Source organism: Psychromonas arctica, from assembly GCF_038155225.1.
In the GTDB taxonomy this organism is placed as follows: domain Bacteria; phylum Pseudomonadota; class Gammaproteobacteria; order Enterobacterales; family Psychromonadaceae; genus Psychromonas; species Psychromonas arctica_B.
Window position 1 is genome coordinate 1 of the sequence record NZ_JBAKBA010000034.1, and the last position, 44,407, is coordinate 44,407.

Sequence of the window (44,407 nt, forward strand, 5' to 3'; positions counted from 1 at the left end):
TTAAATTAAAAGTGTCTTAGCAGCTCTACCAACTGAGCTAACGTCACATATATAAATTATATGGCTTGGTTTTAATTTTTAATTCACTTTTAAATTAAAAGTGTCTTAGCAGCTCTACCAACTGAGCTAACGTCACATATATAATTATATGGTTTGGTTTTAATTTCTAATTCACTTTTAAATTAAAAGTGTCTCAGCAGCTCTACCAACTGAACTAAACACCGATATACAAGATATACGGTTTGGTTTTTATTTAAGATCTATTTTAAAATTAAATAGATAAACAGCTCTACCAACTGAGCTTTTCATTGAAAGATACAACATGAACTAAGTCACATGTCCCTCTCAACTGCGGCGTATAATATAGAAATTTTTTAATAGCGCAACAAAAAATTGCGACTTTTAATTCATCTGCCGAGAAATTAAACAATATATAATTCTCACAGTATAAAATGGAATTATATGAATAAAATTAAAGCGCTTTAAGTCGTTTATCCGCTAAGCTTGCAGCAGAAGAACTTGGATATTCAGCAATTGTTTTTTGATAAAATGATTTAGCAGAGTCAATTGCCCCTGAATATTCATCAATAATACCTATTTTAAGCAATGCATCAGCACGTTTATTCGATTCAGGATACTTTTCTGTTACAACCAAAAAGGCAGTTTTTGCCTCGTCACGCTTTTTCTCTTTATATAAAAGCTGCCCTAACCAATATTGTGCATTAGGCACATAGCTTGATTTAGGATGATCAATAACAAATGCTTCAAAAGCAGTGATTGCTTGTTGATATTGTTTGTCGTTAAGTACTAAATTTACAGCTGATTGGTATGCGCTTTTATCAGTCCCATCACCGGAAACTTGATTCGAGTCTGAAGAGGTAGGCGTTGTTGAAGAGTTTTGCTGACGATTATCTAACATTTGATAAAGATTACGTTGGCGATCTTCTATTTGCTCTAATTGATTATTAAATACTTCAATTGAGCCTTTGATTTGGTTAATTTCTTGCCCAAGCTGATCAAGTTGTGATTGAAAGCGTATTTGCATTTTATTGCGAATTGTCATCACACGAGTCAACTCATCCATCCGCTTAAGCAATTCAGCATTACTTGCTGTACTTACTGTTGCATCTGAAATAGGTGCAGCGGCATAGACTGACGAAGAGAAAAAAACGGCCACAAGAATGGCCGCTGTAGTATTACGTTTATTCATATGAAATTAGTAAACTAATTCTGCACGACGGTTTTCAGCACGAGCAGCTTCGTTATGTCCTAGGTTAACTGGTTTTTCTTCACCGTAACTTACAACTGTAATTTGACTTGCCGCAACACCCATGTTTTCTAGGTAAGTTGAAACAGATAGACCACGACGTTCGCCTAATGCGATGTTGTATCCAGGTGTACCTAATTCATCAGCATGACCTTCAACCGTGATTGATTTGTCAGTGTTGTTTACTAAGTATTTAGCATGTGCATCTAAGATTAACGCGTACTTAGGAGAGATCACAGATTGATCGAACTCAAAGTTAATTGTAGTTTCTAATATTGCACTTGTATACATTTCAACTAATTGCTCTTCAGCAGTTAATTGAATTGCTTGAATTGTATCAGTTTGTACTGCATCTTGAGCGGCTTGTTGCGCGGCAGCAGCGTCTGCAGCTGCTTGATCTGCAATTCGTTGAGCTTCTGCGTCAATATCTGAAGTTGAAGAACAAGCACCTAGTGCTAACATTGGTAAAGCAATCAACAAGCCTTTTGTGATCATAGAACGATTCATTTTATTTCCTTAGTACGTTTATATTAAAATTATTGTAAAAATGGCGACCATGCTGGTGATTTAACCTCACCATTATTCGCTGGGATATTCGCTTTAAATCGACCATCCATCGAAACTAATGCTAAGCCCTGTTTACCATGATAAACAGTGCTGTAAATAATCATACTGCCATTTGGGGCAATACTTGGAGACTCGTCTAACTGTGTCTTAGTTAAAGTTCTTAACTCACCAGACTCAAGGTCTTGCACGGCAATCATATAATTCCCATTATGACGACTAACCAACACAAGATTATCACCATCAGGGGTAACTGCGCCACCTAAATTAATATCACCTTCCCAAGTAATACGTTTAGTTTTACCTGTTGTGAGTGACACCTGATAAATCTGTGCTCTTCCACCACGCTCAGATGAAAATATAATCGACTTTCCATCTGGTGTCCAATTAGGCTCCGTGTCTATGACTCGATTATTTGTTAATCGTTTCAATGCCTTTGTTTTTATATCAAATGTATAAATTTCTGGCTGCCCATCTTTTGACAATACTAAAGCTAATTTAGTTCCATCAGGAGACCAAGACGGCGAACCATTAATGTTAGGAAAAGAAGTCATTAGCTCTCGTTTTTGTGTATACAGGTCTTGTATGAAAATTTGAGAACGGCGTTTTTCAAAACTTACATAAGCTAATTTACGACCATCAGGAGACCAAGATGGTGACATAATTGGTTGTTTTGAACGTAATACTAACTTCTCACCTTCGCCATCATAATCCGAAATACGTAATTGATAAGGATGAGAGCTTGCTCTATCAACAGCAACATAAGCAATACGTGTTAAAAAGGCCCCTCTTTCACCCGTTAATTTTTCATAAACGATGTCACTAATACGATGTGCATATTGACGAAGTTGCCCCGTTGTTACGGTATTACGACGCTTATCCATAACAGGGTTAAAATCAGGCATATTGACATTGCCGGTCAATACATCGAGCAGTTCAAAGGTAACAACATATTTACCAGGAGCAGTCTCATCAGGTTTAACTTCGCCCATCACAATGGCTTCGATACCTAACTGAGTCCAAGCAGCATAATCGACATCTTGACTACTCGATGGTGTCTTAGGCATTTTTTCAATTGATAAAGGGTTAAATTTACCACTACGTTGTAAATCTGCAGCAACAATTTCTGAGAAGTTTTGAGGCTTTTTACCTTTTCCTAACCATTTAAAAGGAACAACGGCTATCGGACGAGCACTGTTAACACCTTCTGTAATTAAAATTTCTAAACGAGCATAAGCACTGCTAGAAACAGTGACTAATACTAATATACTAATTAAACGAGCAAACATGTTTATTCCTTATAGATCTGGTTCTAATTTAATATCGAAGTCCCTAAACTGACCAACTATTTCAGTATCCTTAGGAATAGGTAATGTATTTGCTTGTAATGTAGCTCGACGAGCAGAATCACATAACACTTTATCACCACTACTCATTACTGCACTTAACACTAAACCATCTGGAGCGAGTTTAATTCTTAAGGTACAAGTTTGTCCTCTCATACTAGAATCTACTTTCCAGTTTCGGCTTATTTTAGAACGAATCAACGCTTGGTATTTGGCTATTTCAGATGTTTGCTGAGCGCTTCTTGCACTTGAAAAGTCATCTGAGAATTCCGCTTCCATTTGTCTATCTAACTCTTCTTGCCTTAGACGCTCTTTTTTAGCAGCAGCGGCTGCAGCTTTACGCTTAGCGTCTTTTTCTGCTTTAATCTTTGCATCTTTTGCCGCTTTTTCTTTAGCTGCTTTTTCTTTAGCTGCTTTTTCAGCCTTTTCCTTCGCAGCTTTTTCTTTTGCTAACTTCTCTTTTTCTGCCTTCTCTTTCGCAGCCTTTTCGTTTTCTGCTTTTTCTTTGACAGCTTTTTCTGCTGCAAGTTTCTCTGCTTTTAATTTTTCAGCTTCGACTCGCTCAGCTTCTTTTTTAGTCGCTAATGCTTTTTTCTCGGCCTCTTGTTTTTGTTTTGCTGCGTCTTCTACTTTCTTTTTATCTGCTAAGACTTTTGCCGCTTCTTCGGCTTGCTTTTTCTTTTGCAATGCTTCAGTTTCCGCAGCTTTTTCTGTTTCAATGCGTTTAGTTTCTTGCTCCTGGCGTAATACCTCTTGTTGTTTACGCTGCACCGCTTCTTTTTCTGCTTTTATTTGATCTTCTTGCTTTTGTTGAATTAATGCTTCTTGACGTTTTTCTTCGGCTAATTCTTTTTCTTTTAACTTACGCTGGTCATCAGCTTCTTGCTGTTTAGCACGTTTTTGTTGATCGGCATTTTTTGCTAGGTCATCAAGCATCTGTTGATTAATAATAGTTGCATCAATAATCGAAACAGCTTCTTTAGGTTTGTCTTTTGGCAAAGAAAACTCAACACTCATTAACAATATGCCACCAATAATAAGGTGCAAAGAAAATGCGGTAATGAATGCGATAATATTTGTGCTATTTTTCATTTATTCGTCAGGCTCTGTCATTAAACCCAATGATGGCACACCAGCTTGCTGTAACAATACCATCAAGTTAACAACGGTTTTATAATCAACATCACCGTCACCTTTAACAATAAATTGAGTTCTCGGATCAAGTAATAACTGCTCTTCAACTAATCGAGTCATTTCATTATTATCTAGTGGTGTGTCTGCATTTTCACCTGCACTCAAATAATATCGACCTTGTTTGTCTATAGAAGCAATTATCGGTGGTGTCGTTTCTTCTGGTAACGCTTCAGAAACCGCTTGTGGAAGATCCACTTTGACACCTTGAGTCACTAAAGGTGCTGTAACCATAAAGATAATCAGTAATACCAACATAACATCAATATATGGCACTACGTTTATTTCTGCTATAACCCGTTTACGCCTAGGTGAACGATAAGAATGTCGCATAATGCTTACTCACCTTCAGTCATAGCTTGACGTTGTAAAATAGAAGTAAATTCTTCCATTAAATTAACGTAAGAAGCTTCCAGCTGTCCGACTTGTGTTGAAAATTTGTTATACGCCATTACAGCAGGAATAGCGGCAAATAAACCCATTGCAGTTGCAATCAATGCTTCAGCAATACCAGGTGCAACCATAGATAGAGTCGCCTGTTGAACTTCACCTAATGCAATAAATGAATTCATAATTCCCCATACGGTACCAAATAAACCGATATAAGGACTGATTGAACCGATCGTTGCAAGCGCAGGTAAACCCGCTTCTAATTCATCCATTTCACGAGATAAAGTCACACGCATTGAACGATGAGCACCTTCAATAACGCCATCAACATTACGACCAGGCATGCGATGTAGACGAGAAAACTCTTTAAAGCCCATGTAAAATATTTTTTCACCACCATTAACTCGTTCACTACGAGCGGCAGTTTCTTTGTATAAACGGCTTAAGTCATGACCAGACCAAAAACGTTCTTCGAAATGTTTGAGTGTGTTTTGGGCAGCTTTAAGCATTCTTGAACGAGAAAAAATCAACGTCCACGAATAAATAGACATGCCTAATAGCAATAACATTACCGACTTTACAAGCAAACTTGCTTGTAAGAATAAACCTAAAAATGACATATCAGCGTGCACGGGTAATTACCTCAATTATTTCTGTTGGAATAGCGGTTGGTTTCATTTTTTGCAAATTTACGCAAGCGATTAGAGTCTCTGCCTGACAAAGAAGTTCCCTGTTTTCATCAAAAACTTTTTGCTGAAACATTAAACTCGCTTTACGGTGAGATGTAACCTCTGTCTCAACGCTTAAAAGTTGGTTAAAGCGTGCAGACTTAATGCAGTCCATATCAACTTTCTTAACCATAAACGCAATGTTTTTTTCTAAAAGTGTATCTTGTTGGATATCGAACTCACGTAAGAACTCGGTTCGGCCTCGCTCAAAAAACTTTAAGTAATTCGCATAGTAAACAACACCGCCAGCATCTGTGTCTTCATAATAAATTCGAACTGGTAATTTTGAAGTTAACACATTTTCCTCATTTGTTAGTATGAATTGAAGTAAATAATAGGTTATTTTTTCTTAAATTAAAAATCATATCAAACACTGATATAACGAGTACTTTTTATCCCTGTGTTAACTTATTTAACTGCTCAGAAATAAGGTCGATAGAATAACTTAAAAGTAATTAATTATAATATTTATAAAAGCCGAAATTTTACCTAAAAGAACCTCTTCACTGTAAACTAATTCAAGTTGAATTTAATAGGTGCACTGAGTATTGTATCTGGATAAATAACGGGTCTAAAACATAATATTATATGTAAAAATAATTATAACACTATAACGAGCTATATAAATGGATATCACCTTAGAAAAACAACTTACAAAATGGTTAAAAGAACAAAAAAAATCTTGCGGTTTTTTTCTCAATTTAACTATTTTTTTAGGGGTATTAACCGGCTTTTCTCTTATATTACAAGCTTACCTCATTGCCACTATCATTCACGGAATTGTTATATTAGAACAACCTAAGATAGCATTAAGTAATGAATTTATAACTTTATTATGTTTAATCCCGATAAGAGCTACTTTAGTTTTTGCTCGTGAACGCACTAGTTTCGAAGCAGGAAAACGCCTTCGCTTACAAGTTCGTAAACTGGTATTAGATAAACTCTGTGAATTGGGTCCTGCATACATTAAAGGAAAACCAGCAGGGAGTTGGGCAACCATTGTATTAGAGCAAATTGAAGATCTACAAGACTTTTACGCTCGTTACTTACCACAAATGCTATTAGTCGGTTTCATTCCCCTAACTATATTAATTGCTGTTTTCCCACTCAATTGGGCGGCAGGATTAATCTTATTGGCGACCGCACCACTTATTCCTATATTCATGATTTTAGTCGGTAAAGGTGCCGCTGATGCAAATCGTAAAAATTTCAAAGTATTAACACAATTAAGCGGACATTTTATGGATCGTTTAAAAGGTTTAAAAACACTTAAATTATTTAATCAAGGAACGGTTGAATTAAGAAACATTGAATCTGCATCAGAGTCATTTAGAGCAGGCACCATGTCAGTGTTACGTTTGGCATTTTTAAGTTCAGCAGTCTTAGAATTTTTTGCGGCAATTTCTATTGCAATACTAGCCGTATATTTCGGATTCAGTTTTTTAGGAGAGCTCAATTTTGGGCATTACGGGGAAAGTATCTCTCTTTTCACAGGCATTTTTATATTGATGTTAGCCCCTGAATTTTACCAGCCTTTACGCGACATGGGGGCTCATTACCATGCAAAAGCACAAGCAATTGGTGCCGCTGAAGCTCTCAAAGAGTTGATTGAATACGAAGTACCAGTACCGCAACAAAATACCAGTAAGATACAAAACCAAATTAATGTTAATGACCCACTTACATTGCAAGCAAATCAACTCTGTGTTTATAGCTTTGACGGTACTCAACTTGTTGGTCCAATAAGTTTTTCCTTACAACAAGGTGAAAATATTGCATTTGTTGGCCCCAGCGGTTCAGGTAAAACTAGTTTAATGAACGCTCTGTTAGGCTTTCTTCCTTATCAGGGATCTTTGCTAATTAATGGTGTTGAACTGAATACAATTGATAAAGTACAATGGCGAAAAAATTTAGCTTGGTTAGGTCAAGACCCACAACTTTTTTATGGCAGTATCCGAGAAAATATTTCGATGGGAGACACCTTTTTATCAGATGAAAAAATACAAGAGTCGTTAGAAAAAGTAGGTATATGGGACTTTATTAGTGAAAAAGAATTAGGCCTAGATCATCTCATCGGTGAACAGATGGCGGGCCTTTCAGTTGGCCAAGCCCAACGTATCGCCTTAGCACGAGCTTTAAATAAAAATGCTCAACTATTTTTATTAGACGAACCGACAGCAAGTTTAGATCAACATAGTGAGCAAGTCATCTTTAATACTATTGCTAAAGCAACACAAAATATGAGCAGTATAATGATAAGCCATCGCCTCGACCAATTAGAAAGTACCCATAAAATAATCGTAATGGATAAAGGAAAGATAGTACAACAAGGAAACTTTGAAACCCTCAATAAAACAGAAGGTTTATTTAAAAACATGCAACTAGATATAACTGATATTAGTTCCCTTACTTCAATCAAAACAAAGGGAGAAATCTAATGAAAGTGTTACTTCCCTTTATTCTACTTTTCAGAAAACAATGGTTAATGATGTCTGTTGGCTTAGTGTTAAGCATTCTAACGTTACTAGCAGGTATCGGTTTATTGTCTTTATCAGGGTGGTTTTTGTCTGCTTCAGCCATTGCTGGGTTAACATTACTGGCTACACAAAGCTTTAATTACTTCACCCCTGCTGGCGGTGTACGTTTTCTATCGATACTACGAACAGTGAGTCGTTACGGTGAACGCTTATCAACACACCAAGCCACGTTCAAACTGCTGACTCAACTACGAGTCTGGGCATGGAGCAAATTATTACCGCTTAGTGCGTCAAACATGCAAGGTAAAAGACAAGGCGAAATACTAAATCGACTAGTCTCTGATATAGATGCATTAGATCATTTGTATTTACGTTTACTTACTCCACTATTTAGTGCTTTTTTTGTATTGATTGCCATGTTTCTGTTTGTCGCTTGGTTCGACATTCAAATAGCATTGATATTATGTATTAGTTTATTAGGACTCTGGTTAGTATTACCGGTACTTTTCTACTTTTTAGGACGTCGACCGGGAATACTTCAATTAGAAAGTAAGCGTCAATACCGAGTGCAATTGTTAGCATTTATACAGGGCTTTTCAGAAATATCTTTATTTGCTGCCACAGATCGCTTTCGTGAACAATTAACACAATCCGAGGAAAAATTATTAGCTAATCAGCAAATGGTTGCTAATGTCATGGCATTTAGCCAAGCACTATTAGTTTTATGTCATGGTTTTATCGTACTTATTATTTTATACATAGCATCATCAGGTTTTGGTGAATATCAACCACCAGGAGCGATGCTCGCTATGATTGGTTTTATGGCATTAGCGAGTATTGAAATATTATTGCCTATTGCAGGCGCTTTCCAACACTTATCTTCTTGTATTAATGCGGCAACAAGAGTGAATGATGTATTAGAACAAACACCTGATATTATTTTTAATGGACAAAGTACACATCAGATCAAGCAAGGTAATATTAACCTTAGCAATATTAACTTTAATTACACTGATGAAACGAACAACAGCGCAACATCAAGGGTATTAAACAATATAAATCTATCGATTAAAGCAGGAGAGAAAGTCGCTTTATTAGGTCGAACAGGTTGCGGTAAATCCACTTTATTATCACTCATCACAAGAGAGTGGTTACCTAACACTGGCACAATAGAAATTGATCATATAGCCACCGAACAATACTCTCAAATAGCATTAACCTCGGGTATGTCTGTCGTAAGCCAACGAGTTTATATATTTTCTGGTACCTTACGAGAAAACTTAATACTTGCTCAACCAGAAACAAAACAGCAAACATTTAAAAATGCTGCAGAGCAAAAAATAGCACGAGATATTAATGATAAAAAACTACATTCAATACTTAACACTGTAGGTCTTGGTCATTTAACAGAGGGTGATCAATCTTTTGAGACTTGGCTAGGTGAAGGCGGTAGACAGTTATCTGGCGGAGAGCAAAGACGTATTGGTGTCGCACGAGCACTGTTACACAATGCACCTATATTATTACTCGATGAGCCCACTGAAGGATTAGATAAACGCACTGAACGCGATATATTAAAACTATTATTTGAATTCGCTAAAGATAAAACACTTCTCATGATCAGTCATCGTTTAACAGCAATGAATAAAATGGATAAAATTTACTTAATGGAAGATGGCACGATACGTAATAGTGGTTCGCATAAAGAACTCATACAAACAGATGATTATTATGCAAGTTTACATAACCAGTTAATTCAGTAAGTGAGTATTATTCTATGCATCTTCCAACTATATAGCCAGAATAAGTAACGCTACTTAATACTCTGCCGAGGAGTTAACCAAAACAGGTTAACACTTTAATTGTTGATCCCTTTACGAAACTTACAATAAAGAAATAAGTTATTTTAACAAGTAAAATAGATCAGCTAATTAGTGATATTGGCATTAATATAGGTAGCTATTTAAATTAAAAGGAAATTGACGAGTCAATTAGTAGGAATGGCTATTTCTTTTATGAAGTATGCAGTACAGAAAAAGATTTTTAACAAGGAAAGTAACTTCTCTATTTGATTGATATTTAATACTGTATTTACATAATGAAGTTAAATAACCTCAGTTCTGGATAAGCAAAGTGATACACCCCCGCGGATTTCTGCGTTAAATTATCTGGCAGATTCAAGTCTGTCAATAACCCGTTATTGCTTCAATAATTTACCTTGAACTACGCAAAACTAACGGCATTACAGAGTGAAAACATAACCTTCTGATTTTAAATACAATTCCGATTTAATTAACCAGAATTTAGGTTAAATAAGTAAAAATGCGATCGCTTAGTTAAAAGCAATCGCATTTTATTAAGTAATAGTAACTCGACATAAATAAGCCGAGCTAAAATTAATATTACTCTTGTTCTTGCTCTTCTTTTTCATTGGTTTCGGTTTGTTCAAGCCATAGACCATTAATAATACCTAATGAACACGCTAATAACACACCTAAAATCCATGCAAAATACCACATATAATGCTCCTTAATTAATACGCTGAATGTTTATGTTTAGCTAAAAATTCTTTACCTACACGACCAAACATTTTGATATAACCAAAGCTCGTATAAAGTAAAATAATAGGTAAAAATATTGCAGCTGCAATGGTCATAATATTTAACGTCACTTCACTTGAGGTCGAGTCCCATACCGTTAAACTATGGCTTGGGTTAAGACTTGAAGGCATGATGAACGGGAACATACTGACCGCACAGGTCAACAAAACACCAAACTGCGTAATACTTGTTGCAAAGAACGCAAAACCACTGTGTTTAAAGTAACTCATCACAAAAGCAATCAGAGGAAATAACAAACCGACAAGAGGAGCAATCATTGTTATCGGATAGTCACTATAATTATGTAACCATGCACCAGGTTGTACTTCTACCATCTTAATTAATGGATTAGATACACCATTATGATCAATATTAGATGAAATAACAAAACCATCAATGCCTTTAGCTAACCAAATACCTGCGATAGCAAATAATAAAGTAGCAATAGGAGCCATAATTAACGTCACCTTACGAGCTCTTTCATATAACTTGCCTTCTGTTTTCATCTGCAACCAAGTAGACCCTTGGAGTACAAACAAACACAAACTAAACACGCCAACTAACAGAGCAAATGGATTCAATAAAGCGAAGAATCCGCCTTGATAATTAGCACGTAAATATTCATCTAAAACAAAAGGAACGCCTTGCAGCAAATTACCAAAAGCGACACCAAAAATGATAGGAGGGACAGTACTACCTACAAATATTCCCCAATCCCAACTTGTTTTCCAACGAGGGTTAGCTACTTTGCTACGATAATCAAAACCAACAGGTCTGAAAAACAAGGCAAATAAAGTCAACATCATCGCAACGTAAAAGCCAGAGAATGCCGTTGCATAAGCTGCAGGCCAAGCCGCAAAAATAGCGCCTGCGGCTAATACTAACCAAACCTGATTGCCTTCCCAATGTGGAGCGATACTGTTGATCATCATTCGACGTTCATCATCACTTTTTCCAATAATAGGTAAAAGCGTACCAACCCCCATATCAAAACCATCAGTCACTACAAATCCAATCAGCAATACACTAATTAGGACCCACCAAATTAATCTTAACGTTTCGTAATCAAACATTATTTTAACTCCTGTTGGTTTTCAAGTTGCTCAAAGTGATACTTTCCAGTTTTTAAACTACTTGGCCCAAGGCGAGCAAAGCGGAACATTAAAAAGAATTCAACAACAAGTAAGACACTGTAGAAACAAATAATTGAAATAATACTAAACCAAAGTTGATCTACTGATAACGAAGAAGTCGCCATGTGAGTGGGTAATACCTCAGCGATAGCCCATGGTTGACGTCCGAATTCAGCGACAAACCAACCCGTTTCAATAGCAACCCAAGGCAATGGGAGAGAATATAAACAAATTCGATGAAACAGTTTATTTTGACCAATACGATTTCTAGCCGATTGATATAAAGCAAATAAGAAAATACCTAACATAGCAATACCTGAACCCACCATGATTCGGAATGACCAAAACATAGGCGCAACACCTGGAATACTATCTTTAACGGCCATTTGGATTTGCGCTTCCGTTGCATCAACTACATTCGGTGCATAACGTTTAACCAATAAACCATAACCTAAATCAATTTTAAACGCTTCAAAAGCATCGATATTATCAGGCGTTTCATCACCAGCACGTAGTTTTTCAAGTAAGCCATAAGCGATAATACCATTACGAATACGCACATCATGCTCAGCCATTAACTCTTTTAAGCCTTTCACTTCACCATCAAGGGAACGTGTTGCAATAAGCCCTAAAGCATAAGGAATTTTAACAGCGTAGTCTGTACGTTGCTCTTCTTGATTTGGTAAACCAATCATCGTAAATGATGCTGGCGCTGGATGTGTTTCCCATTCTGATTCAATAGCAGCTAGTTTTGCTTTCTGTACATCACCTACTTCGTAACCACTTTCATCACCCAGAATAATAGTACACAAAATACCAGCCGTACCGAACGCAGCGGCAATAGCAAACGAGCGTTTGGCAAACGCCAAGTCTCGGCCTTTTAATAAATAATACGAACTAATTGCTAATACAAACATAGCGCCGGCTACATATCCAGATGCTACCATATGTACGAATTTAACTTGTGCTACAGGATTAAATACAACATCAGCAAAACTAGTCATCTCCATGCGCATAGTTTGATAGTTAAACTCAGCACCAACAGGATTTTGCATCCAAGCATTTGCAATTAAGATCCATAATGCAGACATACTTGAACCGAAGGCAACAAAGAAAGTGGCAGTAAGATGTTGTAATTTAGAAAGCCTATCCCAACCAAAGAAAAATAAACCAACAAAGGTTGACTCTAAAAAGAACGCCATTAAGCCTTCAATAGCTAATGGTGCGCCGAACACATCACCAACATAGTGTGAATAATATGCCCAGTTAGTCCCAAACTGGAATTCCATGGTTAAACCAGTCGCTACACCTAATGCAAAATTGATAGCAAATAGCTTGCCCCAGAATTTAGTCATGTCTTTATAGATTTCTTTCTTAGTCATCACATACAGTGATTCCATAATCAGTAAAATCCAAGCTAACCCAAGAGTTAGAGGCACAAATAAAAAGTGATACATCGCAGTCATAGCAAACTGAAATCGCGATAGATCAACAATATCGTCCATTTTCTTCTCCTAAAATTTAAAATATATAAACATGTTGTTTTAAAAATACTGTTTTATTAGTTTTATAAACCAATTTAGTATTTATTTTTATCTGACTTAATTGAATCTATTTGGTGAGGGGGTTATCGATAAAGTACAGTATTACTTTTTACTCCTCCAAAAATATGATTTTCATCAAAAAGATTAGGGGTTGAGAAATAAAAATTTTTGATAATAATAACTTTACTAGTTAAAACTAAAGTTAACTTGCGGATCAGGGGGATAAAAAATATCCTATTTTCAGTCAAAATTTTTTTTAACATTTTTTACTACCTATAAAATCTACAATTAACAAAACCAATTTTTAAGATTATTTTGTTAACTTTATGTTGCAATAGAAGGTAAATCCTTTCAATCATTAACGCCTGTTACACAGGCATTTAACTAGGCTTTAACATATGTAATAAATGACCAAAAGTTAGTTATTTATACTGCTAATGTTGATCTTGATCAACCTAAAATACAAACTTAAAAAATGAAATAAATATTTAAACCAAGATAAAAAGACTAAGCATAAAAATCAGATGAGACTAGATAAGACTATTTGATAGCCTAGTTTTAGAAATGAATAAGAGATAAATTAAAATTTAAAATAAGTGGCTATTTTAAATTAATGTTTTATGAAAAATGAGTATAAACATTCGAATTAAAATTATTGGCATATTGATAATAAACTGTTTTTTAAGCGGATAATTAAGTGAATGAATAACAGTTATTTATGCCAATTATTTATGATAGCAATAACCAGAATATGACTAAGGTATGGCAGGTTTATCGAACCCAAAATGTAGATAAGTTCGATTAGTAGCGATTCGACCACGAGGTGTACGCTGCAAAAAACCTTGTTGAATCAAATAAGGCTCTAGTACATCTTCAATTGTCTCTTTTTCTTCACCAATGGCAGCGGCTAAGTTATCCAAGCCAACGGGGCCACCTTGGAAAGTATCTAAAATGCACATTAATAATTTTCGGTCCATATAATCAAAACCTTCTTTATCGACCTCTAACATATCTAATGCTTGTTGAGCGATATCAGCGTTAATCACAGCAGCTTTCTTAACTTGAGCATAATCACGCACTCGTCGTAATAAACGATTGGCAATACGTGGCGTTCCACGTGACCGACGAGCAACTTCAACGGCGCCTCCTTGATCCATATCTAACTCTAAATGTGACGCACTACGCATCACAATTTTTGTTAGTGACTTTAAATCGTAATATTCTAATCGTTGCACAATACCAAAACGGTCACGTAATGGTGATGTTAATGAGCCCGCTCTTGTCGTTGCCCCGATTAATGTAAAAGGGGGTAAATCTAACTTAATAGAGCGTGCTGCTGGGCCTTCGCCAATCATGATATCGAGCTGATAATCTTCCATCGCTGGATATAAGATTTCTTCAACAATCGGGCTTAAACGATGAATCTCATCAATAAAAAGAACATCATTTTCTTCAAGGTTAGTTAACAGTGCCGCTAAGTCCCCTGCTTTTTCTAAAATGGGTCCAGATGTCGTTTTAATATTAACTTCTAATTCATTCGCTACGATATGCGATAACGTCGTTTTACCTAAACCAGGCGGTCCAAAAATAAGCAAATGATCTAAGGCTTCATTACGCTGGCGTGCCGCTTCAATGAAAATTTCCATTTGTGCGTTTACTTGCGGCTGCCCTTCATAATCAGCTAATAGCTTAGGACGAATAGCCCTGTCTATTAAATTATCATCGGTTTTTTGAGTACCTGAAATAAGGCGGTCTTCTTCAATCATGTATTACTCTATTAGTTTAAAAATAAGCATTTACTAAAACAAAAATGGTGACAGTAAGCTCACACTTAAAACAGAAGTTTATAGTGATGCTATATCGTGAGACAGTCTACATCATATTCTTTAATGAACTACGGATAAGGGCTTCACAATCCATCCCTTCTTTATAAATTTGCTGTATGGTTTTTTCCGCTACTGCCGGTTTATATCCTAAAGCAATCAAAGCACTAATCGCTTCATCTTTTGCATTACCACTGACAAAGGTATTTTCGAAATCATTAGTTAATGACAATCTATCTGATTCTGGTGTTAATAAGTCACTTCCACCCCAGTTTTTCAGGCGATCTTTCATCTCAACAACTAAACGCTCGGCCGTTTTTTTACCGACCCCAGGTAGCTTAACTAAGGTTGTCACCGCATCGTTATTAATACACTGAACAAATTGATTCGCCGACATACCAGATAAAATAGCTAATGCGAGTTTAGGGCCAACACCATTCACTTTAATTAACTCGCGAAACATCGCACGCTCATGTTTATCAGCAAAGCCATAAAGCAGTTGTGCATCTTCACGAACAACAAAATGCGTATAAACAGTTGCTTCTTCACCTACTGCAGGTAATGGGTAAAAAGAACTCATTGGTAATTGAATCTCATAACCGACGCCTGCCACGTCGAGTAAAATCTCTGGAGGCTGCTTTTCTAATAAAATACCACGTAATAATCCAATCATACTGTTCCCTGCTTTGTCATTAATGAACAAAATCTATATAAGCTAAAGACGAATATTCATAAGCATAAAAAACAACTGACTAAATATCCAGTGTTTTATACTAAGTTAGCTAATTTAAAGCATCTAGTTTGTTTATTTAAACCACTTAATCAATTTATTTTCAAAAACAAAAAGTAATATGCCAGACCAAATACAGGCGAAGGTGAACATTTTAATAAATGAAATGGGTTCATCATAAAGTAGTACGGCAAATAAAAATAATAACGAAGGGGCTAAATACTGGAAAAATCCTAACGTAGATAAAGGTAACCGTAATGCCGCTTGACCAAAGAATATTAAAGGCATCGCAGTGACAACACCTGTCAACATTAACCATACATTGAGCGACCAATCATTATTAAATAAGTTAGACGTATCGCTATGTGTGATCACCATTAAATAAAAAGCGGCAATCGGTAACACCACCATTGTTTCTAACAACAATCCTGTGATTGCTTTCACTTTTACTTTTTTACGTAATAAGCCATAAAATGCAAAACTAAATGGCAAGACTAAAGAAACCCAAGGTAATTCACCCAATTGCCAAGCCTGTACAGCTACGCCAATAAAGGCTAAGAACACTGCAAACCATTTTAAACGTGATAACCGCTCACTAAGAAAGACCAACCCTAACATTACATTCACAATAGGGTTGATAAAATAACCTAAGCTCGCCTCTAGCATTTTTCCATTATTAATCGCCCAAATAAAAACTAACCAATTACAACTTATTAATAATGAGGTCATTGTTAGCATCATTAGACTTTTATATGAACGGCATACAGATAAAACATTCGACCAGTCTTTTAAATACGAAACTAATAAAGCAGTCACTACTACCGACCAAATAACACGATGAGCGAGAATTTCATACACAGGAATAAAGCCTAAATGCTTAAAATAAAGCGGTGCAATGCCCCACATTAGATAAGCGCCTAATGCGTAAAAAATGCCTAATTGTGATTCAGATAATTTGTTCATGTTTTCTCGATAAACAACGGAATACGACTCATCCATAATGAAACAAAGGTGTTAAGTTAAAGCTCTAAATTAAAATAAAGATAAAGGTTAACCCACTATTTAAAATAGTTATGAATTAACGGAAACGTCCGCGTACCGTTTTTTTCACTTGCCCAGCCATCGCTACTAATGACTGTGCAGTATGAGCGTGACATATTGCCACTGCTAACCCATCAGCAGCATCTGCTTGTGGTCGGCCAGATAAGTTTAATATTTGCATGACCATTGATTGCACTTGCTCTTTGCTTGCCGCTCCCGTTCCAACAACGGCTTGTTTAATTTGTCGTGCTGAATATTCACATACGTATAAATCAGATTGTGTTGCAGCAACCATAGCCGCTCCCCTAGCCTGACCAAGCTTTAAGGCCGAATCTGGGTTTTTAGCCATAAACACTTGTTCGATAGCAAATTCAGAAGGATTATATTGTTGGATAATTTCAGCTATACCATTAAAGATCATATTAAGCTTAGGCGCGAGAGTGTCACCCTTAGTACGGATACAGCCACTTGCAATGTAAATACATTTACTGCCTTTTTGTTCAATAACGCCATATCCAGTGATTCGAGATCCGGGATCAATTCCTAAAATAATACTCAATAAAAATCCAACCTATTTAAAACAAACTATAGTAATTATCTTCTTAATCATCAATTAGTAAGCGTATATTATTGCGCTGTATTTAAAGATAATAAAAATATAAAAATGAGAACAATATAGTGACTCAACGAGACGAAAAAAGCCACCTTAGATACGTAATCAAAAAGCGGCTAAAAATAGAAAAAAACAGATAAAATTAAAAGATAGGATTAATCTTTTTTAACAAAATGATGCGCTAAAAATCGATTACATAATGCAGGCACATTTTCTTCTGGTGATAACACAAAGTCGACAAATGCTTGAGCAATAGGCGATAAGTGTTTGCTTTCATGATGTACTAAAGACCAGCTTCTTTGTAATGGGAAGTTTTCGATATTTAACTCAACCAACACGCCAGTCGCTAGCTCTAATGTCACACTATGACGTGAAACGACTGATATGCCTAAATCTGCCATTACCGCTTGTTTAATGGTCTCACTGTTACCTAGCGTCATGTTTACTTTCAGCTGTATATCATTGGCTTTAAGGACTTGCTCGAAGGCTTTACGCGTACCTGAACCTTGCTCTCTATGAATAAAAGCATGATTAGCTAACTCCGCTAAGGGTATGTTTTTTTGTTTTGCTAAAGGATGTTGTGGATTAGCAATGACTATAATCGGATTATCTACGAATGAATATTTTGCAAGTGCCATCGTTTCAGGTACTAACCCCATGATCACTAAATCGTCTTTATTATCCTGTAAACGTTTAATAATTTGCTCGCGATTAACAATATCAAGATGGAAATTAACCTTAGGGTGTCGTTTATGAAAAGCCCCTAATAAATGTGGCGTAAAATATTTAGCACTGGTTACCGCCGACAGACGAAAATCACCTGTTAACTCCCCTTTTAAACTACTTAATGTCATATCAATATTGTCAAAACTGACAAACAGCTCGTCACAAAATAGCTTTAGTTCTTTACCTGCAGGCGTGAGGTATAAGTTTTTCCCAATCTTTTCAAATAAGAAAATATCTAAATTATTTTCTAATTGTTTTAATTGAATACTGACCGCCGGTTGCGATAAACCTAGCTTGTCTGCTGCTTTGGTATAATTCATTGAAATAGCAACTTGACGGAAAACTTTTAACTGGTGGAGAGTAGCGCGCATAAACCTATCATTAACCTTTATTTATGGTAAAAATAAAATATATTAATTTTTGTTAATGTAGTTTATCCTTTATTATCTGCAACATGTCAATAATAAGGAAAATTCAATGTTAGCTACTGATAAATTAATTGCAGGCTACCAACGCTTTCGTGAAGGATATTATAAAGATCACCAAGAAAAATTATCTAGGTTATCAGAAGAAGGTCAATTCCCTAAAATAGCGATAGTAAGTTGTTCAGATTCACGCGTAGAGCCAACGTTAATATTAGATTGTGAACCGGGTGATTTATTTGTTATTCGTAACGTGGCAAATTTAGTGCCTCCTTGTGAAGATGACGATAACTATCATGGTACCAGTGCCGCACTTGAATTTGCTGTAACCGGGCTTAAAGTTGAAAGTATTATTGTACTAGGTCATACACAATGTGGTGGTATTAAAGCATTGATGGATGGTGCAGGTAAGAAGATAGATAAAAGCTTTATTTCAAAATGGATGATGCAGCTTGAAGGTGTGCGTGACGAAATTTTAGCTGATACAGAAATAACTGAAAAAACACACCGTTATGATTGTTGTGAGAAAAAAGGTATTGAGCAATCACTAGCAAATCTAATGACTTTCCCTTGGATCAAGGAGCGTGTTGATGCAGGTGACTTAAAACTTCACGGCTGGCGTTATGATCTTTCTAGCTCTGAGCTATGTGCATTAGAAGAAAAAACAGGTCGCTTTTTCCAAATTAGCTAATCGAAGAGGTACATTAAATTAATGTACCTCTTGAACGTATAAAGATGAAACGTGTAAAAAGTAGAAGTACAGCTCTTTACACATTAAATAATCATCGAATTAATTCAGCTTTAAAATATTTAGACAGGTTTAATAGACTTAATCGTCATAGCCATCATCGTAACCATATTCACTATCTGAGTCATACTCATCTTTATCAGCATTGATATATAAACCATTTTCTAGCTCTTCAAGGCCAGCAGGCATCTGCATAACAAACTCATCAGCGTCAACATCGAATGTTGCTACTACTTCAGGTAATTCATCAGTCTCAACATGAATGAAACGATATTGTTCACCCGATTGATTCGCATCTTCCCAAATGAAATCATCTGCATCTAATGTAAATTCTTCTTCAGTATCTTCATTACGAATTGCATAAAAACCCATTAATGCCATAACTCACTCTTCCTTATCAAAAACATTTAAAAATAAACGATTAGTGTCTGACGACAACTTAATGACATCATTCAACGACGCACCTTACACAATAATTTCCCCTATACAAAAGCCTACACCATAAACGTGACTGTCTGCTTATTTGACAAAGCAGCAACAGGCTAAAACGTAAACGGTATTGCATTAAAATATGTTAGGCAATTTATTCTGTCAAAAAATGAATGGATAATACAAACTAAATTTTAAAAGGCTATCAATTTATTAACATTAACAGCTTAATCGACTACCTTACCTCTTAATGCTTTATTATTACCATTACGCTTTTTGTCATCCACACGGCGCTTCTTAGCATTACGAGAAGGTTGTGTTGCTTTTCGTGATTTTTGTATTTTAACAGCACTTAAAATAAGCTCTTTTAATCGACTTAATGCTTCATCGCGATTTTTTTCTTGAGTACGATGTACCTGCGCTTTAAGTACGATCACGCCATCTTCAGTAATACGATGATCGGATAAAGCTAACAAACGTTGTTTATAAAACTCAGGTAATGTAGAGCTTTTAACGTCAAAACGGAGATGTATCGCTGAATTAACTTTATTAACATTCTGTCCACCAGCACCTTGAGCACGAATAGCGGTTAATTGTAACTGCCAATCGGCAATAATTACCCCTGCAGATATTTGTAATGGCATTAAGACTTATTCTCCTTGAGCGGATCTAGGTAATGTTTTTGATAGATATCTGCTGGCATATTTGAAATTTGGAAATCAATCATCTTATTGAACACGGCTAATAATGGAATATATTTTTCTGTGTCATTAGAGAGTTCAGATAATAAATAATATCCGGCTTCAACGGTCGATAAACCATCTTCTCTTGGTGATTTACGAAGTCGATAATTACTCTTATTTTCAATGTTAATCATGACTTTAGGTAAAGTTTGCAAAAAAGGATTGGTCATCAATAATTTGTATGCTTTTTTCCAGCTGCCATCGAGTAAAATGAACTGTGAACCTTTATTAATTTGTTGAGTTTGTTGTAACTCACTAATTGAACTGGCTTGCTCATCAGGAAAAACTAAGAATGTATTATTTAAATCAAACATGGAAGCGTCAAAAGAATGTCCAATACTCAACTTCACCTTAGATAATGATAAATCGAGGATACGCGCTGTACCAATCGCTTTGTTTTGTTCACTCGGATCTTGCAAAACATGTAAAAAGTGTTGATTATCAAGCGGGCAAATCGATGCACAAATACATGCAGATGATGCTTTGTTACACTGGTTACAAAATGCTCTTTTATTCATGACTTGTTTCAACTTCCTTTAAGGTTTTTAAATGCGCGCTGTATTAACCCATACTGCTATTATTTTGACACTCAGTACACTGCTCTTTGTTTTCCAACCAGACAGCCATCAATGGTTTGCATATTACCACAGCGCAGTTGAAAAGGGCCAATTGTGGCGATTAGTCACAGCTCATTTTTGCCATACTAACGGCTATCATCTGCTACTTAACGGTATCGGGTTAGTCGTGGTTGTTTCGTTATTTTTTGACACCTTCAAAAAACAACTTTTATTACCTATTCTATTATTCAGTGCTGTATTTATTAGTTTATGCTTATTTTTTATTGAGCCAACAACACAGGGCTATGTTGGTCTCTCTGGTGTATTACATAGTTTGTTTGCATTCGGCGTGTGTGATGAACTGAGAAGGAAAGATAAATGGGGAATCATTTTAAGTGTTGGGTTTATCGCAAAAATAGCTTTTGAGCAATTTAATGGACCATCAGCGAGTACTGAATCATTAATTGGTGCGACAGTATTAATTAATGCACATTTATACGGTGCGATTGCAGGTTTGTTTTATTGCTTATGTGTTCAAGTATGGCGTTTTAGTAAAGCTAAGAACTTATGATCTAAATCTAATTTATATAAAGAATAATTTTAATTACACTCATCCCAATAGGTTACCAATAAACGACTAAAAACAAAAAAGGTAGCCGAAGCTACCTTTAAATGGCTGAACAAGGAGATCATGAGAGTAAAACCAAGAATACTCAGCCATCTAACTTATTCAATAAAAAACTAATAAATCGTTAATACTAAATTATTGTTGTAACAACGATAGTACGTTTTGAGTACTTGCGTTTGCTTGCGACAATATTGATGTTCCAGCCTGCTGTAATATCTGTGCTTTACTCATATTCGATGTTTCAGCTGCAAAATCAGCATCTTGAATACGAGAGTTTGAAGCAGATAAATTTTGCGATACATTTTCTAAATTAGAAATGGTTGAATCTAAACGGTTTTGAATCGCACCTAAATTAGCACGTGATGCCGAGATGGTATCTAAGGCCGCATCAACTTTATTAATAGTATTTGATGCACTCTCAAACGTTGAGACATTAGTACCTAGTGAATCAATCACTTTACCGCCCATTTCTAATCCAGCAGTGAACCCCATTGCAGTCATTGCAGTCTCACGTTCGGCTTGAGTGCCTGCATTAGACGATATTTCAACGCCTCTTCCTGGCTCAGCTGAGTAAGTACTGCCTGTTAGTTTTACGCCTGTTTGATCAGAGTAAGAGTTGATATAATCTTCAAAAGTCGCACCCGTTGGTGGAGTAGGGATATCAACGCCATTAATCGACATAGCAGCTCCTTCGGCAAAAGCAGCAGGAGCTGAATTTGCTACAACAGAATCGGCACCATTAGCAGCGACAAATCCCATCGTCGCAATTTCGGTCCCAGTAACTGCGATAGGGCTATTATCTTCACTATCTAAAGCAAGGTAACCACCATAAATACCTGTAGCTATACCTGACTCACCTGTCGTTCCGCCGATAGTAATTGTTTGACCAGTATCATTGGTCATGATGAGTTCACCATCATCTCCTTTAGACGCAATAACGCCTTCGACATCACGGTTAATCGTCTCAACAAGATTATCCATAGAAGAGGTCGCGGGTAAGGATACAGGACCACTATCACCTACTTGCACAGTCATTAGACCAGTTGTAATACCAGTCACACTAGTACTTTCGTGATCTCCTTGTATAACGTTATATGCACTTGCTGTCACGCCAGTTTCAGCTGATGTTAAATTGATTGCCTTAGCAATTTCAGGAGCGGTATCATCCGCAGGTTTAGGAATCGCGACACCATTAATTGCAGCAGCAGTAATCGAATCACCAGTCAGCGAGGCCGTCGTATCAATACGCCCCCCATTTAAATCCGTTTTATTTAAACCTCCGTTCAAACCCAGGTCATTTGCCGTTACAGAAGCAATTTCAAATGTTAGTGTTTGACCTGAATTAGCACCAATTTGCAGTGTTGTTGACCCTGATGACCCATCTAATAATTTTTTACCATTAAATTCAGTTGTTTCTGCGATACGATCGAGTTCGCTATGTAATTGGTCGACTTCTTCTTGAATCGCGATTCTATTTTCAGAAGAGTTTGTATCATTTGCTGATTGCACAGATAGTTCACGCATACGTTGTAAGATATTAGTCATTTCATCCATCGCGCCTTCAGCTGTTTGCGCCATTGAAATTCCGTCATTTGAATTACGTACTGCTTGAGTTAAACCTGTAATTTGTGATTGCATTGAAGTTGAAATAGCAAGGCCTGCTGCATCATCTTTCGCACTGTTAATACGAAGACCCGATGATAAACGTTCCATTGCCTCATTTTGCATTGATTGCGATTTATTAAGCTGACGCTGTGCATTCAACGACATTATATTTGTATTAATAACTTGAGCCATGATGTGTTCCTTTTATCTCTTGGTAATCCTAGTTAGGAAAATGTGGCAATTGAACTAAACAGTTATTTATTGCCGTCAATTTTTACTCTCGATAATAACAATGCGATTAATGTGCCAACTTTGATGTAAAATTTACATGTTAAAAATCAACTGCTTAAATTAAAATAAATAGTCATAAAAATGTCTCTCTTTATTTTTTTTAAGGTTAGCTTTTATAAGCACAAAAAAAGAGGCAATAAATTGCCTCTTTTAATAATTGATTTAATAGATTAGTAAGTTATAACGGTAAGTAGAAATAAGCTTAAATTAAATTAAATAAACTTAATTGCTGTAATTGAACGAAGGTTTGCTGTGACACTTCCAACATGCTGTATTCCTGTTGGTATTCACTGATTGCGGCAGCCATATCTAAATCTTCCAAATTAGACAGCGTTCTTTGAATAGTTAAATTAAAATCCAAGGTTGATTCATACTGATTATCAATGGTTCTTAAACGTGCACCTACCGAGCTTTGTGTCCCTGTAATGTTATCTAATGCACCATCAATTTGTAATAAAGACATGCTAAAGGCTGTATTTCTTTGTGCTTCTGCCGTTTGATCTGTTCCGGGAATACGTAATGCATCAATAGCACTTTGAATAGTAGAAAAGATGTCTTTTTCTTCACTTTGGCGTAACGTGAAAGTATCTCCATCTTCAACTTCACCTTTCACTTGTGTCTTAATCCCATTAAATGAGATCGCTTGATCTTCTTCATAAGCTGTTGGTGCTACAAATTGAGTGAATTCAAAACTATCACCGTTTTTTGGTAAGCCATCAACTTCAATGGCAATACCATTAATATTTAGAGTTTGAACTTCTGCATTATCTCCATCGTAAACTGAAGATGATAACTGTCCATTTACTTCAATTTGAAATTGATTAGTACCTGTTCCAATCTCTATAAAATTAATGGCAACAGGCCCATTTATAGCAGGATCAACACTATTTATATCTACGGCATCTAAATCAACACCACTAATACTAATCTTGGCACTCCCTGACACTGCCGTTTCTTTTAAACCGTAAACAGAATATTCAGAGCCCTCGCTCGTATCATTAATGGCAATAGTGTAATCCTGGTCAAGAAAATCACGCGCTGCATTTTCATCAACAATATTACCCGCACTAATAACACCCGCACCGGTATTATTGGCACTAAGCTCTGAGACAAAAGTGCCATTACCTTCAGCAACTTCCATAAATATTTTAGATCCAGAGTCATTTGCTTGAACTAAAACACCAGCACCAATTCGATAATCATTCTCGCCACTATCACCATGATACTCTATCTCTCCAAATTCATTTTTTTGAAACGGCTGTGTATCAACTTCATAACCTGCATAAATAAATTGATTATTACCATCTTTGGTATTCGCAACTCCCATCAATTCATCACGCAAACTTTCTAGCTCAATAGCAACGGCATTACGATCTGATTCATTTAAGGTACCGTTACTACCACTGACCATTAACTCTCGTACACGTTGTAAAATATAAGTGCTTTGAGTTAATGCAGTGTCAGACAGTTCATTGGCTGATTGGGCTGTTTCACCATTACTTATATATTGTTCGCCAATCGATAAGTCTTGTTTTAAACGCTGGATAGTAGCAATAGCAACAGGATCATCACTACCATTCATTACACGTATAGTGCTTGATAGGTGTAAATTTTTTTCACTCAATGAGGCTTGTTGCTCCATCATTGAGCTAGTATTACGCATAAAAAACGTTTGTGATGAAATTCGCATACTGTCTCTCTTATTTCTTTTGAGCTTACGCCCCTCTATTCTTACAAAGCAAGAATCACACCAATAAATAATCGTCAATAAAACTTAAAGGGTTAACGTGAGGCTTGTAATAAGCTCTCAAAAATTTCATTCGCTACCGTAATAACTCGCGCTGCTGCACTATAATATTGCTGGTACATTAATAAATTAGCCGCTTCTTCATCCATATTTACACCACTTAAACTTTGAATTCGCTCAAAAGACTGATCTTTTAAAATTGATGCTGATTGCATAGCAACATCTGCATTAGCTGTTTTCGCACCAATTTCAGATAACATATTGTTATAAATATCCTGAAAGCTTGATTTATTTCCATTCATTATTTTAGCGCTTTGTAAATCAGTAATGGCTAGCATATTACGGTTATCACCGTCTCCTGTTTCATTAAAGCTTAAAATAATTTCGTCATTTACAGCAGGAAATCCAGACTTCATTTCTACTTCAACACCGCCTGCAATAAATGTAGCTTTACCAGTGAGCGGATCAACAGGAGTGGTGAGTTCCGTTGTATTAACTTGAATACCGTCTTTATCAAATAGGTTATAAGCGATTTCAGCATCTGTGGTATTCGCTGATATTCTAATAGTGAGTGGATTCTCTTCATCCATATAATGGCTATCGGATGTATTACTGATCGCACTAACACGAAACTCAGCGGTACCAGTATTATCTGAATTTAAAGTCGCTTTAATCTCAGCATCGGCCGCAGCTATTTTTTCTGCATCATTTTCTAAAACGACTGCTTCCTTCGCACCATTACGAGTTGGGCGTAGCGTAAATTCTTTACCTTCTTCTAAAGGTTGGGTTATCGAATCAATGCCAATACTTATTCCTGCACCAGGAATAGCAACGCGCGCCTCTGTTGATAGGTCATCAATAGAAACCCCTTGAGATACCCCAGTTGTATTATTAGTCACAGTAAATGAAAGCGTGCTACCTGCTGTATATTCACTTACTTTTAATGTAAATTCATCGGCAGACAATTCACTTAAGTCGTCAATACGAACACTCAATGTAGCTTTACCTAATCCATCATCGTGGCTTAAAACACGATTTTGCATTGACTCAGTACTATTAATATCATTAAAAATATCAGCACCGATTTCTCCGTCTAATGTTTGACCTTCTTTTTGTTGTTCGTTAATAGCATGAGTCAAACCAATGACACTCTGCCCTAATTGATTCATTGCTACTTCAATATCATTATCCCGACTATTAAATAAAGCACCGACTCCTCCACCTAATTTATTGCCATTAATCGCGGTAGATTGCCCATTAAAATTTAAAGATAATTCTTTACGCGTAAGATCTGGATCACCATCGACAGCAATAACCGATTGGGAAACGGTTCCCATGACTAACCCTTGTCCACTCCCAATATAAATATTCACCATGTTATTATCAGCAGCAACGACTGACGTGTTTACATATTCACTTAACTCGGTAATAGCGAGATTTCGCTTATCCAATAAATCATTTGCATCACCACCACTTGCAGAACCTGTCACAATAGATATTTGAGAATTCAAGCTAGCAATACTTTGTGCTAACTCCGTAATCACATCCGCTGAATTATCAATTTCAGCATTAACGCTTTCGTATTGTGTTTCTAAATGGCTATAAAGGGTATTGTATTGATTGACCATACTAGAAGCATCTTGTAGAAATACGTTCCGAGCCTCCAGTAAGCTTGGATTATCCGCAATGCTACTTAAAGAAGAAAACATATTTAAAACTGATGTTGTTGCTGATGTGTTATCACTCGATAATAATAAATCCATTTGATTTGCTTGCGTATAAGTTTGTTCATAATAAGCATAACTTGATGTATTGATTACATTTTCAGTAAAAGCAAACTGATCGTAAGCTCGGTCAATACTCGTCACTACAGACCCACTTCCAATAAAGTTTGTACTTAATCGCTGTGCACCAGCGGCAGAAGTATCAACAGTTTGACGAGAGTAGCCTTCTGTACTTACATTACTAATATTGTGACTGGTTGTAGTGAGGCTTGCTTGTGAGCTATAAATCCCCGAAAGTCCAATTTGTAATAGATCAGCCATTATTATCTCCCGCAACAACTGATTGGAAGCTATTGCTATTCATAATTTGTTTAATTTTTTCCGCATATTTAGGATCTGTTGCATAGCCTGCCTGCTGCAATTCCTCAACATAACGTTCCGCGTTATCAGCTTGCTGTAAAGCTTGCTCATAACGTTTATTATTACTAATGAAATCAGTGTAATCTTTAAAGCTTTCTTGTAGACCTTGATAAACACGAAAGTTTGAACGTCGCTGTACTCCGACTCCGTCTTCAACTTCTAAACTACTTTTATTAACACTCTCACCTTCCCAACCACCATGTGATTTGATATTAAAAAGATTAAAGCTACTTTCTTGGCCAGGAGTTTGTAAAATTTTCTTCCCCCACCCTGTCTCTAATGCTGATTGTGCAACCAAAACCTCTGGCGATACACCCAATGCTTTAGCTGCTTTTTTAGCATAAGGTAATAAAGTTTGAATAAATGAAGAGGGAGAACTAAAGTCGATTTTTTGCCCTTCTGCTGCAACATTTACAGCAGGGCTTTCGACTCTACCTTTAACTGTACTTTGATTTAATTGATATTGAGTTTGCGGTGAGCTTTGTACTTGATCTGGCGCTTTAAAATTATTATTAATAACTTCAGGCTGTAAACTTAACATCTGTTTATCTTCATGATTAGGCATAGTTAATTGGCTTTGATCAATCGACTTAGGTCGTACCATTGAAGTAGGATCTAGTTGTCTAACTAACGCATCAGCTAACCCTAAGGTTCCATGACGACTAATATCTACCGCTAACTGCTTATCTTGCATATCCGTATAAAATTTTGTTTGCTGGTTATTAAAAGGGCTTTCTGTTTCAAATGCTTCATTCGCTTGTCGCATTGATTTAATCAACATACTCGCAAACATTGACTCAAATTGATTCGCAACTTCTCGAATCGTTTCTTTGTCATTTGTTTTAGTTTTTTGACGCAATTGCTCCAACCCTTGTAGATCAAAGTAGTTACTTGCCTGCGTTACTGTTTGATTGTTCATTAACAACCCCTATTATTACCATTACATAGATAAAGCAAAATAAGTGCCAGAAGTTAATTAAAGAAAGATAAGTTGTTATTTCCTGATTAATAATAAAGGAGCGATAGTTTTTGCAGTAAAATGTACACGCATCAAGTAGAATTCCTGCGATTTTTACCCTACACCTTTCATCTATCTATAAATTTATAAGGAATAAATATGCTTAACCCAGTTTTACTGGCGGTATGTCTGATGCTAATACTGTCAATGATGCGAATAAACGTAGTGATTGCACTAACCCTAAGTGCTCTAGTAGGCGGTTTAACAGCTGGTTTATCATTACCTGATACGATTTCAGCTTTTGAAAGTGGTTTAGGTGGTGGCGCAACGATTGCTTTAAGTTATGCAATGTTAGGTGCTTTTGCAGTAGCAATTTCTAAGTCTGGTATTACTGATTTATTATCTCAAGCCATCATTAAGCGCCTGAACGGTAAACAAACACAGCAAACCTCTACCGCTATAAAATACACCGTTTTCACGGTTATTTTATTAATGACCATTTCATCACAGAATATTATTCCTGTTCATATTGCTTTTATCCCTATCTTAATTCCGCCTTTACTCGGTGTATTTAATAAATTACGTGTTGATAGACGCTTAACTGCTTGTATTTTAACTTTTGGTTTAGTTACTCCTTATATGGTTTTGCCGATTGGGTTTGGTGGTATTTTCTTAAATAACATTTTATTAAAGAATTTACATGACAATGGTTTAGACGTAACAGCAAACCAAGTAACAAGCGCAATGATTTTACCTGCGTTAGGTATGGTTGTTGGTTTATTCATCGCAGTGCTAATTAGTTACCGTAAACCACGCGTTTACCAAGAAAAGACTCAGAACACTGCCGCAGCTGAATTTAAAACATTGAATAAACGTCATATAATTGTCGCCTTGATTTCTATTGTTGCAACGTTAACAGTTCAATTAATGACGGGGTCAATGATAGTAGGCGCATTAGCAGGCTTTATTGTCTTTACGCTAGGTGGTGTCATTGCATGGAAAGAAACACATGATGTATTCACGAAAGGTGTACACATGATGGCGATGATTGGTTTTATTATGATTGCAGCAGCAGGATTTGCAGCTGTGATGAAAGCTACAGGTAGCGTCGATACATTAGTTCAAACATTATCTTCAGGTATCGGAGAGAATAAATCATTAGCAGCCCTATTAATGTTAGTCATTGGTTTATTGGTTACGATGGGTATCGGTTCATCTTTTTCAACGATTCCAATTATTGCGACGATTTATGTACCGCTTGCTATCGCCTTTGGCTTCTCGCCTATGGCAATTATTGCCTTAGTGGGTACCGCTGCCGCATTAGGCGACGCTGGTTCACCAGCATCAGATTCAACACTGGGTCCAACATCTGGACTTAATGCAGATGGAGAGCATGATCATATTAGAGATACAGTGATTCCAACTTTCCTACATTACAATCTGCCATTGATTGCATTTGGTTGGATAGCCGCTATGTCGTTATAAATTAGATTAATGTTTATGTCCGTATTGCATCAAAAGGACATAAACAGATCTATTAGCGCAAAAAAAAGGGAAAGCCATTGGCTTTCCCTTTTTACATTTATCAATTTAATTACTTTAGTTATATTAAAAACTGTAATAAATGTGCTATTAAAATTAAATTAAACAATAACTTACATTAAATAATAATTAATTCGCCTTGTAATGCACCTGCTTGTTTTAACGCTTCTAGGATAGCCATTAAATCACCAGGCGCTAAACCAACTTCATTAACAGCTCTCACTAAATCATTTAAGTTAATACCGGGATCAAATTGAAACATACGACTGTCTTCTTGAGTAATATTGATGATGCTGTTATCAACTACCTCTGTATTACCATTAGCAAATGCATTCGGTTGAGATACCGTTTTATTTTCACTGATAGTGACGCTAATGCCACCATGAGTTATCGCTGTTGGTAATAAACGAACATCCTGACCGATGACTATCGTACCAGTACGAGAATTAACAATAATTTTTGCACTTGCTCTTGCTGGTTCAAACTCTAAATTTTCTAATGTTGATAAATATGATACTCGTTGCGATATATTACGGGGGGCGAGTACACTGACAGAAGTAGCATCCAATAAACTTGCTGTATTTGGCCCCACTAAATTATTAATCGTATCTGCCATTATTTTTGCAGTAGTAAAGTCAGATTCATGCAAATTAAAGGTAATCGTATCACCTTGTGAGAATGGTGAAATAACTTCACGTTCAACAATCGCACCGTTAGATATGCGCCCTACCGTAGGCGTATTAATAACCACTTTAGAACCATCAGCACCTTCTGCACCTAGACCTCCAACAACTAGACTACCTTGCGCTAATGCATAAACTTTACCGTCGACCCCCTTTAAGAAAGTTTGTAATAATTCACCACCACGTAAGCTTTTAGCTTCACCAATAGCTGACACAGTAATGTCAATTTTCTGACCTCGTTTTGTAAATGCTTTTAGCTCTGCAGTAATAGCAACAGGCGCTACATTTTTAATATTTAAGCTTTGCCCTTGTGGAATGTTAATGCCAAAGTTTCTTAACATAGTTGCAAATGCTTGTTCAGTAAATTTACTACTTTTTTCTCCAGTACCGGGTAAACCCACCACTAAGCCATAACCTACTAATTGATTACTACGAACACCTTGTACACTTGCAATGTCTTTAATACGTGCTGCCTCAGCGGCATTAACAAATAAAACAAACGCTAAAACAAGGCATATGGTGAAAAAGGGTTGTACTATTTTACTTAATGATAATTGCATACTGCTCTCCTGCTTATACGCGAGTAACTAATTCAATAAAGCGTTTAGAATGGCCAATAAGGACCGCTAAAGAATGAAGTCAACCACCCTTGTCGTTGTGTGTTTGCAAAGTCACCGGTACCACCATACTGGATACGAGCATTTGCTACATGAGTTGATGAAACAGAGTTATCTGAGCTCACATCTTCTGAACGAATTACGCCTTTAATACGAACAAATTCTTCGCCGTTATTTAACATTAGCCATTTTTCGCCGCGGATTTCTAAATTACCATTACTTAAAACACGTGTAACGTTAACGGTAATACTGCCTTGTAAACTATTACTTTGATCTGTATCTGAATCACCAGAAAAAGCACTATCTTGAGTAATGCCCCCACCGAAACCAAATGCAGGAATTGACCTTCCACCTGGTAAAGTGACCGTGTCCACATTGACATTATAACTGTTACTTTTATCTAAACTGGTGCCTGCTTGTTTTTTCGCTGATGTCGACTCTTCTAAGTAGACAGTAATAATGTCACCTATACGGTGTGCTTTAATGTCTGAATATAAATTATTCGCATAACTATGCTGAAATAAAGAACCGGTCGGTATTACATTTAAATCTGCTTCCACTGGTTCTACAGGTGAATATTCGGGATCATTTTTTACTTGCTCGTTAGGTAATGAAGTACAACCTACTATGCTCAACAATGAGAATAAAATAAGAATACTTTTCATATTAATCACCTATTTATAATTGTTGACTAATGTAAGATAACATTTCATCAACAGCTGAAATAACTTTTGAATTCATCTCATAAACTCGCTGACTTTCAATCAAATTAACCAATTCTTCAGTCACATTTACGTTAGAAGTTTCAAGCATACCTTGTCGTACAAATCCTAAACCGTCACCACCAGGGACCCCTTCGATTGGAGCACCTGACGCACCAGTTTCAGAATATAAGTTCTCACCTAAAGGTTGTAGACCAGATGCATTAATAAATGCACTGACATTTATTTGCCCTACCACTTGGTTCTCTGCTTGACCTGCAATATTGACCGATACTTCACCTTCTGAACCAATACTGATTGATTGTGCATTATCTGGGATTTGTATTTGGGGAACTAAAGGGTACCCTGAACCGGGCGTTACAAGTGTCCCTTCTTCATTAAGCATAAACTCACCATTTCGAGTATATGCAGAACTTCCATCAGGCATCTCAATTTCAAAGAAACCACGACCATCTATCATTAAATCTAATGAGTTATTTGTAGTTAATGCATTACCTTGTTCAAAGTTTTTCTGAACAGCGACCACTTTTGCACCAGAGCCAGTCATTAAACCAGATGGTAATTTTGTATCTTGTGTTGCATTAGCACCGGGTTGATTAACATTTTGATAAAGTAAATCTTCAAAAATAGCTCTACTTTTTTTAAAACCAACAGTACTGGCATTTGCTAAATTATTTGAAATTGTTGCAACATTAGTTTGTTGTGCATCTAATCCTGTTTTACTGATCCATAAAGCGGAATGCATAACCTTCTCCTTAAATTCTTATTAATCTAGCTAGATAAACTTAAACAACTTTTAATAAAGTGTCTGAGCTTTCGTCAATCTCTTCCGCTTTTTTCATCATTTTTATTTGCATTTCAAAATTACGCTGTAAATTAATTAGACTCGTTAATTCACTGCTTAAATTTACATTTGATGCTTCTAATGTACCGTTACTAACAACAACATCATTGGAAAACTCAGTTTCTTGTCCATCAATACGGCGAAATAAACCATCAGAACTACGCATTAAGTCTTGAATGTTAGGGTTGACTAACTTTAATTGAGCAATGTTCTCTAACCCTTCTGGTGGTGCACCTTCAGGGCGCACTTCAATCACACCATCTTTTCTAATATTAAATTTTTCAATTGGCATCTGAATAAAGATATTATTTCCGGTATTATCCAAAACCTCTCTACCACTGGCATCAATTAAAAAACCATCTGCAGTTATATTAAAATCGCCACTACGAGTTAAACCTTGATCACCAGTATCAGATTTAACAACGAACCAACCTTGACCTTCAATAGCAACATCCAATTCACGCCCAGTTTGAAGGACGACGCCACTGTCAAAATTTTGTCCAGGTGATTCTGCCAATGCAAAAACTCGAGTAGGTAACCCATCGCCATGCACTTGCATGCTACGTGCTTGTTCAAAACTAGCTTTAAAGCCGGTTTTACTGGCATTAGCCAAGTTGTTACTGTGGATAGCCAACGCATTCATGTTCTCTTTAGCGCCAGACATTGATACATAAAGAAAATTATCCATTCTACTTCCTTAACTATTGACTGTTGAACTCATAACAGCGGTAAAGATGGTTACATATTTATTTTATAAACAGATAAATGCAATGCTTGTGCCAACAAACAAAATCAGAGAAAAGTTATAATTAAATTAAGATAAAAAATAAAGATAAAGAAAGATTTACTAGAAAGAAAAATGCACCTGAATAGGTGCATTTATAAAATGAGATATAAAAGTAAATAAATTAACGTATTTGTAAAATGGTTTCTTGTAATGAAGAGCTAATCTCTAATGAACGAGAATTCGCCTGGAAATTACGTTGAGCGGTAATTAAATCAACTAATTCAGTCGTTAAATCAACATTAGATTGTTCTAATGCTCCCGAACTAATACTACCAAATGAACCAGATCCCGCTTCACCAGCAAGTGGTTCGCCTGAATTCTGTGACTCATTCCAATTTGAGCCATTCTGCGATAAACCCTGTTCATTTCTAAAACGGACCATAGCAACACGTGCAAGTGGATCAGATGTCCCATTACTGTAAGTCGCTTCAATCAACCCATCACTACCGATTTCAATGCCAGTTAAACGCCCTACAGTCAAACCATCTTGCTCTAATGCAGTCACCTCAAATGCAGCTGAGAATTGAGTTGGATCCTGATAATTAATAGTAATTGCTTGCGTTCCATCTGCCCCAGCTGAAAGTACATTAGCACCACCAACACCTAATTCTTCAAAATCTAATACTGCAGGGTTGCTCCCCTCATAAACACCATTTTCATCAAAGTTAAGCACAACACCATAATGCTCTTCTCCATCTGCAGTATAACTTGCAGAGACACCCGTTGTATCATCGAAAGTACCATCAGCATTTGTATCTACCAAATAATTTACAGGTGTAGTACTTTCAACTGGTTTACCATCTACTGTAACAAAAGAAACCCATTGATTCGTTCCCTCAGCTGATGAGCTTTCAGGCTTTACATAATAAGTATTTAAAATATGTGCTTCACCTAATGAATCATAAATAGTCACTGAGGTTGCATTATTGTAAGTATCTGGATCTGCAGGATCAAAATTAGCCAGTACTTTTGAATCATCGCCAGCTGGTAAATTAAGACTAATGTCAACCGATTCAGTTTTAACGGGTGTTCCGGCTGTTTCTGGAAGTTGAATGGGTTCGGTCGTTGCTAAACTTAACGATGAAGAACTACCATCTAAGTTAACAGGGAAGGCTTGTAAATAATTACCGCTATTATCAACGATATAGTTATCAGCATTTAGCTTAAAAGTACCTGCTCGTGTATAGCTAAGATTATTATCATCAACACCTGGTGAGGTTGCAAAAAAACCGCTACCTGTGATTGCTAAATCCAATGGGTTATCAGTAAACTTTAGACTACCTTGGTGAAACTGTTGTGCAACTGCTGAAACCGAGGCACCATCGCCTACTTTAGTTTTACTATTAGAAAATAAAGAGTTAGCATAAACGCTATCAAACTCAGCTCGAGATTCTTTAAAACCTACTGTTGCTACGTTTGCAATATTATTTGACGTTGTATCTAAATCTGTCTGTGCAGCCGAAATTCCGCTTAGTGCAATATTAAATGACATAGTTATTTCCTCTAATTATATATTTTCTGAAACTTCAATTGCATCAGCAAGTTCAATACCACCTAAACCTTTTAGATTTAAATACACGCTAGCTGAACCACCACCGAGACTGACACTTTCAACATGTGCATAACTTGCTGTTGTCAATTCTTCGCCATTACCGTTTACTGATCCATAAGCATTAAAAGTATACTTGCCTTCTGGAGCAGGCTGTCCTTGTGAATCTAAACCATCCCAATCAAAACGTTGATTACCGGCACCAACATCACCAATATCAATAGTTCGAATGACACTACCTGCACTATCTTCAACTGAAACTAGAGTACTGTAGGCGCCTGTTGTGGTTGTTAGTGAACCAGAAGCTGTTCCACCTTCTGATAAATAAGTTTCATTACTTGGAATCAATACTTTTTTGCCCACTAATGACGATGCTTCTAAAGCTTGACTTGAATTCAATACTTCTTTAATACCTGCAAATTCAGTCCCTAACGTTGCAATACCTTCCGCAGTAGTAAACGAGGACATTTGAGATATCATTTCTGCATTTTCTACTGGTGAAAATGGGTCTTGATAAGCAAGTTGTTGAGATAGTAAAGAGAAAAAATCTTCCTGGTCCAGTTGTTGTTCAGAATCGATCTCTGCATTAGCTTTAACTTGTGAGTCGGTTAATGGAGCCGTTAAGCTTATTCCTGATGAAGTTATAGTAGCCATCTAATTATCCTTATCCTTTACCAAGCTGTAAGGTGCTGCTTAACATTTGTTTCGCTGCATCAGCAATTTGTACATTCGTTTGATATGAGCGAGAAGCACTGATCATATTCGCCATCTCTTCCATTACATTCACATTAGAATGATAAATAAAACCATTTTCATCAGCTTTAGGATGATTTGGTGAATATTCTTGGTTTAGCTCTGCAGTACTTTCAACAATACCTTGTACTTTTACGCCGACACTACTGTCTAAACCACCCATTGCACGATTTAGCTCTGCAGCAAATACAGGGTGTCGAGCTTTATAGGTTTCATCAATATTGCTACTAACACTGTTTGCATTAGCCAAATTACTGGCAGTCGTATTTAAACGCACGGATTGTGCACTCATACCACTTCCGGCCACATCTAATACTTTTAATAAACTCATAATAATTCTCCTGACACGCTATTATTGGCCTTTTATCGCTTTGCGAAGCCCTGATATACTACCGTTTAAAAAATCTAAAGTAGCTTGATACTCTAAGCTATTCTTCATAAATAAATTACGTTCAACTTCCAAGTCAACAGAATTACCATCACCAGTATCCGGTTGATTCGAAGCACGATATAACAAACCACTTTGTGCCATTGAACTTGAGAAACCTGCATTATGGGAACTGTTAGTACGGCTTAGAGAAATACCCGTACCTGACTTTGCTGCATTCAAGGCATCTTTAAAGTTAATGTCTTTAGCCTTGTAATTAGGTGTATCAGCATTTGAGATATTAGAGGCTAAAATTTCAGTACGTCGAGCTCTAACTCCTAATGAGTACTGGTAAATGCCTAATGCTTTATCAAAGTTAATTGCCATAATTTTCTCCTTTGTTTATGTAAATGCAAAGCATGTGCCAAAAACAAAAAAACAAGTATGAAAATCATAAAAATACAATAACGGGCTTTATGTCAGCTTAAAACAGGCTATTTATGGTAGTTAGCGTCAAATATAGAGTGGAATACAAAATTAAAATGGATTTTAAAAGAGAAGAAAAAATAATTAGTGGCAAACATAAAGTAACTAAAAAGTTCAAACTATTGAATATCAATAATAATCACTAAAGAGGCAATTATTGCCTCTTTAGTGATTATTAATTAAAATAACCAAAAAACTAAGTAGATTATTTAGATTTTAGTTTATATATAATACCTGGATTACAACGTACCATCTCAAATCTATCAGTTAAGCCATTCAACGACTCAGAAGCACCAAGTATCAGGTAGCCATCAGGATTTAAAGCATTAGCAAACTGATTCAATATTTGAGATTTAACCTCATTTGAAAAATAAATCAGTACATTGCGGCAAAAAATCAAATCAAACTTACCAAGAGATGCATAACTATCTAATAAGTTAAGACGCTTAAAGGAAGTCAATTTTTTGACCTCAGGTTTAACTTGCAATTTACTACCAAGCCCATCAACAGGAATAAAAAACTGACGCTTTCGAGTGTCTGATAAACCTCGAGATAAAGCTAATGAATCATATTGACCAAGGTTACATTGATTAAGCATTGAATCAGAAATATCTGTACCAGTAATTTTAATATTTAAATTAGTCATTGGCTTTGATTTTTCAAATTCGATTGCAGACATTGCAATTGAGTAAGCTTCTTGTCCTGAAGAGCTCGCAGCTGACCATACTTTTATATTTCTTTTCGTTTTGATCAGTTCAGGAAAAAGCTTAGACGTCAATAATTCAAAAGGATAAATATCACGAAACCATAACGTTTCATTGGTTGTCATCGCATCAACAACTAAATTACGTAGTTGAAGGTTTTGACCAGTAATTACCTTTTCGATAAGATCCGATAAACTCGGAAAATCAAATTGAGCAATTAATGGTGTTAAACGACTCTTAACAAGATATTGTTTATTTTCACCCAGTACGATACCACACTGTTTTTCTAAAAAACCAGCAAACTTCTTGTAAAGATCATCAGAAAATATTCTCACTAATTATTATCCATATTTCATTGTTACTTTAAACAAACAGACTTCATTTTATCAGTTTAAATACCAGATAAAACGGTAAAAGGGTAACAATGTCACCAATTATTCTATAGTGTTTCAGCGTTTATTCAGCATCGACATTAATCACTTTTTGGACAGCTATTGCTAACTCGTCTGGGTTAAATTTTGCAATAAAATCATTAGCTCCCACTTTTTCAACCATAGCTTGATTGAAAATCCCGCTTAAAGAGGTATGTAAAATGATATACAAATCTTTCATATCGGTATTTGATTTTATTGCAGATGTTAAAGTATAGCCATCCATTTCAGGCATTTCCACATCAGAAATCATTAGAGCATATTTTTCAAATACTGGTTGGGTTTTAGCAACCTCATTCAATAGATCTAATGCTTCTTTACCATTTTTAGCTAAATCACACTCAAGACCTAAGGCGGTGAGTGTACGTTGTATTTGCTTTCGAGCAACAGAAGAATCATCTGCAACTAAAACACGTTTATTTTTTATATTTTTGATAGTAATTTGTGTCGTTACTTCGGTATTAACCGGCGCAATTTCATCAAGTACTTTTTCAACATCTAATACTTCAACTAAACGATTATCAACTTCAGTTACTGCCGTTAAATAACTATATCGGCTACTACCTGTTGGAGGCGGTAAGATATCTTCCCAGTTAATATTAATAATACGCTCAACCGATCCAACTAAGAAACCTTGAACAGAACGATTATACTCTGTGACGATAATAAAACGATTTTCAATATCATCTATTGCTCGTCCTCCCGTTGCCAAGTTCAAATCAATAATTGAAATTGCTTGCCCACGTACATAAGCAACGCCACGAATAGCGCCATTTAATTTAGGTAAAACAGTAAGAGGAGGACATTGTAAAACCTCTCTTACTTTAAATACGTTTATACCATAACGTTGGATCCCACCTAACTTGAAAAGTAATAGCTCAAGTCTGTTTTGCCCTACCAACTGAGTTCGTTGATTTACTGAGTCTAAAACTCCTGCCATATTCGATCCCTTTTTGTTATGGTTATTTTTTAAAAAGTAGTTTTATAATCTTTTACTACATAAAATGTAAAATGTGCATAAAATAAGTTAACTTAAATAAGGTAACTAAATTGTTTCGATTTACTTTAATGATACTAAGTCTAGTCTGTTCTTACAGTTTAGCAGATAATAATTACTCTAAAGAGATAGAAAAGTTTGCTGAAAGCCTCGTTTTTGACAAATATCAAGAAACCTTCGAGATAACAGGAGAACAAAAGTTATATATAAAGGCAATACCTATCACAGATCGCGTTACTTTCTCTAAATGTTTAGTACCGTTACAAGGTCATATTGTAGGCGATAAAATAAAAAGCAAAACCGCTGTTAAAGTATCTTGTCTGGATGCGACACCTTGGGATCTTTATATTCGAGTAAAAGCACAAATCTTAATCCCATTAATTATTAGTAGCCGCCCAATTAGTAAAGGTGAAATATTAAGTAATAAAAACATAGAACTTATTTATAAAGATAAATCTCGCGTTAGAGGTAGCACCTTCACAAATGCTCAAGCATTAAGAGGCGTTCGCTTAAAAAGAAATATATCTTCTAAAAAAAGTATTCGTCATAAGGATATCTGTTACGTTTGCGAAGGAGATAAAGTCACCATTACAGCGAATAAATCTGGATTAATAATAAAAGCCTCGGGTATTGCCCTAAGCGATGGTAATATAGGAAGCACTGTCAGAGTTGAAAACTCTCGAACACAACGTATTGTCGTTGGTACGGTTTACGCTCTAAAAGAAGTACAAGTAACTTTTTAAAAATAATTATTTTGCAGCTAAAGTTATTAATATTTCTGCCGATACATTAATTATGTAGACTAATTGGAATACGATTATGAGTATAAATATCAACCGCCAAGCACCACAAAGTAACCTTGCTATTGATCAAAATAAAACCCAAAAACAAGGCAATGCAAGTGCAACTGACAATACGAGTAACGCAAGTTCAACTAAAGACTCAGTGCAATTAACATCGCAAGCTGTGAGTTTAAATAATATGCAAAAACAAACCTCTAGTGAGCCACAAGTCGATATGAAACGTGTTGATACTCTCAAAGCAGCAATATTAAATGGCGATTATAAAATTAATTCAGAGCAATTGGCGAAGAATATTGGTAACTTTGAAACTGACTTTAATAAGGCATATTCAAGTTAATGCCATAACTTAAAAGAATATAAGATGCTGACACAACAACTTTCTCAATTATTAGAATCGATTCAAGTACTACAGAAATTACTTGAAGAAGAAAAACAATGCTTAAAAGAAAAATCATTCGAAAACCTAAATACACTTCTCTTTAATAAACAAAAATTATTACAAAAGATTAACAGTGATAATAAAAATATCAGTACAAAAGATAACTTAACAATTATCGAACAAGATAAGATTTTATCGACTTTAAAACAAAATATTGTAAATGATTTAACAGAGTGTCAAAAAAATAACGAAATTAACGGGCGCTTAATCGAAATGAGTATGAAAAGTAATAAGCATTTGGTGCAATTACTTACTCAAGCTAAAGGCAAAAATAGCATTACTTACGATCAAAAAGGCCTGTTAAATAGTGGAAGCTTGTTAGGTAAGAACATCGAAGCTTAATGACGATTTAACTATCAGTAAGGTATTCGAGCAGTAAGATATTCGAGACATAAAAAATGCGAGCTACTGAGCTCGTATTTTTTATTTCATCTTGTTGTATTAAATAAACCTAAAACTCGTATCGAACAAATTTAACCTCAATTAAAATGAATAAATTAATAATGAAGCTTTAATAATAAACTTGGCTTTGCACTTTTATTACATCATCTGGATTTGCAAACTCAGCATCTTTTAAGAATGGTAACGTTGTCATGTTTAAACCTAACTCAGTGATATACAAATCACTTTCATGGTAAGTACGTATTACTTTCGCTCCTCTTACAAGACCTTTTACTTTTGATTTAAGCCTTCCACTTTGCAATTGATAATCCTGCACACTATTCTCTGAAGTAAGCATCACACCATAAACCTGTTCAGCCAACTCTTTATAAGCTTCTAACTTAGAAGCTTTAATTGCGTTCAACATTTTAATATCATCAGTTGCCCCATTTTGAGCAGACATAGTCGCATAACCTACCGAAACGAACTCATATTCATCAACCTCTTCGACAGGTTCTTTATGAACGACACAGCCTGAAAGAATCAATAATACGCCAGACAATATGCTCAAAGTAAATGCTCCCTGAGCATATTGATTTAATTTAAACATGGATAACTCCCTAATGGTTTTTAACTGGCAATAATTGCCTATCGATAAATTTTTTTATATTCAACAAATAGAGCAATAAACATACCTAAATTGAATCTGATAAAATAAAAACCTAAGAATATCGATATAATAGGTTAAAACTGATTAATAAAATACTCAAATAAGAGGTAAAGAATAAACATTAAAAAGCAAAAAACAGGCCTAAACCTGTTTTATTAATAAAGTATTTATATTAAATTTTATTCAACTAAACGAACAAGTGATTGGCTACCATCACGTTCACTATTACGTAATATATAACGTTTTGGAGTATAGTCATAACGCCCACCAACAAAAATTCGATGAGGAATAAAAGCACTACTTGTTGATTCAACGACATTATTAAGGGCATTAACGATACGAATATTAACAATAACACCTTCCTCGTTACGAGATAAAGTCCCCGTTAATATTCGGCTTACATCTACATTTTTTTTAAGTTTCTTCCAATCTCTTGTCATACCAAACTCACCATCATTAGTGACTTGAATATTGCCCATTAATTTATAATCAATTACACGTAACTTTCTAATATGTAATTCATGAAAAAATTGCTCTGAAATAGTCTGCCCTAACCAACTTGTATTATCATGATCATTTAAATCCACCAATGATGTTAGTGCAATTGACTCACGGTGAAAAGGAACCTCATAATTAAAAAGTAATTGGTCTGCCATTTTACTGACGACCTCTGACAATATAAGTGACTTTTTTCCATTAAATGTATAAAGGTGACCATAACCACTAGAATCAGTCTGAACATCTGCTTGGTCACTATCCTCATTATTAGCATCACCTCTGCTAAAAGAATGGGCTATATAATAATAAAGATAATCCTCGTTCGTCCTAGCTTCCTCTATAGCAAAAATAGCGGCAGACTCTTGATGCAATGAAGAATGAGATGATGTACAACCTTGTAACATCATAATCAATGTAGAAATAACCAATAATTTGTTCATTAAAGCCTGCCTTAGTAATAATTTTTTATCCTAAAATGTTATCGGCAATAACATTCAAAACTTTAGACAATTAATCATAAAGGGGTAAAAAGTATAGTTAGTAAAAAAGTTGGTTTAGATTTTGCTTCTTCTCATCACAGCAGTAATTGTAAATAGTAAGAAAACTTTAATTCACAGTATTTAAAAAGCGGTTAAGCAAATGAGAGTTCCGATGAAAAAAATCATATTTATTGCATTACTTTTGTTATCCAATAATACTTTTGCGCAATGGTTTCAAGCGAGCGCAAACGCAATCATTATAAATAAGAATATTGAGGAAGCTCGCGAACAAGCTATTAAAAAAGCAGTAAAAGATGCACTTCTTTTTTCAGGAGGGACAATATCTAGTTTGCAACAAGTGAACCAAGGAGTACTAGTTGAAAATCAATTAATACTCAATTCAGGTGGGGAGATTAAAGCCTTAAAAATAATTGAAGAAAGCCAAAAAAATAATTTATTAACAGTAAATTTAAAAGTTAATATTATTACACAATCAGATCTGTGTTTTGGCGGGCATTTTCCTAAATCCATGGTAATTAGCCGCTTTGCTATGAATGTACCTCAGCAAACAGTTGACGGTCAAATTTATAACCTACACAAAAAAGTAAGCAATACATTCTTTAACCAATTATTGTTAAGTCCAAATTTATTTAATATACGCCGTTATATCGATAAGCCCTTACAGCTTGGTGAAAAATATAACAATAAAAACTTAGCAGATACCTTAGCAAGCATATCTTCTCAAACAGATAGTCAATTTATTGTATTTGGTGAGATTAATGATTTATCCGTTAAATTTGAAAGTAAAACATCATTAAATTATTGGATAACAAATCCAGACCGCCATTTTTATATGACCGTTTATTTATATGATGCACTTCAAGGTAAGCTTATTTTTAGTAAACAATACCGTCAAAAAACGACCTGGCAGTATGGAAAAGAACAACAGGCAGATTTAAATAGTAAGCAATTTTGGGAGTTCCAATATGGGCAAGCTATATTAAGCAGTTTAGCTCAGGCAAATATTGATATTTCACAAAGAATACAATGTATTATTCCGCGCGCGCGCATAGTGACAGTGAATAGTAATAACATAAGAATCAATCTAGGAAAGAACAATGGGTTACAACAAGATATGCTCGTTGAATTATCTTATTCAAGTAACTTTAAAGACCAATTTGGTATACAGAGACAATCTTCAACTATTGCTAAACAGGCAATGAAAATAATAGAAGTACATGAAAATAGCGCAGAGTTAACGACTATAGATGATTACCCTTTAAGTAATATTCAAATCAATGATATTGCGACTATTAAATCAATACAATAATTATGTATAATATCCTCGATATTAATGATGTAACTAACTAATTTAATATTATTAATTATAAGTCTCTCTATAGCTCAACAGGATAGAGCACCCGCCTCCTAAGCGGATGATCGGGGTTCGAGTCCCTGTGGAGAGACCATACAACCTTAATAATAAGAAACATTCTAAGATTTAAGTTTAATAATAAAATTTAATTTAAAACAGGCCTAGTTCACTTGTAAAATAACGAATAAAACTTCATTTAAAAAATTAACAACATATCGTTCCAACTAACACCGCCATGAGTAGAATCAGACTTCCCTTGATGATTGAATCCATGTTTTTGATAGAAGCTAACTAAATGGTCCTTACAGGTTAAAACAATCCCAAACTGCCCTCTTGATTTACTAGTTTCGATAAGGTGTTTAATTAATAAACTTGCATAACCTTTTTGCTGATGTTTTGGTGCGACGACTAACCCGAATACCGTTTGATACTTTCCATTAGGGCAATGCAAAGAGGAATCTGAATATAGCTCATCCGGTAGTTCAGGGCTATCATTGATGCTTCCATTTATATGACCAACAATTTCTTCATTTATTTCTAAAACAAAGAAGCATTCAGGAAAGGCTCGAAACCGTTCTTTAAACATAGTCAAAGTAGCAGCCTCTGATTCTGGGAAACCCAGGTTTTCAATTTCAGCAATACGAATAATATCTTCTTTAGTTGCTTGACGTAAATTTTTCACAGACACTCCATATTTCAACATATCAAATATAATGCATAACTTTAATTTCAAGATAAAGTCATTATAAGAAAAGAATTTATAATCACAAATAAAGCATTAAAACGAAAAAATCCCTGCTGACGTGAGTCAACAGGGATTATCGTATTAGGCGCT

44 protein-coding genes and 1 tRNA gene are annotated in these 44,407 nt (G+C 35.6%); 10 read left to right on the forward strand and 35 right to left on the reverse strand.

Annotated features, from left to right (window positions below; translation table 11 throughout):
• Positions 1 to 472: 472 nt before the first annotated feature.
• Genes ybgF through ybgC form a run of 7 tightly spaced genes read right to left on the reverse strand, consistent with a single transcriptional unit; the run spans position 473 to position 5,784 of the window.
• On the reverse strand, positions 473 to 1,210 hold the full coding sequence (gene ybgF, locus V6255_RS13370; RefSeq protein ID WP_341628612.1) for a tol-pal system protein YbgF: 738 nt from the start codon (positions 1,208 to 1,210) through the stop codon (positions 473 to 475).
• Positions 1,211 to 1,216: 6 nt separating this feature from the next.
• Positions 1,217 to 1,774: a peptidoglycan-associated lipoprotein Pal gene (gene pal, locus V6255_RS13375; RefSeq protein WP_341628613.1), complete on the reverse strand. Its 558-nt coding sequence runs from the start codon at positions 1,772 to 1,774 to the stop codon at positions 1,217 to 1,219.
• A 29-nt stretch (positions 1,775 to 1,803) separates the two neighbouring features.
• Positions 1,804 to 3,120, reverse strand: coding sequence for a Tol-Pal system beta propeller repeat protein TolB (gene tolB / locus V6255_RS13380; protein ID WP_341628614.1), 1,317 nt, complete (start codon positions 3,118 to 3,120; stop codon positions 1,804 to 1,806).
• A gap of 9 nt (positions 3,121 to 3,129) precedes the next feature.
• The gene (gene tolA, locus V6255_RS13385) at positions 3,130 to 4,269 is read right to left on the reverse strand and encodes a cell envelope integrity protein TolA (RefSeq protein ID WP_341628615.1); all 1,140 of its coding nucleotides are present in this window, start codon (positions 4,267 to 4,269) and stop codon (positions 3,130 to 3,132) included.
• Positions 4,270 to 4,701: a protein TolR gene (tolR, locus tag V6255_RS13390; protein WP_341628616.1), complete on the reverse strand. Its 432-nt coding sequence runs from the start codon at positions 4,699 to 4,701 to the stop codon at positions 4,270 to 4,272.
• A gap of 5 nt (positions 4,702 to 4,706) precedes the next feature.
• Positions 4,707 to 5,390, reverse strand: coding sequence for a protein TolQ (tolQ, locus tag V6255_RS13395; RefSeq protein WP_137297567.1), 684 nt, complete (start codon positions 5,388 to 5,390; stop codon positions 4,707 to 4,709).
• Positions 5,380 to 5,784 carry a tol-pal system-associated acyl-CoA thioesterase gene (gene ybgC, locus V6255_RS13400; RefSeq protein ID WP_341628617.1) on the reverse strand — a complete coding sequence of 135 codons (405 nt, stop codon included), beginning with the start codon at positions 5,782 to 5,784 and terminating at the stop codon, positions 5,380 to 5,382. The genes tolQ and ybgC overlap by 11 nt, the downstream gene beginning before the upstream one ends.
• Positions 5,785 to 6,112: 328 nt before the next feature.
• Between ybgC and cydD the strand changes: the two genes are divergently transcribed.
• Positions 6,113 to 7,924, forward strand: coding sequence for a heme ABC transporter permease/ATP-binding protein CydD (cydD, locus tag V6255_RS13405; protein ID WP_341628618.1), 1,812 nt, complete (start codon positions 6,113 to 6,115; stop codon positions 7,922 to 7,924).
• Positions 7,924 to 9,726 (forward strand): heme ABC transporter ATP-binding protein/permease CydC, encoded by a 1,803-nt coding sequence (gene cydC, locus V6255_RS13410; RefSeq protein WP_341628619.1) that lies wholly within the window; start codon positions 7,924 to 7,926, stop codon positions 9,724 to 9,726. The genes cydD and cydC overlap by 1 nt, the downstream gene beginning before the upstream one ends.
• A gap of 639 nt (positions 9,727 to 10,365) precedes the next feature.
• Here the strand turns inward: cydC and cydX are convergent.
• The 8 genes from cydX to V6255_RS13450 form a co-directional block, all read right to left on the reverse strand.
• On the reverse strand, positions 10,366 to 10,482 hold the full coding sequence (gene cydX, locus V6255_RS13415) for a cytochrome bd-I oxidase subunit CydX (RefSeq protein WP_341628620.1): 117 nt from the start codon (positions 10,480 to 10,482) through the stop codon (positions 10,366 to 10,368).
• A gap of 14 nt (positions 10,483 to 10,496) precedes the next feature.
• On the reverse strand, positions 10,497 to 11,636 hold the full coding sequence (gene cydB / locus V6255_RS13420) for a cytochrome d ubiquinol oxidase subunit II (RefSeq protein WP_341628621.1): 1,140 nt from the start codon (positions 11,634 to 11,636) through the stop codon (positions 10,497 to 10,499).
• Positions 11,636 to 13,201: a cytochrome ubiquinol oxidase subunit I gene (locus tag V6255_RS13425; protein ID WP_341628622.1), complete on the reverse strand. Its 1,566-nt coding sequence runs from the start codon at positions 13,199 to 13,201 to the stop codon at positions 11,636 to 11,638. The genes cydB and V6255_RS13425 overlap by 1 nt, the downstream gene beginning before the upstream one ends.
• 794 nt (positions 13,202 to 13,995) lie before the next feature.
• Complete coding sequence (gene ruvB / locus V6255_RS13430; protein WP_341628623.1) at positions 13,996 to 15,006, reverse strand: Holliday junction branch migration DNA helicase RuvB; 1,011 nt, start codon at positions 15,004 to 15,006, stop codon at positions 13,996 to 13,998.
• A 106-nt stretch (positions 15,007 to 15,112) separates the two neighbouring features.
• On the reverse strand, positions 15,113 to 15,736 hold the full coding sequence (gene ruvA, locus V6255_RS13435; protein WP_137297559.1) for a Holliday junction branch migration protein RuvA: 624 nt from the start codon (positions 15,734 to 15,736) through the stop codon (positions 15,113 to 15,115).
• 132 nt (positions 15,737 to 15,868) lie between these two features.
• Complete coding sequence (gene rarD / locus V6255_RS13440; RefSeq protein ID WP_341628624.1) at positions 15,869 to 16,756, reverse strand: EamA family transporter RarD; 888 nt, start codon at positions 16,754 to 16,756, stop codon at positions 15,869 to 15,871.
• Between the two features lie 115 nt (positions 16,757 to 16,871).
• On the reverse strand, positions 16,872 to 17,393 hold the full coding sequence (gene ruvC / locus V6255_RS13445) for a crossover junction endodeoxyribonuclease RuvC (protein ID WP_137297557.1): 522 nt from the start codon (positions 17,391 to 17,393) through the stop codon (positions 16,872 to 16,874).
• A gap of 209 nt (positions 17,394 to 17,602) precedes the next feature.
• Positions 17,603 to 18,544, reverse strand: coding sequence for a LysR family transcriptional regulator (locus tag V6255_RS13450; RefSeq protein WP_341628625.1), 942 nt, complete (start codon positions 18,542 to 18,544; stop codon positions 17,603 to 17,605).
• A 106-nt stretch (positions 18,545 to 18,650) separates the two neighbouring features.
• On the opposite strand from V6255_RS13450, the gene V6255_RS13455 reads away from it, so the two are divergent.
• Positions 18,651 to 19,286, forward strand: coding sequence for a carbonic anhydrase (locus V6255_RS13455; RefSeq protein WP_341628626.1), 636 nt, complete (start codon positions 18,651 to 18,653; stop codon positions 19,284 to 19,286).
• 138 nt (positions 19,287 to 19,424) lie between these two features.
• Here the strand turns inward: V6255_RS13455 and V6255_RS13460 are convergent, their stop codons facing one another.
• The 3 genes from V6255_RS13460 to V6255_RS13470 all read right to left on the reverse strand — a co-directional run bounded on the left by V6255_RS13460 (position 19,425) and on the right by V6255_RS13470 (position 21,033).
• Positions 19,425 to 19,724 carry a hypothetical protein gene (locus V6255_RS13460; RefSeq protein ID WP_160060655.1) on the reverse strand — a complete coding sequence of 100 codons (300 nt, stop codon included), beginning with the start codon at positions 19,722 to 19,724 and terminating at the stop codon, positions 19,425 to 19,427.
• Positions 19,725 to 19,999: 275 nt separating this feature from the next.
• On the reverse strand, positions 20,000 to 20,416 hold the full coding sequence (gene arfB / locus V6255_RS13465) for an alternative ribosome rescue aminoacyl-tRNA hydrolase ArfB (RefSeq protein WP_025562521.1): 417 nt from the start codon (positions 20,414 to 20,416) through the stop codon (positions 20,000 to 20,002).
• Positions 20,416 to 21,033 carry a tRNA-uridine aminocarboxypropyltransferase gene (locus V6255_RS13470; protein WP_341628627.1) on the reverse strand — a complete coding sequence of 206 codons (618 nt, stop codon included), beginning with the start codon at positions 21,031 to 21,033 and terminating at the stop codon, positions 20,416 to 20,418. The genes arfB and V6255_RS13470 overlap by 1 nt, the downstream gene beginning before the upstream one ends.
• Before the next feature lie 31 nt (positions 21,034 to 21,064).
• Between V6255_RS13470 and rrtA the strand changes: the two genes are divergently transcribed.
• Complete coding sequence (gene rrtA / locus V6255_RS13475) at positions 21,065 to 21,643, forward strand: rhombosortase (RefSeq protein ID WP_341628628.1); 579 nt, start codon at positions 21,065 to 21,067, stop codon at positions 21,641 to 21,643.
• 192 nt (positions 21,644 to 21,835) lie between these two features.
• On the opposite strand, the gene V6255_RS13480 is transcribed toward rrtA, so the two are convergent.
• From V6255_RS13480 to flgJ, 4 genes are all read right to left on the reverse strand, one after another.
• Positions 21,836 to 23,497 carry a flagellin gene (locus tag V6255_RS13480; protein ID WP_341628629.1) on the reverse strand — a complete coding sequence of 554 codons (1,662 nt, stop codon included), beginning with the start codon at positions 23,495 to 23,497 and terminating at the stop codon, positions 21,836 to 21,838.
• Between the two features lie 301 nt (positions 23,498 to 23,798).
• A complete protein-coding gene (gene flgL, locus V6255_RS13485) occupies positions 23,799 to 25,286 on the reverse strand; it encodes a flagellar hook-associated protein FlgL (protein ID WP_341628630.1) in 1,488 nt (495 codons plus the stop codon).
• 92 nt (positions 25,287 to 25,378) lie between these two features.
• On the reverse strand, positions 25,379 to 27,388 hold the full coding sequence (gene flgK, locus V6255_RS13490; protein WP_341628631.1) for a flagellar hook-associated protein FlgK: 2,010 nt from the start codon (positions 27,386 to 27,388) through the stop codon (positions 25,379 to 25,381).
• Positions 27,381 to 28,406 carry a flagellar assembly peptidoglycan hydrolase FlgJ gene (flgJ, locus tag V6255_RS13495; protein ID WP_341628632.1) on the reverse strand — a complete coding sequence of 342 codons (1,026 nt, stop codon included), beginning with the start codon at positions 28,404 to 28,406 and terminating at the stop codon, positions 27,381 to 27,383. Before flgJ ends, flgK begins: the two co-directional genes overlap by 8 nt.
• A 198-nt stretch (positions 28,407 to 28,604) precedes the next feature.
• Between flgJ and V6255_RS13500 the strand changes: the two genes are divergently transcribed.
• Complete coding sequence (locus V6255_RS13500) at positions 28,605 to 29,930, forward strand: Na+/H+ antiporter family protein (protein ID WP_341628633.1); 1,326 nt, start codon at positions 28,605 to 28,607, stop codon at positions 29,928 to 29,930.
• Positions 29,931 to 30,105: 175 nt separating this feature from the next.
• Here the strand turns inward: V6255_RS13500 and V6255_RS13505 are convergent, their stop codons facing one another.
• The 10 genes from V6255_RS13505 to V6255_RS13550 form a co-directional block, all read right to left on the reverse strand.
• The gene (locus V6255_RS13505; RefSeq protein ID WP_341628634.1) at positions 30,106 to 31,230 is read right to left on the reverse strand and encodes a flagellar basal body P-ring protein FlgI; all 1,125 of its coding nucleotides are present in this window, start codon (positions 31,228 to 31,230) and stop codon (positions 30,106 to 30,108) included.
• Between the two features lie 44 nt (positions 31,231 to 31,274).
• Positions 31,275 to 31,952 carry a flagellar basal body L-ring protein FlgH gene (gene flgH / locus V6255_RS13510; RefSeq protein WP_341628635.1) on the reverse strand — a complete coding sequence of 226 codons (678 nt, stop codon included), beginning with the start codon at positions 31,950 to 31,952 and terminating at the stop codon, positions 31,275 to 31,277.
• A gap of 13 nt (positions 31,953 to 31,965) precedes the next feature.
• Positions 31,966 to 32,754, reverse strand: coding sequence for a flagellar basal-body rod protein FlgG (gene flgG, locus V6255_RS13515; RefSeq protein ID WP_160060645.1), 789 nt, complete (start codon positions 32,752 to 32,754; stop codon positions 31,966 to 31,968).
• Positions 32,755 to 32,794: 40 nt separating this feature from the next.
• Complete coding sequence (locus tag V6255_RS13520; protein ID WP_160060644.1) at positions 32,795 to 33,541, reverse strand: flagellar basal body rod protein FlgF; 747 nt, start codon at positions 33,539 to 33,541, stop codon at positions 32,795 to 32,797.
• 220 nt (positions 33,542 to 33,761) lie between these two features.
• Positions 33,762 to 35,132 (reverse strand): flagellar hook protein FlgE, encoded by a 1,371-nt coding sequence (gene flgE, locus V6255_RS13525; protein ID WP_341628636.1) that lies wholly within the window; start codon positions 35,130 to 35,132, stop codon positions 33,762 to 33,764.
• Positions 35,133 to 35,147: 15 nt separating this feature from the next.
• The gene (locus V6255_RS13530; protein ID WP_341628637.1) at positions 35,148 to 35,843 is read right to left on the reverse strand and encodes a flagellar hook assembly protein FlgD; all 696 of its coding nucleotides are present in this window, start codon (positions 35,841 to 35,843) and stop codon (positions 35,148 to 35,150) included.
• Positions 35,844 to 35,853: 10 nt separating this feature from the next.
• On the reverse strand, positions 35,854 to 36,273 hold the full coding sequence (flgC, locus tag V6255_RS13535) for a flagellar basal body rod protein FlgC (RefSeq protein WP_025562506.1): 420 nt from the start codon (positions 36,271 to 36,273) through the stop codon (positions 35,854 to 35,856).
• 21 nt (positions 36,274 to 36,294) lie between these two features.
• Entirely contained in the window at positions 36,295 to 36,696 is a 402-nt protein-coding gene (gene flgB, locus V6255_RS13540; protein ID WP_160060641.1) for a flagellar basal body rod protein FlgB, read from the reverse strand.
• 304 nt (positions 36,697 to 37,000) lie between these two features.
• On the reverse strand, positions 37,001 to 37,834 hold the full coding sequence (locus V6255_RS13545; protein WP_341628638.1) for a protein-glutamate O-methyltransferase: 834 nt from the start codon (positions 37,832 to 37,834) through the stop codon (positions 37,001 to 37,003).
• A gap of 121 nt (positions 37,835 to 37,955) precedes the next feature.
• Complete coding sequence (locus V6255_RS13550) at positions 37,956 to 38,870, reverse strand: chemotaxis protein (protein ID WP_341628639.1); 915 nt, start codon at positions 38,868 to 38,870, stop codon at positions 37,956 to 37,958.
• Positions 38,871 to 38,980: 110 nt separating this feature from the next.
• Here V6255_RS13550 and flgA point away from each other — a divergent pair, with 110 nt between their 5' ends.
• From flgA to V6255_RS13565, 3 genes are all read left to right on the forward strand, one after another.
• Complete coding sequence (flgA, locus tag V6255_RS13555) at positions 38,981 to 39,670, forward strand: flagellar basal body P-ring formation chaperone FlgA (protein WP_341628640.1); 690 nt, start codon at positions 38,981 to 38,983, stop codon at positions 39,668 to 39,670.
• Between the two features lie 76 nt (positions 39,671 to 39,746).
• On the forward strand, positions 39,747 to 40,067 hold the full coding sequence (gene flgM / locus V6255_RS13560) for a flagellar biosynthesis anti-sigma factor FlgM (RefSeq protein ID WP_341628641.1): 321 nt from the start codon (positions 39,747 to 39,749) through the stop codon (positions 40,065 to 40,067).
• 24 nt (positions 40,068 to 40,091) lie between these two features.
• On the forward strand, positions 40,092 to 40,511 hold the full coding sequence (locus V6255_RS13565; RefSeq protein ID WP_341628642.1) for a flagellar protein FlgN: 420 nt from the start codon (positions 40,092 to 40,094) through the stop codon (positions 40,509 to 40,511).
• A gap of 169 nt (positions 40,512 to 40,680) precedes the next feature.
• Here the strand turns inward: V6255_RS13565 and V6255_RS13570 are convergent, their stop codons facing one another.
• Together V6255_RS13570 and V6255_RS13575 are read right to left on the reverse strand one after the other, a co-directional pair.
• Positions 40,681 to 41,160 carry a hypothetical protein gene (locus V6255_RS13570; RefSeq protein WP_341628643.1) on the reverse strand — a complete coding sequence of 160 codons (480 nt, stop codon included), beginning with the start codon at positions 41,158 to 41,160 and terminating at the stop codon, positions 40,681 to 40,683.
• A 239-nt stretch (positions 41,161 to 41,399) separates the two neighbouring features.
• Positions 41,400 to 42,158 carry a FlgO family outer membrane protein gene (locus V6255_RS13575; protein WP_341628644.1) on the reverse strand — a complete coding sequence of 253 codons (759 nt, stop codon included), beginning with the start codon at positions 42,156 to 42,158 and terminating at the stop codon, positions 41,400 to 41,402.
• Between the two features lie 211 nt (positions 42,159 to 42,369).
• Here V6255_RS13575 and V6255_RS13580 point away from each other — a divergent pair, with 211 nt between their 5' ends.
• Positions 42,370 to 43,527, forward strand: a complete 1,158-nt coding sequence (locus V6255_RS13580; protein ID WP_341628645.1) for a flagellar assembly protein T N-terminal domain-containing protein — start codon at positions 42,370 to 42,372, stop codon at positions 43,525 to 43,527.
• Positions 43,528 to 43,590: 63 nt separating this feature from the next.
• Positions 43,591 to 43,666: transfer RNA gene (locus tag V6255_RS13585), tRNA-Arg, on the forward strand.
• Positions 43,667 to 43,768: 102 nt separating this feature from the next.
• Here V6255_RS13585 and V6255_RS13590 read toward each other — a convergent pair.
• The gene (locus tag V6255_RS13590; protein WP_341628646.1) at positions 43,769 to 44,254 is read right to left on the reverse strand and encodes a GNAT family N-acetyltransferase; all 486 of its coding nucleotides are present in this window, start codon (positions 44,252 to 44,254) and stop codon (positions 43,769 to 43,771) included.
• Positions 44,255 to 44,407 lie beyond the last annotated feature (153 nt).

What these genes read in the sequence shown, in the direction of transcription:
- ybgF (WP_341628612.1), bottom strand. Translation starts at nt 1,210, where the DNA reads ATGAATAAACGTAATACTACAGCGGCCATTCTTGTGGCCGTTTTTTTC.
- pal (WP_341628613.1), bottom strand. Translation starts at nt 1,774, where the DNA reads ATGAATCGTTCTATGATCACAAAAGGCTTGTTGATTGCTTTACCAATG.
- tolB (WP_341628614.1), bottom strand. Translation starts at nt 3,120, where the DNA reads ATGTTTGCTCGTTTAATTAGTATATTAGTATTAGTCACTGTTTCTAGC.
- tolA (WP_341628615.1), bottom strand. Translation starts at nt 4,269, where the DNA reads ATGAAAAATAGCACAAATATTATCGCATTCATTACCGCATTTTCTTTG.
- tolR (WP_341628616.1), bottom strand. Translation starts at nt 4,701, where the DNA reads ATGCGACATTCTTATCGTTCACCTAGGCGTAAACGGGTTATAGCAGAA.
- cydD (WP_341628618.1), top strand. Translation starts at nt 6,113, where the DNA reads ATGGATATCACCTTAGAAAAACAACTTACAAAATGGTTAAAAGAACAA.
- cydC (WP_341628619.1), top strand. Translation starts at nt 7,924, where the DNA reads ATGAAAGTGTTACTTCCCTTTATTCTACTTTTCAGAAAACAATGGTTA.
- cydX (WP_341628620.1), bottom strand. Translation starts at nt 10,482, where the DNA reads ATGTGGTATTTTGCATGGATTTTAGGTGTGTTATTAGCGTGTTCATTA.
- cydB (WP_341628621.1), bottom strand. Translation starts at nt 11,636, where the DNA reads ATGTTTGATTACGAAACGTTAAGATTAATTTGGTGGGTCCTAATTAGT.
- V6255_RS13425 (WP_341628622.1), bottom strand. Translation starts at nt 13,201, where the DNA reads ATGGACGATATTGTTGATCTATCGCGATTTCAGTTTGCTATGACTGCG.
- ruvB (WP_341628623.1), bottom strand. Translation starts at nt 15,006, where the DNA reads ATGATTGAAGAAGACCGCCTTATTTCAGGTACTCAAAAAACCGATGAT.
- ruvA (WP_137297559.1), bottom strand. Translation starts at nt 15,736, where the DNA reads ATGATTGGATTATTACGTGGTATTTTATTAGAAAAGCAGCCTCCAGAG.
- rarD (WP_341628624.1), bottom strand. Translation starts at nt 16,756, where the DNA reads ATGAACAAATTATCTGAATCACAATTAGGCATTTTTTACGCATTAGGC.
- V6255_RS13450 (WP_341628625.1), bottom strand. Translation starts at nt 18,544, where the DNA reads ATGCGCGCTACTCTCCACCAGTTAAAAGTTTTCCGTCAAGTTGCTATT.
- V6255_RS13455 (WP_341628626.1), top strand. Translation starts at nt 18,651, where the DNA reads ATGTTAGCTACTGATAAATTAATTGCAGGCTACCAACGCTTTCGTGAA.
- V6255_RS13460 (WP_160060655.1), bottom strand. Translation starts at nt 19,724, where the DNA reads ATGGCATTAATGGGTTTTTATGCAATTCGTAATGAAGATACTGAAGAA.
- arfB (WP_025562521.1), bottom strand. Translation starts at nt 20,416, where the DNA reads ATGCCATTACAAATATCTGCAGGGGTAATTATTGCCGATTGGCAGTTA.
- V6255_RS13470 (WP_341628627.1), bottom strand. Translation starts at nt 21,033, where the DNA reads ATGAATAAAAGAGCATTTTGTAACCAGTGTAACAAAGCATCATCTGCA.
- rrtA (WP_341628628.1), top strand. Translation starts at nt 21,065, where the DNA reads ATGCGCGCTGTATTAACCCATACTGCTATTATTTTGACACTCAGTACA.
- V6255_RS13480 (WP_341628629.1), bottom strand. Translation starts at nt 23,497, where the DNA reads ATGGCTCAAGTTATTAATACAAATATAATGTCGTTGAATGCACAGCGT.
- flgL (WP_341628630.1), bottom strand. Translation starts at nt 25,286, where the DNA reads ATGCGAATTTCATCACAAACGTTTTTTATGCGTAATACTAGCTCAATG.
- flgK (WP_341628631.1), bottom strand. Translation starts at nt 27,388, where the DNA reads ATGGCTGATCTATTACAAATTGGACTTTCGGGGATTTATAGCTCACAA.
- flgJ (WP_341628632.1), bottom strand. Translation starts at nt 28,406, where the DNA reads ATGAACAATCAAACAGTAACGCAGGCAAGTAACTACTTTGATCTACAA.
- V6255_RS13500 (WP_341628633.1), top strand. Translation starts at nt 28,605, where the DNA reads ATGCTTAACCCAGTTTTACTGGCGGTATGTCTGATGCTAATACTGTCA.
- V6255_RS13505 (WP_341628634.1), bottom strand. Translation starts at nt 31,230, where the DNA reads ATGCAATTATCATTAAGTAAAATAGTACAACCCTTTTTCACCATATGC.
- flgH (WP_341628635.1), bottom strand. Translation starts at nt 31,952, where the DNA reads ATGAAAAGTATTCTTATTTTATTCTCATTGTTGAGCATAGTAGGTTGT.
- flgG (WP_160060645.1), bottom strand. Translation starts at nt 32,754, where the DNA reads ATGCATTCCGCTTTATGGATCAGTAAAACAGGATTAGATGCACAACAA.
- V6255_RS13520 (WP_160060644.1), bottom strand. Translation starts at nt 33,541, where the DNA reads ATGGATAATTTTCTTTATGTATCAATGTCTGGCGCTAAAGAGAACATG.
- flgE (WP_341628636.1), bottom strand. Translation starts at nt 35,132, where the DNA reads ATGTCATTTAATATTGCACTAAGCGGAATTTCGGCTGCACAGACAGAT.
- V6255_RS13530 (WP_341628637.1), bottom strand. Translation starts at nt 35,843, where the DNA reads ATGGCTACTATAACTTCATCAGGAATAAGCTTAACGGCTCCATTAACC.
- flgC (WP_025562506.1), bottom strand. Translation starts at nt 36,273, where the DNA reads ATGAGTTTATTAAAAGTATTAGATGTGGCCGGAAGTGGTATGAGTGCA.
- flgB (WP_160060641.1), bottom strand. Translation starts at nt 36,696, where the DNA reads ATGGCAATTAACTTTGATAAAGCATTAGGCATTTACCAGTACTCATTA.
- V6255_RS13550 (WP_341628639.1), bottom strand. Translation starts at nt 38,870, where the DNA reads ATGGCAGGAGTTTTAGACTCAGTAAATCAACGAACTCAGTTGGTAGGG.
- flgM (WP_341628641.1), top strand. Translation starts at nt 39,747, where the DNA reads ATGAGTATAAATATCAACCGCCAAGCACCACAAAGTAACCTTGCTATT.
- V6255_RS13565 (WP_341628642.1), top strand. Translation starts at nt 40,092, where the DNA reads ATGCTGACACAACAACTTTCTCAATTATTAGAATCGATTCAAGTACTA.
- V6255_RS13570 (WP_341628643.1), bottom strand. Translation starts at nt 41,160, where the DNA reads ATGTTTAAATTAAATCAATATGCTCAGGGAGCATTTACTTTGAGCATA.
- V6255_RS13575 (WP_341628644.1), bottom strand. Translation starts at nt 42,158, where the DNA reads ATGAACAAATTATTGGTTATTTCTACATTGATTATGATGTTACAAGGT.
- V6255_RS13580 (WP_341628645.1), top strand. Translation starts at nt 42,370, where the DNA reads ATGAAAAAAATCATATTTATTGCATTACTTTTGTTATCCAATAATACT.